Consider the following 57107-nt stretch of genomic DNA (forward strand, 5'->3'; position numbering starts at 1 on the left):
TCTCGCCGTCCGGCAGCTCGGCGCTGGCCGATACCTGGCGCAACAGACCAGCGTCGCCCAGTTGCTTGGCGAATTCGGTGGAGCGGTTGGCATCGTCGCGCGACTGGAACATCAGGCTGGCGAACTGCTTCATCTGCTCGCTGGCTTCACCGTTCTCGAACATGGCCACGTCTTCCTGGCGCTGGATGGCCTTGGCGGCGGTTTCCTCGATGCACAGGATGGCGTCGTTGTTTTCGACTTCCACGGTAACGAAGGGGAAGCGGCGGACAAAGAAGGGAACGTATTGGGCATTCCACTTGCCGTCGGCATCGACGAACAGATTGTCTTCCGACTTCAGGCCCAGCATCACGGTGGACGCGTAGGTGTTCTCGCCGGTCTGGGCGAACACGATGGCGTATTCGCGCATGGCGCTGGTGAATTCGCCGCCCACCAGGGGCACGGCATGCACATTGCGAGCGAAGACATAGTTCTGGGCCAGGCTCAGCTTCAGGTCGGCGTGCTTCTTTGCGTCCAGCGGGACGACATCTTTGTAGAACATGGTATTCCCTCGAAGGCGGCCGGCGAAAGCGCGGGCTTCCGCTTCGGCCAGTGAATGATTGCGGTGACGTAGCAGCTACGCCAAAAGGCCCGCGGCGATGATAACCGTAGCAACCGTTCGCGGCGATGGTTCCGTTGCTACCGTCGCTGGCCCGACCATCCGATCGCTGTCGCGAAAGCGGACGGAGAGGCGGCTTTCGGTGCTGTCGCCGCCGGCATGCCCGCTTTGGCGGGTGCGGCTAGGACGCCACAATACCGGCACGATTCCCTTACATCACGTCGAAGGCCGAGCCCATCTTGGGCAGGAATAATTTCTGGTACAGGCGCGCGGCGTGATCATCCGACAGGCTGGCGACATGATCGCATACCACGCGCAGCGCGTCGGTCTTGGAGGCGGCTTCGCCATGGCGGCGCACCAGGGCTTCCGGCAGGAAGCGGCGAGGATCGCCGGCAAACACACGGAACAGTTCGCTTACCATCTGCTGTCCCTTGTATTCCAGCATCTGCACCGCCGGGAGGCCGATCACATGCCTGACCACCATGCCGTGCAGGCAACGCAGCAGGTGCCGTTCCGGCGCCGGCAGTACCGCTTGGTGGGCCAGCAGGACATGTTCGAATCGTTCGTCCGCGCTCAGCTGGATGCCCAGCATCAGGCGGTGGACGATTTCGCCGATGGCTTCCTTGCGTTCGTAAGGCTGGCCGAAGAACAGGCCGAATAGACGCGGCTCATCGAACCAGCCAGGCAGTTCCGCCGCCTGCGCCTGGACATCGAAGGTGTGGCGCCAATCGTCACGGCGCACCAGGCCGAGCGAGACGGCATCCTCGAGGTCATGCACGCCGTAGGAGATATCGTCGGCCAATTCCATGATGGAGGTATCGAAAGCCTTGCACAGGGGCTTGCCATGGCCGAATTCGCTGATCGGCTGGCTGGCCTGCAGATAGCCGCGGTCCTGCTCGCTGAACGGTTCCAGCAGCCAGTTCACGACATCCTGCTCGCTATCCAGATAGCACTTGGGCGGCTTCATGCGTTCGATGGGATGGTCGGCCAGGTTGCCGCCCTCGGGCCACAAGCTGCTGTTGACCACCGCGCTGAAGGGCAAGGGATACTTCAGCACGCCCAGCAGGGCGCGGCGGGTGAGGTTCATGCCGTGCTGGGGCGTATACGCTTCCAGCCGGCTGAGGATGCGCAGGGTCTGGCCATTGCCCTCGAATCCGCCGAAGTGGCGCATATGGAAGTTCAAGGCGACCTCGCCGCCATGGCCGAAGGGCGGATGGCCGATATCGTGGGCCAGGCAGATGCTCTGCATCAGCTGATCGCTGGGCATCAGCTCGGTGACCTCGGCATGCTTGACCGCCGGCAGGCCCAGCCCATCGTCGCCCTTGCCCAGGCGCTTCTTGAGCGAGTGGACGATGCCAACCCCCACCCGCGAGACTTCCAGCGAATGGGTCAGGCGGGTACGGGGAAAATCGCTTTCGCCCACACCCAGGGTCTGGGTCTTGCCCTGTAGGCGCCGGAAGGCTGCCGAGTGGACGATGCGGGCATAGTCGCGTTCGTTGGCCGAGCGGGTCTCAAAGGCCCGGCCGGAATCCGGCCCGAGTCGTTCGTAGAGATTTTTCATATTGTTGTCCCTGATCCGATTCCGGAGCACCTGCTCCCATAAAAAAGGGCGCGCCGGCCTGGCGCGCCCTTTTCCATCGCTAACCGACTTAACTGGCCAGCTTGACCAACTGCGTCTTCAGCTTTTCCACAGTCTCGCTGAAACCGGCCAGGCGGATGCGCTCCTGCTCCACCACCGCGGCAGGCGCCTTGTCGGCGAAGGACGGGTTGGCCAGCTTGGCGGTGGCTTTGACAATCTCGCCTTCCAGGCGGGCCACTTCCTTGCTCACCCGTATCGTTTCCGCCGCCTTGTCGATTTCAACCTTGAGCATCAGGCGGGTCGCGCCGACCACTTGCACCGGGGCGTCGTCGGCCGGCAGCTGCGGCACTACCTGCACTTCGGACAAGCGGCAGAGCAGCGCCAGGTAAGGACCGAATTCGGCCAGCTCGGCGGCCGTCCCCTCCAGGAACAGCGGTACCCGTTGCGACGGGCCCCGGTTCATTTCGCTGCGCAGGGTACGGGCGGCCATGGTCAGGGCGCGGAAACTCTCCATGCGGGCATTGGCGGCCGCGTCGATCTTTTCCGGCTGGGCGACCGGCCATTTGGCTACCATCACCGACTCGGTCCGCTTGGCGTTGGCCAGCGGCGCCACGGTTTGCCACAGTTCCTCGGTGATAAACGGGGTGATGGGGTGGGCCAGGCGCAGCGCCACTTCCAGCACCCGCACCAGGGTACGGCGGGTGGCGCGTTGCTGGGCCTCGTTGCCGCCCTGGATCTGCACCTTGGCCAGTTCCACGTACCAGTCGCAGTATTCGTTCCAGACGAATTCATAGATGGCTTGCGCGGCCAGGTCGAAGCGATAGGTATCGAGTGCTTCGGTGACGTCCAGCTCGGCCTGCTGCAAGCGGCCGATGATCCATTTATCGATGAAGGAGAATTCCAGCGGCAGGCTCTCGTCCTGGCCGCAGTCATGGCCTTCCAGGTTCATCAGCACGAAGCGGCTGGCGTTCCACAGCTTGTTGCAGAAATTGCGATAGCCTTCGGCGCGCTTGAAGTCGAAGTTCACATTGCGGCCCAGCGTGGCATAGCTGGCCATGGTGAAACGCAGCGCGTCGGTGCCGTAGGGGGGGATACCGTCCGGAAAGTCGGCGCGGGTCTTCTTTTCCACCTTGGGCGCGGTCTCGGGCCGGCGCAGGCCGGTGGTGCGCTTGGCCAGCAGCGGGTCCAGCGCGATGCCGTCGATCAAATCGACCGGGTCGATCACATTGCCTTCCGATTTCGACATCTTCTTGCCGTCGCTATCGCGCACCATGCCGTGGATATACACGTCGCGGAAAGGGACCTGGCCGGTGAAATGGGTGGTCATCATGATCATGCGGGCCACCCAGAAGAAGATGATCTCGTAGCCGGTGACCAGCACGCTGGACGGCATGAACATCTTCAGTTCCGGCGTTTCGTTCGGCCAGCCCATGGTGCTGAACGGCACCAGCGCCGAGCTGAACCAGGTATCCAGCACATCGGCATCGCGGCGCAGCTGCTTGCCCGGCGCCTGCGCCTGGGCTTCGCTTTCGCTACGGGCGACATAGATACGGCCGTCCTCGTCGTACCAGGCCGGGATTTGATGCCCCCACCAAAGTTGGCGGCTGATACACCAGTCCTGGATATTGTTCATCCACTGGTTGTAGGTATTGACCCAGTTTTCCGGGATAAAGCGCACCTGGCCCGATTCCACCGCGGCGATCGCCTTGTCGGTGATGCTCTTGCCGTCGGCGTCCGGTTTGCGCATGGCCATGAACCACTGGTCGGTCAACATCGGTTCGATCACCGAACCGGTGCGGTCGCCGCGCGGCACCATCAGCTTGTGGGGCTTTACTTCCTGCAGCAGGCCTTGCGCGTCCAGATCGGCCACCACCGCCTTGCGGGCGGCGCGGGTGTCCAGGCCGGCATAGGCGGCGGGCAGGGCGATGCCATCGCCAGCCTGGCCGTCGTAGCCGAACACTTCGGCCTTGGCCAGGATGGTGGCCTGCAAGGACATCACATTGATCAGGCGGGTGTCGTGGCGCTTGCCGACCTGGTAGTCGTTCAGATCATGCGCCGGGGTGATCTTGACGCAGCCGGTGCCGAAGGCGGCATCGACATAGTCGTCGGCGATCACCGGGATCCGCCGGCCGGTCAGCGGCAGGCTCAGCTGCTTACCATGCAGATGGGTGTAGCGGGCATCGTCCGGGTGAACCGCCACGGCCACGTCGCCCAGCAGGGTTTCCGGCCGGGTGGTGGCCACCACCAGGAATTCATCGCTATCCACCACGGGATAGCGGATATGCCACATATGGCCGTCTTCTTCCTCGCTCACCACTTCCAGGTCGGAAACGGCGGTGCCCAGCTTGGGGTCCCAATTCACCAGGCGCTTGCCACGGTAGATCAGGCCCTGCTCGAACAAGCGGACAAAGACTTCGGCCACCACGTCCGAACGGACTTCGTCCATGGTGAAATATTCGCGTTCCCAGTCGACCGAGCAGCCCATGCGGCGCATCTGGTCGGTAATGATGCCGCCCGACTTGGCCTTCCATTCCCAGACTTTGTCATTGAAGGCTTCACGGCCCAGGTCATGGCGGCTGACGCCTTGCTCGGCCAGCTGCCGTTCCACCACGATCTGGGTGGCGATGCCGGCATGGTCGGTGCCCGGTACCCAGGCCGTGTTGTGGCCTTTCATGCGGTAATAGCGGGTCAGACCGTCCATGATGGTCTGGTTGAAGGCATGACCCATATGCAGCGTGCCGGTGACATTGGGCGGCGGCAGCTGGATGCTGAAGGCCGGGGCGGCGGCGTCCAGGCTGGGCTTGAAATAGCCGGCCTGTTCCCAGTGTTGGTACCAGCGGCGCTCGATGTCGCCGGGTTCGAAGCTTTTGGCCAGTTCCATGATATTGGGCTCGGAAATGTTGCAAAACCGTGGATTATAGGCTGCCGGCGTCGTGTCAGGTATGGTGCGGAAAAAACGTCATGAAAACGAATAACATTTCACCCTGATCCACCCGTCTTAGGAAACCCCTTGCGCCCTCTGCCGCTCGCCGCCCGCCATCTTCCCAATGCCCTGTTCGCCGGCTTGCTGGTGCTGGGCGTGCTGACCGTGCTGTCGGCGGCCAGCGGGGCGGTGGCGATTCCCGCCTGGCGTATCCCGGACCTGTTGCTGGCCCGGCCTGAGGATGAAACCGGCCAGATGTGGCGTAGCGTCTTGCTCGACGTACGCTTGCCGCGCATCGTGCTGGCCTTGGTGGCCGGCGCGGCGCTGGCCTTGGCCGGCAGCGTGCTGCAGGCGGTATTCCGCAACCCCTTGGCAGAACCGGGACTGATAGGCGCCTCGGCCGGCGCCGCGCTGGCGGTATCGGTGGCGCGGGTATGGCTGCCAACGCTTGCGATTGCGCCGGCGGCCTTCGTCGGCAGCCTGACGGCTACCTGGCTGGCCTGGTCCATCGGGCGTGGCCAGGATGCCGCCCGCCTGTTGCTGGCCGGCGTGGCCATCAATGCCCTGGCCGGCGGCGGGCTGGCCTTGCTTTCGTACCTGGCGGACGACAGCGCCCTGCGCGGCAGTAGCCTGTGGGCCTTGGGCAGTCTGGCCGGCGCCGGCTGGACCATGCTGGCCTGGCTGGTGCCGGCCTTGCTGCTTTGCGTGGGACTGCTATGGCGTGAAGTAAGGGCACTGGACGCCTTGTTGCTGGGGGAGCGCGAAACCTGGCATCTCGGATTCGACCTGGTGGCCCTGCGCCGCCGGCTGGTGGCGCTGACCGCGCTGGTGGTGGCGCTGACCGTTTCCGCCTGCGGTGCCCTGGGCTTTGTCGGCCTGATCGCCCCTCATCTCGCCCGGCGCCTGCTGGGACCGGGACATCGCGCGCTGCTGCCGGCCTCGGCCCTGGTCGGCGCAGCCTGCCTGCTGGCTGCCGACTGGCTGGCCCGTACCGCCATCGTCCCATCCGAGTTGCCTATTGGTGCCGTGCTGAGCGTGGTAGGGGGGCCGTTCTTTCTGTTTCTGCTGGTGAGGATGGGGCGATAAGCAATTAATGGACGATGGGGCCAAATCCGGTGTTGGGATCGACCACCCTTTGCAAGCCGGCGGAAAATGGCTTGATGGTGACTTCAATCGTCATGCCGGTTTTGGCTGCGGCGATATGCCCTGCAATAGCGTGGAATTTTTTGTCGCCCATGACGACATGAATATGCGAGTAATAATCGCCGTCGTTATTGCTAATGTTGCCGGTAAGGCTGGCGAGTTCGTAAAAACCCTTGAACGTGGTCAAGACAGGCTTCGCGGCGGGGTCGCTGCTGAAATAGGCGAGGGTAGGGTCGTGCAGTTGGCCGAGCCCGCTGATGGCGGCGCCTGGCAGTTTTGCATCCTTCGCGCACTGCGTGATGCTTTCGATGAGGGCATCGCCGCTGTCGAGTACCAGGACGAATGCTTGGGTGGTATCGGCTATTTGACTGCAGTTTGATTTATTGACGGCGGCGGTGCCGGTTGCTATGGCAGGGATATCCGCCTGGGCGGTGGATAGGGTCATTATGCTGCTTGCAAGCAGCAGGGCTGCTAATTTGCCGGGCATTATGTATTCCTATTTAAATTTGCATGGGTGGAGATCATTTTTTGATGTTTTATTAAAAAATTTGATTTATTTATCATGCTCATTTAGATGGGGAAGTGATGTCGAATTCCTGTCTGGACTTTTGTATTTATCCTCATTCGTCGCGGTGCAGGCGGCGCAGCTAATGGGCTGCGCCGCCAAGGCCAGCCATGGCTAATCGGCGAACGCCACACAATAAATCGGCGGCAGCTCGGCCGATAACCGGCTCCAATTGTCGCCGCCGTCGCCGCTGAGCCATAAGGAACCGGTGGTGGAAGCCATGGCCAGTTGCCGGCCGCTGGCATCCACCTCCAGTGCGTGGCGATAAACCAGGTGAAAGGCCGGCGGCAGGGGAAGGCCGATATTGAGCTTGTCGAAATGCTGGCCGCCGTCGCGGGTACGCAGCACATGGAAATCGCCTGCCAGGGGCGCGCGCCTTTCATCGCCTTCGGCCGGGACGAACCAGGCGGTAAGCGGATCGTGCGGGTGGGCGGCGACGGCAAAGCCGAAATTGGAAAGCGGCGGGGCCGGCCAGATCTCCTGCCAGCTTTCCAGGTCATCCACGCTGCGGAACTGGCCGTTATGGTGCTGGCACCAGAAAACCTCGGGAACGGATTGGCAGCGCGCCAGGCGATGCGGATCCTGGACGTTGGGATTTTCCTTCTGCTCCGGCGGCATATAGGCCGCCCACAGGCCATTGCTGTGATTTTCCCAATTTTCGCCGCCATCCTCGCTTTGCCAGACACCCCCGCAGGACACGCCGAGGGTGATGCGCCTGCCGTCGCGCGGGTCGGTCAGGATGGAATGGATGCCAGGGTGGTCGAAGCCGCCGCCAAACCACTGCGCGCGTTCAGGGCGGTTCCAGAAGTTTTCCAGCAGCGTCCAGGTTTGACCCGAGTCGCCCGAGCGGAACAAGCCTGCGGGGATGCCGCCGGCCCATAGCACGCCATCCTGTCCGGCCGCCAAGGTCCAGACCTGGTCCAATACCGGCTCGCCGTCCAGGCCGGCGGGAAAGGCCGGTGCGGCCAGCTCCTGCCAATTCTCGCCGCCATCGTCGCTGACATGCAGCTTGGGGCCGAAATGGCCATTGCGCAGCGCGGCATACCAACGCCCGCCGCTGCTCAGCACCGCCGTCACGACGATGCCGGTAAAGTGCTGCGAGGCCAACGACCAACCATCAGCCTGCCGCCGATACACCAGCAGCCCCTTGCGGCTACCGACCAGAATGGTGTCCTGCATGGTCATCCTCCAGAAAGTGCCTGCATCAGATAAATGCTGGCGGTAGCCGGCAAGGGCGCATCCAGGGCATCGCGGCGCAGTGCGCCGTCGATGAATAGGGCGACATGTTTGCGCAAGGCGCCGTGCTCATCGAGCACATAGCCGCGCAAGGCCGGATGGTCGGTGAATACCTGTTCCAGTGCTTCTCGTGCGGTGCCTGCCTGCAATTGCTTGGGGGCGGGCGCGTGGGGACGCAGATGGGCGGTAAAGGCGATGGTGACCATGGGGTTCTTTATAGCCAAGACCGCGCTAGTCGACGTGGAGCCGATGTGTACTCGGCACATGATTGGCGGCACGGTGCTCGTATGCGATAGATCGGATGGCTTACGTGGTGTATGACTTAGGCGCTAAATCCATGTCTTCACGGAGCAATGAGTATGAAATGTCCCAACTGCGGCGCAGCGGAATTGATCCATGACACTCGCGATCTCCCGTATGCCTACAAGGGCGAAACCGGCGTCATTAGGGCAGTGACCGGCGACTTTTGTCCTGTTTGCGCCGAATCCATTTTGGATGCTGCGGAATCGAGTCGCGTTATGTGTGAGATGCGGGCCCAGCAAGCATTTACTTCTCGCCGGCAGGTGAGTGACGAAGTACAACCAAACACTATCCAGGAAAGTTAATGCACCGTAGGCCAAGATGAGTTTCAAACGGGACGAAATCGCGGTCGGAGTGCAATAAAGTGTAACCGTGCTCGATACAACAGGTAGCAATTAACACATCAATTGTTTTTCGAACCGTAACGCCCAATGCACGCAAAGATCGGAAGTTCATTGCAGCTTGAATGGCGAGCTTTTCGCCGCCAACTGTAACAACATCGAGCTCAGTTAAAATTTGGCGAACGTGGTTAAACTCCCGGTCGCTAACGCAGCCTTGTAAGACCTCAGCCAGCACAACATCACCGATAACGAGCAGCTCTTCACCCAGTAGGCGGTCTAGACATTCTGTTTGTGGGGATTTGACACCACGTAAGTAATCAATCCAGACGCTAGAGTCTACAAAGGTCATCTCAATTGTCCGACCTCATTGCGTCAAGGTCGCCTTGCCATTGAACAGCGCCGCGCAACGATCGAATTTGTTGCTGTCGCGTAATGCGTACCAATATCCGTAAGCCTTGCTCCACCGCCTCACGCTTGGTTTTGAGTCCTGTGGCGCGAAGTGCATCGCTCATAAGCTTGTCGTCAATCACAATGTTGGTACGCATGATGTGTATTTCCGTCTAATTTTATACACACCGTAGCACGAAAGGTAAGCGCGCACCAGCAGCGAAGATCAAGCCAGCACGGGTTTGTTATTAAGTGGCGGCATGAAGGACGCTATGATTCGCCTCGCCTGCGCCCCTTCACTTCTCAGTTGACACCATGCCCTATCAGACCGAACCCGATTTCCGCCACGACCAAGCAAGCCGCGTCGGCTTGTTGCTGGTCAATCTGGGCACGCCCGAGGCACCGACAGCGGCTGCGGTCAGACCCTACCTCAAGCAGTTCCTGTCCGATCCACGCGTGGTGGAGATTCCTCGCCTGGTTTGGTGGTTCATCCTCAATGGGATCATCCTCAATACCCGCCCCAAGAAGTCCGCCGCCAAGTACGCCAGTATCTGGAGCCGCGACGGTTCGCCGCTGGCCGTGCATACCCGCGCCCAAGCCAAGCTGCTGCAGGGTTTCCTGGGCAATATGGGCCAGAACGTGGTGGTGGATTGGGCCATGCGCTATGGTCAGCCCAGCGTGGCCGACAAGATGATGGCGCTGAAAGCGGCCGGTTGCGACCGGGTGCTGGTATTGCCGCTCTACCCGCAATATGCGGCGAGCAGCACCGGCAGCGTGATGGACGCGGTGGCCGATGCGATCAAGACCCTGCGTAATCCGCCGGAGTTACGCATCGTCAAGCACTTCCATGACGCACCGGACTATATCGGCACCCTGGCCCGCCGGGTGGAGGCGCATTGGATCAAGCAGGGCAGGGGCGACCATCTGCTGATGAGCTTCCACGGCATCCCGCGCTTCAGCCTGGACAAGGGCGACCCCTACCATTGCGAGTGCCACAAGACCGCCCGCCTGCTGGCCGAGCGGCTGGGACTTGCGGCGGGGAAGTACACGGTGAGTTTTCAGTCGCGCTTCGGCAAGACCGAATGGCTCAAGCCATACACCAGCGTGGTGCTGACCGAACTGGGCCGCAAAAAGACCGGCAAGCTGGATGTGATCTGCCCCGGTTTTGTGTCGGACTGTCTGGAAACGTTGGAAGAGATCGCCATCGAAGGCAAGGCCGAGTTCATGACGGCCGGGGGTGGCGAGTACCGCTATATTCCGGCCCTGAATGCCGAGCCGGATTGGATTGCCGCGCTGGGCAAGATCGCCGCGCCCCATCTGGGAGGCTGGTCGCTGGAGCCGGAAGAGGCCGGCGAGCGCAAGGCGCGTGCTGCGCGGGCTACCGTCAAATAATCCATGCCGCGCCCAAGAAGGCAACAAGTAGGAGGAAGGCGTGAGCGATAGTCCCATCAGTCGCCTCGCAATCTCAGGTACATGCGTGCTTTTGCGGAGGACTGGTCGGATGCGGCAATCGTGCAGCAGACTGCTGCACAATTGCCCTGGTTCCATCTCTGCACCTTGCTGGACAAGCTCAAAACCCGTGGCGCGCCATGTCCGTTAGAATCGCGTACTTGCAAAACCGTACCCGCCCAAGATGCTATTTGTTCTCTCGCCTGCCAAGACGCTCGATTTCGAAACACCCGCCCATACCGATCGTGCCAGCCTGCCTGCCTTTATCGACCGCTCGGCTGCGCTGATAGAAGTATTGCGCGGCAAGACGCCGGCGGAAATCAGCCAGTTGATGACGCTGTCCGATCCCTTGGCGGCGTTGAACGTGGCGCGCTATCAGAGCTGGTCGGCCGAATTCACCCCGCACAACAGCAAGCAGGCCGTGCTGGCCTTTATGGGCGATGTCTACGAAGGTTTGCAGGCCGCCAGTTTCAACGCCGCCGATCTCGACTTCGCCCAGCAGCGCTTGCGCATCCTGTCGGGTCTGTACGGCGTGCTGCGGCCGCTGGACAGGATGCAGCCCTATCGGCTGGAGATGGGCACCCGGCTGGTCAACCCGGACGGCCGCAATCTGTATGACTTCTGGGGCGACAGCCTGACCGAGGCGCTCAATGCCGAGCTGGCGAGCCAATCGCAGCCGGTGCTGGTCAACCTGGCCAGCGAGGAGTACTTCAAGGCGGTGAAGCGCAAGAAATTGCAGGCCCGCCTGGTGGAGTGCGTATTCGAGGATTTCAAATCCGGTGGCTACAAGATCATCAGTTTCCATGCCAAGCGGGCGCGTGGCCTGATGGCGCGTTTTGCCTTGCTCAACCGCTTGGAACATGTCGAGCAATTGCAGGCTTTCGACCTCGACGGATATCGCTATTGCGCGCAACATAGCGAGCCGGACCGGCTGGTTTTCAGGCGTCAGCTGACGACCGTGTGAACGCCTATTTCGCTGCTGGACCGATATATCGGGGATAACAGAAGAAGGAGCGGTTCCATGAAAAACAAGCGCTTGTTGATTCCGTTGCTATTTGCGTTCGCCTTGGCCGGGCAGGCACAGGCCGCGGCTTTCCAGAACGGCGATTTTGAATTCGGCAATCTGGAAAGCGGTAGTTTCACGACCTTGACCGCCGGCAGCAACGCCCTCACGGGCTGGAGCATCATCGGCAGCGTGGACTGGATCCATCAGTATTGGTCGCCTTCCAGCGGCAGCCGCTCGCTCGATCTGAATGGTTCGGGCTATGGTGGCGTGCAGCAGTTTTTCGATACCGTCGCCGGGCAGACCTACCAGGTAAGCTTCGATCTGGCCGGCAATCCGGACGTGGCCACGCTCAAGACCATGGCTGTAGGGGTCGGCAATTACGCCGGTGTCTTCCAGTTCGACACCACGGGGCGAGACCGGAGCAATATGGGTTGGCAGACCCATCAGATCAGTTTTATCGCCCAGGGCGACACCACTGTCCTGACGTTTGCCAGTCTGACCGATGACGGCAATGTCGTGTGGGGACCGGCGCTGGACAATGTGAAGGTAACCGCCGTGCCGGAGCCAGAGGGTTATGCCATGCTGGGTCTGGGGTTCGCCATGGTCGGCCTGCTTGCGCGCCGCCGCGGGCAAGGCCGCTGAGGCCGTAATCGCCGCATTGCATCCCGCCTTGCGCCCTTGCTACCATGCGCGCACCACCCGCCTGGGTGGTGCGTCTTCAGGGCGGGGTGAAACTCCCCACCGGCGGTAGGGTGCAATACAGCGCACCGAGCCCGCGAGCGCTTGCGCGTGAGTGCAAGGTCAGCAGATTCGGTTCAATGCCGAAGCCGACGGTGATAGTCCGGATGAAAGAAGACGAGATGGTTCGCGGGCCTGTCCAGGCAGACCCGCGTGCATCCCATATGGCCGGCCGTGCGCAAGCAGGGCCGCGTCACGCCCTGAACGCTCTATTCAAATAGGAGCGTTTGCATGAACTCGTTTCAACGGTATTTTTCCAGCACTACTCCGCATAGCCGCATTCTTGCGGCGCTCGAAGCCATGCGCAGCGGCCTGCCGGTGGCCCTGCTCGATGACGAAGACCGCGAAAACGAAGCGGATCTGATCGTTGCCGCCGAACGGCTGACGGTGGCCGGCATGGCCCAGCTGATTCGTGACGGCAGCGGCATCGTTTGCCTCTGCCTGACCGAGGCAGCCATCAGCCAACTCCGCTTGCCGGCCATGGTTTCCAATAATCAGAGCCGCTACGGTACGGCCTTCACGGTTTCGATAGAAGCACGCGAAGGGGTGTCGACCGGGGTTTCCGCCGCCGACCGGCTCACCACGGTGCGGGCCGCGCTCAGCGGCGACCCCGCCGCCATCATCAGTCCGGGGCATATGTTCCCGCTGCGGGCGGAGACCGGAGGCGTGCTGGCCCGGCGCGGCCACACCGAGGGCACCATCGATCTGGCGCGGCTGGCCGGCCTGGCGCCGGCCGGGGTGCTGTGCGAGCTGATGCACGAGGACGGCAGCATGATGCGCGGCGAAGCAGTGATCGCGTATGCCGAGCGGCATGGCTTGCCGGTGGCGACCATCGCCGATCTGGTGGCATGGCGCCTGCGGGAGGCTGAGGCGCTCGCCTCCGACCTACTACGCGCCGATGCGCTTGTGAATTGTTAACAGGCGTTATTCGATAGCTTCTGCCGTTTTGCAGAAATACAACACGGCTCCCCTCCACATAATCTCCTTTTCTAAGAAATTGCCGGTGGCTGGTAGACGCCAGCCACCGGCGGCAAACGATAAGAAAGGAGGCGTGGCATGCAACCCAGCATGGCAACCCCAATGTGGCAATTCAAACCGCGTACGCCCAATCGCGGCGACACGGTGCGTAATCCGGTGGTGCGCGAGGCAATTGCACGTCTGTGGGAGAACCACCCGGACTTTACCGAGCTCGATCTGCACAACCAGCAGTTGAGCGACGGCGACGTATCGGCGCTCTCCGCCGCATTGGCGCAGAACGGCTATGTCACCACCCTGAATCTTGCCCGCAACAAGATCGGCGCCGCCGGCGCAACCGCCTTGGCCGATGCGCTGTTCTGCAACACGGTGGTGACGGAACTGGACCTGAGCCACAATTTTATCGGTGCAGGTGGCGTGCAGATGCTGGCCTGTACCCTGCTCAGCAACGGCAGCCTGGCCACCCTCAAGCTAGGCGCCAACCAGATCGACAATTGGGCGGCCAAGCAATTGGCGGATGCGCTGGAGCAATATGTAGGCTTGGTGGAACTGGATCTGGCCAATAACCAGATCAGTGCGACCGGCGCCCTTATGCTGGCAAGCGTCTTCGCCCGCAATGGCGGGTCGGCCCGGCTTGGATTGGCCGGCAATTGGCTGGGCGACCAAGGTGCCGCGCAACTGGCTAGTGGCTTCAAGATCGGCGATCTCGCCGGCCCGGAAGGTGCGCTTGAACTGGATCTGCGTGCCACCTACCTGGGCGATGCGGCGGCGCAATCGCTGGCCCAAGCCCTCGCCGAAAATGTCCGGATCGGCGTATTGCGCCTGGGCGGCAACCATATTGGCGCGGAAGGCGCGCGTAGCCTCGGCGAAGCCTTGGATCGCAATCGCCGGTTGAGGCGCCTGGAGTTGGCATCCAATCACCTGGGCGATGCCGGCGTGCATTGGCTGGCGGGCGGGCTGGCACGCAATGTTGGCATGCAGGCGCTCGATCTAGGCCAAAACGGTATCGGCGATAGTGGCGCCCTGGCGCTGCTAGCGACCTTGAGCGGCAATGAGGCGCTTGCCGCGCTGGATTTGCGCGACAACCGCATCGAATATGACGCCGCCACTTACCTGCTACGCGAACTAGCCTCCAGGCCGGGTTTTATGCTCCGGCTGGATGGGAATCCCTTTATTACGCCGGACTTCCTGCTGGGTCGGACCGGCGCCAGCTAGATTACCAGCGCAATTCGCCCCGACCCAACTCGACGACGCTTCCACCCACCTGGATCTTGTTGTCCGCCACTTGCAGCCGCAGCACATTGGGGCGGCCCATGGCCGTGCCTTGGCGAATGGTGGCGTCCAACGGACTGTCGCCATGCCTGGCCAGCCACCAGCCGCCCAGATTCGCGGCAGCCGAGCCGGTGCCGGGGTCTTCGCTGACATTGCTATCGGGCGACCAGAAGAAGCGCGATTCGAATCCCTCCCGGGTACGGGCGAACACATAGGCCTTGGGTTGGCCGGCGCTGTTCACGCTATAGCGCCGCATCAACTCGGCCACCGGCTTGCAGGCGTGGATGTGCTCGACCGAGCGTAGTTCGATCAGCGCCTGCTCGTTGCCCACGCTCACCCACAAGCCCTGGCTGGCAATCGCTTCTTCGGGCAGGCCCAGCATCGCAGCCAGCCGGGCCGAGTCGATTTCCATCGGGCGGATGGTCGGCGCGTTGACCGATTGCAGGGTCCAATAATTCCCGTCGGCCCGTACCGGGATCACCCCGGCCTTCATTTCCAGCGTCAACTGGTCGCCGCAGTCATATAGATGCCGGACAACCTGGGCGGACCCCAGGGTGGGGTGGCCGGCGAACGGCATTTCGTAGCCGGGGGTAAAGATGCGTACCCGCGCAGTGGCGTTGTCCGAGGGCAGCAGGAAAGTCGTCTCCGACAAATTAAACTGGCGCGCGACCAGCTGCATTTCCGTGTCGGATAAGGCGCTGCCATCCTCGATAACGGCCAGTGGATTGCCGCCGAAGGGGGTTTCGGCGAAGACATTGAGCAAACGGTATTGAAGGTGCGGCAAGACGATCTCCGGGTGGCAATTGTGGCATTGCACGCGGGGGGCGTGCCATGCCGCTATAATCGGAACTTCCGTAGGGACTTACACATATAAAACAATGATTCGAAAACTGATCGGTCGCGTTCTCCGGCTGAAGAAGCACCATGGCGGCGGCCGGGTTGTCATCCCCCTCAAGCGCCATGGCATCCACCGCAACAGACTGCCGTCCTTCGCGCTGAAAACCACCGATACGCTGCAGGCGGCCGGCTTCGAAGCCTTTGTCGTCGGCGGTGCGGTGCGCGATCTGCTGCTCGGCAAGGATCCAAAGGACTTCGATGTGGCCACCAGCGCCACCCCCGAAGAGGTACACAAGCTCTTTCGCCGTTCGCGCATCATCGGTCGGCGTTTCCGGCTGGTACATGTACTGTATGGTGACGAAACAGTGGAAGTGTCCACTTTCCGGGGCAGCGGTGAGTCGCTGACCGATGCGGCCGGCCGCATCATTCGCGACAACACCTGGGGTAGCCAGGAAGACGATGCCAAGCGGCGCGACTTCACCGTCAATGCGCTGTTCTACGATCCAAACCGCGAGGAAATCATCGATTACCACGGCGGTGTGGCGGATATCGAAAAGAAATGCATGACCATGATCGGTCCGCCGGCCGTGCGCTACCGCGAAGATCCGGTCCGCATGCTGCGCGCCGTGCGCCTGGCGGCCAAGCTGGGGCTGAGCATCGACGCCACTACCCGCAAACCCATCCGCGAGCTGGCGAATCTGCTCGAAAACGTGCCCTCGTCGCGCCTGTTCGACGAAATGCTCAAGCTGCTGTTCAGCGGCCAGAGTTGGGCGTGCCTGATGCAGCTGCGCGACGAAGGCCTGCACCATGGCTTCTTCCCGCTGTTGGACAAGATGATGAAGATGCCCCAGGGCGAAGCCTTCCTCAAGACTGCCTTGCAGAATACGGACAAGCGCATCAGCGAGGACAAGCCGGTTTCGGCCGGCTACGTCTTCGCTGCCCTGCTGTGGCTGGAAGTCCTGGATAACTGGGAAGCGCGCAAGAAGGCGGGCGAGAAGGGCATGTTGGCGTTGTTCGCCGCCATCGACGAAGTGGAGGCGGTCCAGGAGCAGAAGTTGGCCATTCCGCGTCGCTACGGCACGGCCATGAAGGAAATCTGGACCCTGCAACCGCGTTTCGAGCAGCGTGCCGGCATCAAACCCTTCCGGCTATTGGAATCGCCGCGTTTTCGGGCCGGTTACGACTTTCTCTGCCTGCGTGCCTCGGTGGGAGAAGTCGAGCAAGAAATGGCGGATTGGTGGACGGAATTCCAGAATGCCGACAACCAGCGGCGGGAAGCCATGCTGCTGCGCGCCCCTGCCAGCGAGGGCGGCAAGAAGCGGCGCCGTCGGCGCGGCGGTGCGCGTGGTGACGGCGACGGCGCTGCGGACGAGGGCCAGTGAGTACCATCGCTTATATCGGCTTGGGGGCCAATCTGGGGGAGGCGGCCGAGACGGTGGCGGCGGCCATGCTGCGGCTGGACCAGCTGCCGGCCACCCGCCTGCTGGCCTCGTCCTCGCTGTATGGCAGCGCGCCGGTCGGTTATCTCGATCAGCCGGATTTCATCAATGCGGTGGCGGCAGTGGAAACCGGGCTTGAGCCGCACGCGCTACTGGACGGTTTGCTGGCGATCGAGCAGCATTTCGGTCGCCTGCGCAGTTTTCGCAATGCCCCGCGTACGCTGGACATGGACTTGCTGCTGTTCGGGGTGTTGCAATGCCATGACGAGCGTTTGACCCTGCCGCATCCTCGCATGCTGGAGCGCGCCTTCGTGCTCTTGCCGCTGGCCGAGATCGCCGCCGAGCTGCGCCTGCCGGATGGACGCCGGCTGAGCGAGCTGGTCGCGGCCGGCGAGTGGACGGGAATCAAGCGCTTGTAGCCGGCACCGGGCACCATTTTTTTTCACGGGCGGATGACTGGCCCGAGCGGACAAGGGAATCGGCAATGGGCTTGGAGCGGTATCGTTATATCGTCGTCGAAGGTCCGATCGGCGTGGGCAAGACCACGCTGGCGAAGAAGCTGGCCGAACATCTGGGCGCCAGATCGCTGCTGGAGGACCCAGACGCGATTCCCTTCCTGCCAAAGTTCTATCGGGATATGCAGCGCTACGCCCTGCCCACTCAGCTGTCCTTCCTGTTCCAGCGGGTCGAGCAGGTCGAAAGCCTTACCCAGATGGACCTGTTCGGCGGGCAGACGGTCGCCGATTTCATGTTCGATAAGGACCCGCTGTTCGCCGAGCAGATCCTCAGCGACGATGAATTCCACCTTTATGCCGATATCTACCGCCACCTGCGTGTACGCGCACCCACGCCCGACCTGGTCATCTATCTGCAAGCCGATATCGAGACCCTGATTGCCCGCGTGTCCACGCGCGCACGCGAGTACGAAGCCAAGATCGCCGACGGCTACCTGCGCCGCTTGGCCGAGCGCTACAGCCGTTTCTTCCATGATTACGCCGAAGCTCCGGTGCTGATCGTCAATACCGATAACCTGAACCTGGCCGACAACGCCGACGACTTTCGCTTATTGCTTCGCAGCATCGAAGGGATGCGCGGCGCACGCGAGTATTTCAACAAGGCATAGTCAAGGCACGTCTGCCCATCCTTGGAATTGAGGGGTATGGCGGCCGTAAACTGGTTGAGTCCCCGCTGCACTTTCGCTATTGTTGCACCGCATCGAAAAGGTGTGAAAAAAGGCGCTGGCCTTTCTACTGGCGGGGCGCTCTAGGCCCGCCGCAATCGGCTTGCCGCTAGAGCAAGCGCTTGACTAAAAAACCGACTGGATTCCCCATGAAGATCACCGTTTCCACCCTGCAGAAGCTCAAGCATGAAGCCCAGAAGATCGTGATGCTGACCTGCTATGACGCCAGTTTCGCCAGCTTGATGGCGGAAGCCGGTGTGGAGGTGCTGCTGGTCGGCGACTCGCTCGGCATGGTGATTCAGGGTGAGAGCAGTACCTTGCCGGTGACGATGGACCAGATGGTCTACCACACCCGTTGCGTGGCCAAGCATGCCAAGCAGGCCATGGTGTTGGCCGACCTGCCTTTCGGCGCTTACCAGCAAAGCCCGCAGCAGGCGTTCGACGCCGCTGCCCGCCTGATGGCGGCGGGCGCCGAGATGGTGAAGCTGGAAGGTGGCGCCTATATGGCCGAAACGACGGCTTTCCTGGTGCAGCGCGGGATTCCGGTTTGCGCCCATATCGGATTGACTCCGCAATCGGTGCACGCCTTCGGCGGCTACAAGGTGCAGGGCAAGACGGATGCCTCCGCCGAGCAGCTCAAGAGCGACGCCAAGGCCCTGGAAGCGGCCGGCGCTTCCATGGTTTTGATGGAGATGGTGCCGGCGGCGGTGGCCAAGGAGATCGCCGATAGCCTGGCCATCCCCACGATCGGCATCGGCGCCGGACTGGACGTGGACGGCCAGGTGCTGGTGGTATATGACATGCTCGGTGTCTATCCGGGCAAGAAGGCCCGTTTCGTCAAGAATTTCATGCAGGGCAGCACCAGCATTCATGGGGCTATCGAAGCCTATGTGCAGGCGGTGAAGGGCAAGAATTTCCCTGCGCCGGAACATAGCTTTTGATCAAACGGCCAAGCAATAGATAAGGAATCACATGCAAATCTTCACCACCGTGGCCGATTTCCGCGCCTGGCGTAAACAGGCCGGTTTTGTCGCCTTTGTTCCTACAATGGGGAATCTGCACGAAGGCCATCTTTCACTGTGCGATGCCGCCAAGGCGCGCGGCGGCAAGGTGGTGGTGTCCATCTTCGTCAACCCGCTGCAATTCGGGCAGGGCGAGGACTTCAATACCTATCCGCGTACATTCGAGGACGATTGCGCCAAGCTGGCCGCCGTTGGCGTGGATGCGGTTTTCCATCCTACCGTCGAGCAGCTCTATCCCCGTACCGAGCAGCAGTACAAGGTCGAACCACCGGCCATCCAGAACGAGCTATGCGGCCAGTTCCGCCCCGGTCATTTCCGTGGCGTGGCCACGGTGGTGACCAAGCTGTTCAATATCGTCCAGCCGGATGCGGCCATGTTCGGCAAGAAGGACTACCAGCAGCTCAAGGTGATCGAGGGCATGGTGGCCGATCTGGATATGCCGATCGAAATCGTCCCGGTGGATACCGGACGGGCGGCGGACGGATTGGCGCTCTCCTCGCGCAATGGTTTTCTGACCGAGGCGGAGCGGGCCGAGGCACCGCGCCTGTATCGCAATCTGATCGCCATCAAGGCTGCCCTGGAAGCCGGGGCGACCGATTTCGTGAAGCTCACCGAAACCGCCCGCGCCGATCTGGAGAACCATGGCTGGCGGGTGGACTATGTGGAAATCCGCGATCAGCAGCGTCTGGAACATGCTCGCCCGGGCGATCGCGAGGTGGTGATCCTCGCTGCCGCCAGGCTGGGCAAGCCGCGTTTGATCGATAATCTGGAAGTCAATCTTTAAGCGCCCGCTCAAGCAAGCGGGACAGCTAGGCGTGCATGCCCGGTATTTCGTCTCCCCGAATCGCGGTGGTAACCGCCTATCACCGCGAAAGCGCGGCGATGCTGCGGCGCTGTCTGGACAGCGTCGCGGCGCAAACCCAGGTGTGCACCCATTTCCTGGTGTCGGACGGCCATGCCAGTGCCGAGGTGGCAGCGAGGGCTGTTCGCCATATCCAGCTGGGTATCGAGCATGGCGACTATGGCGATACCCCGCGCGCCATTGGCTCGCTGCTGGCGATCAACGAAGGCTACGAGGCCATCGCCTATCTCGATGCCGATAACTATTTCCTGCCCACCCATTTAGCCGATCTGGTGGCCGCCTGGGAGGCGGACGGCCGGCAATGGGATGTGCTGACCAGCGGCCGCTTTTTCATCTATCCGGATGGCCGCGCCATGCCGCTATCCGACGCCGATGGGCCGTGGCTGGCGGCCGATACCAATTGTCTGTTTCTTGCCGGCGCGGCGTTGGACATCACCCCGCTATGGGGACGCATGCCCGCGGCCTTTCATGTCTTCGGCGATCGCATCATCTGGCAGGCGCTGCAGGCGAAGGGCTTGCGCATTGCCCACCTGCCCGTTGCCAGCGTGGCCTACACCAGTAACTGGAAAACCCAATACCTGGCCATGGGCGAGTTGCCGCCGCCCGACGCGAAAGATATTGCCGAGCCAGCCCGCGCGGCTGCCCGCTGGTGGCAAGGGCTAGACGAGGCGGAACGCGAACGCCAGCGGCAGATCCTGGGCTTCGATCCCGGCCCGCTGCTGGCCCTGCTGAACACTGAACCATCCTGAGTTGAAGCCGATGACCAATACAACCATCAAGCAGTATTTCCTCGATTTGCAGCAGCGCATCGTGTCGGCCATGGAAGCGGCCGACGGCGCGCAATTTCTGCGCGACGAATGGCAACGCCAGGCCGGCGGCGGCGGTATCAGCCGCATATTGGAGAACGGCCAGTTGCTGGAACGGGGGGGCGTGGGTTTTTCGCATGTGATGGGCGATAAGCTGCCGGCATCGGCCAGCGCCCATCGTCCGGAACTGGCCGGCCGCGCCTGGGAGGCCATGGGCGTGTCGCTGGTCTTCCATCCGCGCAACCCCTATGTGCCCACCGTTCATATGAATGTGCGCATGTTCCGCGCCCACGGCGCCAGCGAGGCCGATGATGTGTTCTGGTTCGGCGGCGGCATGGACCTGACGCCCTATTATGGCTTCGAAGAGGATGCCGTCCATTTCCACCAGGTCTGCCACGATGCGCTGCACCCCTACGGCGCCGATAAGTATCCCCGCTTCAAGCAGTGGTGCGACGAGTACTTCTACCTCAAGCATCGGCAGGAACCGCGCGGTATCGGCGGGGTGTTCTTCGACGATTTCAGCGAGCTGGGCCAGGCGGATAGCTTTGCCATGACCCGCGCGGTCGGCGATGCATTCCTGGCAGCCTACCTGCCCATCGTCGAACGCCGCCGCGACATGGCCTACACGGCCGAGCAGCGCGACTGGCAAGCCTACCGGCGCGGGCGCTACGTGGAGTTCAACCTGGTGTGGGACCGCGGCACTTTGTTCGGCCTGCAATCGGGCGGCCGTACCGAGTCCATCCTGATGTCCATGCCGCCGGTGGTGAACTGGCGCTATGATTACCAGCCGCCGGCGGGCACGGCCGAGGCGGCGTTGCAAAGCGATTTCCTGACGGGACGCGATTGGCTGGGTGCCTGAAAACCGGTTTGCGCGAAAGCTGCCCGGCCTCGCGCGGCCCGCCGGCCCGGCATTGTGGTAATCCCGAATTGCGGACGTGTAGTGCCGGGCAAGGCGCTACGCGGGCCGTATGTCGCGTTTTTATAATATTCCGTCCACCTGTTGAAAATATTTGACAGTATAGTGCCTGTAAAGCATTGATTTTAAATGGTTCGTGCAGCGCACAAAAGCATTGCGCCAGCCTGCCTCGCTCCGCTAGAATCGTTCAAGCCTGTCGGAACCTTATGCGGTTCGGCAGGCTTTGTTTTCGATGCGCCTGGCCGGTCGTGTTTGCCGACCCCTTGCTGTTGCCCCACCCGCACCACGACACCCGCGTGGTGTTTGCCGTCACACCGAGCGAACCTCGCCACGGCGGCAGCAACGCACCTCCCCCGCGTGATTCCACGCCGGCCGGAACCAGGCGCCGCTCCCATAAAAAGGGGCCGCATCGATCTGTCGTCGCCACAAGCGCTCGCAGCCGAATGCCGTCTCACACGTACACACGGGTACCACGCACATGGATGACAGACAGCGCCGCCTTGAAGGCACGCTTTACCGCCCGAGCTTCGAGCAGGATTCCTGCGGTTTCGGGCTGATAGCGAATATGGACGACAAGCCATCGCACTGGCTTGTTTCGACGGCAATTGCCTCGCTCGCCAATTTGACCCATCGCGGGGCGGTGGCGGCCGACGGCAAATCGGGGGACGGCTGCGGACTATTGTTCCGCAAGCCGGATAGTTTCCTGCGCACGGTGGCGCGGGAAAAAGGCTTGGAAATCGCCGCCCACTACGCAGCCGGGCTGGTCTTCCACAGCGCCGACCTGGAGCTGGGCAAGCAGTCCTTGGCCAGCCTGAAAAGCCGGCTGGAAGACCAGGGCCTGGAAGTGGCCGGTTTCCGTACCGTGCCGGTCGATACCCGGGCTTGCGGCGACTACGCCCTGAAGACCCTGCCGGCCATCGTGCAGGTATTCGTCAACTGTCCGTCCAATATGGATGCGGCCAGCTTCGAGCGGCGCCTGTATATCGGTCGTCGGCTGGCGGAGAAGGCCAATCTGGACGACGCCAGTTTCTATATTCCCACCCTGTCGGCCCATACGATCTCCTACAAGGGCCTGGTCACGCCGGACAATCTGCCGGTGTTCTTCCCGGACCTGCAGGATGAGCGCTTCACCGCTTCGCTGGCGGTCTTCCATCAACGTTTCTCGACCAATACCTGGCCGCAGTGGAAGCTGGCCCAGCCGTTCCGCTACGTGGCGCACAACGGCGAAATCAACACCATCTCCGGCAACCGCTCCTGGGCGCGTGCCCGCGAGGCCATCATGGCCTCGCCGCTGATTCCCGATATGGATGCCATCCGCCCCATCGTCCAGACCGACGGCTCCGACTCGATGAGCCTGGACAATATGCTCGAAGGCTTGCTGATGGGCGGCATCGATTTCTTCCGTGCCCTGCGCCTGCTGGTGCCGCCGGCCTGGCAGAACGTGGATAGCACCGATAAGGAACTGCGCGCCTTCTACGAATACAACTCCATGCATATGGAGCCGTGGGACGGCCCGGCCGGCATCGTGCTGACCAACGGCCGCTACGCCGGCTGCATGCTGGATCGCAACGGCCTTCGACCGGCCCGCTATGTGCTGACGCGCGACCGCCATCTGACCATTTCGTCCGAAATCGGCGTGTGGCCTTACAAGCCCGAGGATGTGGTGAAGAAGGGCCGGGTACGGCCGGGCGAAATCCTGGCGGTCGACCTGCAGTCGGGGCAGTTGCTGCTGCCGCACGAGATCGACGCCAAGCTCAAGGCAGCGCACCCGTACCGGCGTTGGATCAAGCAATACGCTTCGCATCTGGAATTAAGCATGGACGAGGATTCGGGCCGGCCCGAACTGTCCAGCGAACAATTGAATGTGTTCCAGAAGCAGTTCCAGGTGTCGTTCGAGGAGCGCGACGCGGTGATCCGGGTGCTGGCCGAAGACGCGCAGGAAGCGGTCGGCTCCATGGGCGACGATACTCCCATGGCTGTATTGAGCCGGCAGGTCCGTTCGCCGTATGACTTCCTGCGGCAGCAATTCGCCCAGGTGACCAACCCGCCCATCGACCCTATCCGCGAAGCGGTGGTGATGTCGCTCAATACCGTGTTCGGTTCGGAGAAGAATATCTTCGAGGAAACCGCCGATCACGCCAAGCGCATCGAGGTACGCAGCCCCCTGCTCAGCTATGAGAAGTTCAAGATCCTCACCAGCCATGAAGATCCGCAGTTCCGGGCCCAGCATTTCGATCTGTGCTACGACCCCGCCGGTACCGACCTGAAATCGGCCTTGGCGGCACTGTGCGAGCAAGTACTGGCGGCATCCCGGGCCGGCGTGGCCATCGCGGTGCTCAGCGACCGCCATATCGCCCCTGGCCGCCTGCCTATCCATGCCCTGTTCGCCACCGGGGCCGTGCATACCGCCCTGGTCAACAGTGGCTTGCGCTGCAAGACCAATCTGCTGGTGGATACCGCCACAGCACGCGACCCGCACCATTTCGCCTGCCTGATCGGCTATGGCGCCACGGCGGTCCACCCGTACCTGGCTTATGAGGTGATCGCCGACCTGATCAAGATCGGCTCGGTGACCGACAAGCCGTCCGAAGCCATGAGCAAGTACCGTAAGGGCATCAACAAGGGCCTGCTCAAGGTCCTGTCCAAGATGGGCATCTCGACGGTGGCTTCCTATCGCGGCGCGCAGTTGTTCGAGGCGGTGGGGTTGGCGGATGAAATTGTCGCCACCTGCATGCCCTTCACCGTGTCGCGGCTGGGCGGGGCGGACTTCGCCGACTTCGAAGCGGATATGCGGCAGCTGGCCAAGCTGGCCTACAACCCCATGCGGCCCATTACCCAGGGCGGTCTGCTCAAGTATGTCCACGGCGAGGAATACCACGCCTATAACCCCGATGTGGTGATGCAGCTGCAAAAGGCGGTGCAGAACGGCGACTATCCTGCCTATCGGCGCTATGCCGAGCTGGTGAACACCCGCCCGGTTGCCATGCTGCGCGATCTGCTGGCCCTCAAGATCGATCCTGCCCGCGCCATTGCGGTGGACGAGGTGGAGCCTTTATCGGCCATTCTCAGCCGCTTCGATTCGGCCGGCATGTCGCTAGGCGCCTTGTCGCCGGAAGCGCACGAAGCGCTGGCGGAAGGCATGAACCTGCTGGGGGGCCGTTCCAACAGCGGTGAAGGCGGCGAAGACCCGGCCCGTTACGGCACCGTCAGGATGTCCAAGATCAAGCAGGTGGCATCCGGACGTTTCGGCGTGACGCCGCACTACCTGGTCAATGCCGAGGTATTGCAGATCAAGGTGGCGCAGGGGGCCAAGCCGGGTGAAGGCGGCCAGTTGCCGGGCGACAAGGTCTCTACCCTGATCGCGCGGCTGCGCTGTTCCAAGCCGGGCATCAGCCTGATTTCACCCCCGCCGCACCACGATATCTATTCGATCGAAGACCTGGCCCAGCTGATCTTCGATCTCAAACAGGTTAATCCGACCGCCCTGGTATCGGTCAAGCTGGTGGCGGAACCCGGCGTGGGTACGGTGGCTGCCGGCGTGGCCAAGGCCTATGCCGACCTGATCACCATTTCCGGCTATGACGGCGGAACCGGCGCGTCGCCGCTTTCCTCGGTGAAATATGCGGGCTCGCCCTGGGAGCTGGGCTTGACCGAAGCCCAGCAGGTGCTGCGTGCCAACGGTTTGCGCGGCCGCGTGCGGGTGCAGACCGATGGCGGTCTGAAGACCGGCCTGGATGTGATCAAGGCCGCCATCCTGGGTGCCGAGAGTTTCGGCTTCGGCACCGGCCCCATGGTGGCGCTGGGCTGCAAGTTCCTGCGTATCTGCCATCTGAACAACTGCGCTACCGGCGTGGCGACGCAGGAGATCAAGCTGCGCGCCAAGTATTTCACCGGTTTGCCGGAGATGGTGGTGAATTACTTCACCTTTGTCGCTACCGAGACGCGCGAATGGATGGCCCGACTGGGCGTCCGCTCCATGGCCGAATTGATTGGCCGCGACGATCTGCTGCAACTGCTGCCCGGCGAAACCGAGCGGCAAGGCAAGCTCAAGTTGGGTGTGCTGTTGAGCCATGGCAGCATTCCCGACGACGAGCCGCGCTATTGCGTCAGCGCCGGCAACCCCAGCTTCGATAAGGGCGAGCTGGCCGAGCGGATGCTGCGCGATGCCCTGGGCGCCATTATCGACCGGACCCCGATCACGCTCGAATACGCGGTGCGCAATATCAACCGCTCCCTGGGCGCACGCTTGTCCGGCGAAATCGCCCGCCGGCACGGTGCCGAAGGACTGCCGGAAGATTGCCTGGATATTCGCTTGAAGGGCAGCGCGGGGCAGAGCTTTGGCGTGTGGAACGCCCACGGTCTGAATATGACCCTGGAAGGCGATGCCAACGACTACGTCGGCAAAGGCATGAGCGGCGGCCGGCTGGTGGTCTATCCCCCGGCGGAGGTGATGTACGAGCCGCAGGATGGCGCCATTATCGGCAATACCTGTCTTTACGGCGCTACCGGCGGGGTGCTGTTTGCCGCCGGCACCGCCGGCGAGCGCTTCGCCGTGCGCAATTCCGGCGCCCTGGCAGTGGTGGAAGGCATAGGCAACCATGGCTGCGAGTATATGACCGGCGGTTGCGTCATCGTGCTGGGCCAGACCGGCTTGAACTTCGGTGCCGGCATGACCGGCGGCTTTGCCTTTGTCTATGACCGCGACGAGAAATTCGCCTACCGCTACAACAACGAGCTGATCGATATCCATCTGATCAATGGCGAGGCCATGGGCCAGTACCGCGCCTTCCTGCGCGAAAAGATCGAACAGCATGTGGCGCTGAGCGGTTCCGTTATCGGCGGGCGCATCCTGGAGGACTTCGACGACTACGTCGATTACTTCTGGTTGGTGAAACCCAAGGCCGCCAAGCTCGATAGCTTGCTAAAAGATTAAGGAAACGACGATGGCTGATGTATTCCAGTTCATGAACCTGCCGCGCGATCCTGGCCAGAAATTCGATGCCGATTTCCGCCGTAGCAGGTTTATCGAGATCTACGCCCCCTTGGGCAAGAACGAAGCCGCCGAGCAGGCCGGACGCTGTCTCAGCTGTGGCAATCCCTATTGCGAGTGGGAATGCCCGGTGCACAACTTTATCCCCAACTGGCTCAAGCTGGTGGAAGAGGGCAAGTTGTTCGAAGCGGCCGAAATGAGCCACAAGACCAATTCCCTGCCGGAAATCTGCGGCCGGGTCTGCCCGCAGGATAGGCTGTGCGAAGGCGCGTGTACCCTGAACCAAGGCGGCTTCGGCGCGGTCAGCATCGGCTCGGTGGAGAAATACATCACCGATGAAGCCTACCGGCTGGGCTGGCGGCCCGATATGTCGCAGGTCATCCCGTCCGGCAAGCAGGCCGCCATCATCGGCGCGGGACCGGCCGGTTTGGCGGCGGCCGACGTACTGGTGCGCAACGGCGTCAAACCGGTGGTGTATGACCGCTATGAGGAGATCGGCGGCCTGCTGACCTTCGGTATCCCCGAATTCAAGCTGGAAAAGGATATCGTTCGGCGCCGCCGTGCCATCCTGGAAGAGATGGGGGTGGAATTCCGTCTGAACACCGATATCGGCCGCGATATCGCTTTCGACGAGCTGCTGGCCGATTACGACGCGGTATTCATGGGCATGGGCGCCTACCAATATCTGCGCGGCGGTTTCCCCGGCGAGCAACTGCCGGGCGTAGTCGAAGCCTTGCCTTATCTGGTCAATAATATCCGCCAGCGCCTGGACACCCTGCCGGAAAGCGAGCCACACCAGAGCATGGCCGGCAAGCGGGTAGTGGTGCTGGGGGGCGGCGATACCGCCATGGATTGCAATCGCACCAGCATCCGCCAGGGTGCCGCCAAGGTGATCTGCGCCTATCGCCGCGATGAAGCCAATATGCCCGGATCCAAGCGCGAAGTAGGCAATGCCCGCGAAGAAGGGGTCGAGTTCCTGTGGAATCGCCAGCCGGTCGAGATCGTCCAGTTGGCAGGTGGCTTGGGCGTCAAGCTGGTCACCACCACGCTAGGGGACGCCGACGACAAGGGCCGGCGCGCACCCATCGTGGTCGAGGGTTCGGAGGAGATAATCGAATGCGACCATGTGATCATCGCCTTCGGTTTTCAGGTCAAGCCGGAGGATTGGTTCGAGCAGCACGGCATCCGCACCGACGAGCGTGGCCGCACGCTGGCCGCCGAGCGGCAACTGTACAAGCACCAGACCAGCAATCCTAAGGTCTTCGCCGGCGGTGACCAGACCCGGGGCGCCGATCTGGTGGTGCGGGCCGTGTTCGAGGGACGCCAGGCGGCGGAAGGCATGTTGGCTTATCTGGGCGTTTGGTAAATTCCAGCCATTGCGTTGAAAGCATCTGGATGTAAATTGTGGCTACCTGCCCCTGCGGGGGTAGCCACAATTTATGGAGCAAGTCATGGTAATAAAAGGGTTAATAGCGCCAAGGCTGATTTTCGAAGTGTCAGCGGATCTGGGCTTGCGCCGCGTATGCTTCGAATAAATAATGGCGAATGGAATTCAAGTTGGAACTGTCGACTTTCTGGTCCATCCTGACAAACGCCGGGAAGCACCAATTTCGTATGGCGCAAAGGAAGCGCAGAAAGTTATTCCGGTAGCGGCAGCCGCCGATGCTTGCGGTGAATTGATGGCACATTTCCTTCATGATGCCATAACGACTTTTTACTTTTGCGGCTAAATTACTAAAGCCGAAGTTTTCTGGAATGCTAATTTCATATGTATAGTCACCAATCTTTGCGGTAACGGTTTTCTTTAATTCGGCAAGCGTCGGCAGGGAGGCTGCAGTGCCTATAAAGCGGACGCGATTAATATTATCTGGTGCGGGCATGATTCAGATTTCCTCTTTATGAGGATTGATAAAATTGTAGCTCCACTATCTGATTTCTGCTCTTGCAGAATCTATCGCGTTGTTGAAAAAGTGCGAAGATTTTAGATTTTCTAACATGTCGACGAAGCATCAATCGACGGGTTCCCCATCCGCGCCGGCGAACGCCAATACGGACAGGGTGTTCGGCTTTCTCGTGCTATTGGCCCTGAATGACCGGCGGCACTTCATCGAGACATAGTTCCAAGGCGGTATCCCAGCTAGGCGGCACCAGGCCGAAGGTGTCGCGCAGCTTGTCCAGCGTCAGCCGCGAGTTCTTCGGCCGCTTGGCCGGTGTGGGGTAGGCCTCGGTGGCGATACCGCTCAGGCTGGCTGGGACTTTCTCGCCACGCGCGGCCGCCAGCTTGAAAATGGCCTCTGCAAAACCGTGCCAGCTGGTTTCACCGCCATTGACCAGGTGGTATATGCCGCTGACGGCCTGCCAGTCTGGGCGGGCGGCAACGATATGGGCGGTGATATCGGCAATGCTGCGGCTCCAGGTCGGTGCGCCGATCTGGTCGGCCACGATATTGAGCGCATCCCGTTCGCGGCCCAGTTTGAGCATGGTCAGCAGAAAATTCTTGCCGTGCGCGCCATAGACCCAACTGGTGCGCAGGATCAGGTGCTGGCAGCCGCTGGCGCGGATGGCCTCTTCGCCGGCTAGTTTGCTTGCGCCATAGACATTGGTTGGCGCCACCGGATCGGTTTCGCGCCAAGGCGCGCTGCCTTCGCCGGAATAGACATAGTCGGTCGAGTAATGGATCAGCGGAATCCCCAGCCGCTTGGCTTCTTCCGCCAGGATGGCCGGTGCGGTGGCATTGATGGCATCGGCGGCGGCCTGGTCGGTTTCGGCTTTGTCCACGGCGGTATAGGCCGCCGGGTTGACGATCAGGGTGGGCTTGAGTGCCCGGACCATATCGCGTATCGCGGCCGGATCGCAGAGGTCGAGCTGTTCCCGGTCGGTGGCATGGACATGGCCCAAGCCCTGCAGGCTGCGGCGCAGTTCGAAACCGACCTGGCCGTTGACGCCGGTGAGAAGGATATTGTGCATGGTATTTCCTGATTGGCTGGGAAACGGGGCCGGGATAAATTCGGCGAAGCGCCGAGCTTAATGGCAGGTAGGCGGAATTTGAAGGGGCAGGGACGCTTTATTATTCAGATGTCATTTTGTTTTGCTCGTCCAGCCCGGCGCATTGCATGCTGGCGAAGCGCTCGACCTGTTCCAGTAGCGCCAGCGCGGCCGTGTCGTCTGCACGTTCCTGCCTTAATCCGGCGATGCTCTCGCTTAGCGCCGCAAGCGTCAGGCCGCCGTGCGCGCCATCGATCAGGCGTTCGGCACGATGGATCCGCCAGCGCGCCTGTTCGGCCGGGCTGAGCGTCTCCGGCCAATTGCGGGCACGGTAGCGGAACAGCAGCTCGTGCAGGCGCTTGTCGTCGAAACTCACCGCCATGCCCGCCAACTCGCTGGCTTTGAGTGCGCGTAGCGGGTCCAGCCGGCGGCGGTCGGCGTCGCCGAGAAATCCGTCATACAGCGCGGCATCCACGTCGCGTGCCGGTAGGGCGGCATCGCGCTGATAGACCTGCTTGAGGGTATCGGCCAATTGCTTGCCATGCTGGACCAGCAGGCCGGCCAATTGCCGGGCATGCCGGCGGGCGAGATCCAGATCGAACTGCAGCTGCTCTGCTCGCTCCGCCGTCAGGGCCTTCAGCACGCCTACCACCACCGGCGATTTGTTCAGGTGAATGGACTTGACCGGTAAGCGGGTCACCCCGTCGGCCAGATCGGCGCTGCGGGCAAACAGCCGCGTGCGGATCTGATCGGCGCTCAAGTCGAACAATTCGGCGGGATCGTGTTGCAGGTCCCATACCGGTAGCTCGTTCTTGTTGACGGGATGCGCGCCTATCGCCGCCACCGCCGCCAGGCAGCCCTGCGCGGTGGGATACATGCCCGATACGTGCAGAAAGGCATGGCCGTCCAGCGGACCGATTTCGGCAGCCACGGCGTCTTTCTTGCGCAGCTTGAAGCAGAAGTCGAACAAGCGCGGTTGGAGGGTCTTGATCAATCTGGCGAAGGCGATGGTAGCGTGGACATCGCTCAAGGCATCGTGGGCGGCGGCGTGCGCCAGTCCGTTCGCTTGGGTCAGCTGCTCCAGCTTGAAGGAAACCCTGCCGTCTTCGTGGCTGGGCCAGTTGATGCCTTCCGGGCGGAAGGCGAAGGCGGCGCGGGCGCAGTCGAGCAGGTCCCAGCGCGAACCGCCGTTTTGCCACTCGCGGCCATAAGGATCGTAGAGATTGCGCCAGAACAGATGGCGGCTTAGCTCATCGTCGAAACGCAAGGTGTTGTAACCCACCCCGCAGGTACCCGGCGCCGATAGTTCGGCGTGGATGCGGGCGACGAACTGGTATTCCGGCATGCCGCGTTGTGCGGCCATCTGTGGGGTAATACCGGTGATCAGTACCGAAACGGGATCGGGGAGGAAGTCGTCGCTGGGCTGGCAGAAGTACTCGACCGCCTCGCCGATGATATTCAGGTCCAGGTCGGTCCGCACCCCCGCGAACTGCGCCGGCCGGTCGATTTGTGGCTTGATGCCGAAGGTTTCGTAGTCGTGCCAGAAAAAGCTGGGGGTCATGGTGCACTCGGTTAGGGCGGTGGGCCGGCATTCCGGCAGCCCGGCGTGCGCCGGGCCGTGGATTTTACGCTACCCCGTTCGCCTTGAACCAGGCCAGCAGCCGCTTCCAGCCATCGTCGGCGGCGGCTTTGCGGTAGCTGGGGCGGTAGTCGGCATGGAAACCGTGCGGCATATCCGGGTAGACCACCAACTCACTCGCCTTGCCGGCTTCCTTGAGGGCGGCCCGCATCTTGTCCACCGTATCGAGCGGAATGCCATTGTCCGCACCGCCATACAGCCCCAGTACCGGTGCCTTCAATTCGCCGGCCACATCGATGGGGTGGCGCGGATTGATGGGCGGCTTGGCTTCGCCCACCAGCCGGCCGTACCAGGCGGCAGCCGCCTTGAGGCGGGGATTGTGGGCGGCATAGAGCCAGGTGATGCGCCCGCCCCAGCAAAAGCCGGTGATGCCCAGCTTGTCGGTGTTGGCCTTGCCGGAAGACTTGGCCCAAGCCACGGCGCTGTCCAGGTCCGCCATCACCTGTGCATCGGGCACCTTGGAAACGACGTTCTTGACGATCTCGTCGGTGCTGGCCAGCTTGGAGACATCGCCCTGGCGGGCATAGAGCTCGGGGGCGACCGCGAAATAGCCGGCCTTGGCGAAGCGGCGGCAGACATCGCGGATATGTTCGTGCACGCCGAATATCTCCTGCACCACCAATACGGTGGGAAAGGGACCGGCGCCCTCGGGCATGGCGCGGTAGCCGGGCATATCGCCCCCCGCGACTGGGATCTTGATCTCGCCGGCCGTCAAACCGTCGGTCGAAGTGACGACCACCTCCGCGTTGGCATCCGGCTGTACGGCCAGGGCAAAACCGACCGCCAGGGAACTCACCACGAACTCGCGTCGGGTGAAGCTTGTTTTGGGTTGGAAAGGGGCGGCGTCCGGGTGCGTCAGATCATTCATGCGTTGCTCCTATTAGGCTTGTGCTATACCGGGGCTGGGCGAGCGCCCGCTCCGAGGCTGGATTCAACTAGACAGGCTATGCCATGCGATTCGCTTACCTCCGTCGATTTTTTGCTGCTTGTTTTCTGTTTTTTGCCACCACGCTGCTCTTGACCGCCTGTGGTGGCGGAGCCGGTGGTTCGACCACCACCACCCCGGCGGGCGATACCCTGCGCATCCAATTGAGCCTGGCCGACGGCAGCCCTGGCAACCGGATCGTGGTGGGCACGGCCGCCAATGTCAGGCTGACACTTTACCGCGAAGGCAATGCCGCCAAACCTATCGCCAATGCGCGGGTAACGTTTGCCTTCAATGCCGAACTGGCCCGCTTGGGCCTGCCCTCCGGCCAGACCTTGACTGATGCCACCGGGACGGCCACGACCACCTTGACCGGACTGGCCCAGGGCGTGGACACCCTGGTGGCGACGGCCGAATACACCGATGCCGGCGGCGCTGCCCAGAGCGTGAATGTCAGCCTGCTGTACGAAGTGGTGCCCACCACCACGCCGCCAAGCAGCGGCTCGCTCACCCTGGCACTGGCCGGCGGCAGCCAATTGCTCAGCGGCACCCAGGGCAGCGTGACGGCGCAATTGTTGGATGCAAGCGGCCGGCCGGTCAGCAATACCATAGTCAATTTTGAAAACGACAGCAGCTTTGCCACTTTCAGCCCCGAATCGGGCACGGTCCTGACCAATGCCGAAGGGATCGCCAGTCTCGGCCTGATTGCCACCGCCAAGCTCGGCGCGGATCAGCTCAAGGCCGTGGCGGAATTGCCCGGCGGCGGTGTGGTGCCGACCACCGTCAATGCTGTCCTCAACTATCAGGTGGTGAGCAATGGCAGCCCCGGCACCACGCCGCCACTGCTGAGTCTGGCGGCCACCGATAGCGCCGGCCAGGGCGATAATGTGGTGGCGCCCGGCGATATGCTGACCTTGACCGCCGTGTTGCTGGATAACGGCTTGCCGGTCGCCAACCAGAAGATACGTTTTATCCTGCAAAGCAGCAGTCCGCTGGCCTCGCTCAATTCCGGCACCGCCACCACCAATGCGCAGGGCCGGGCCCAGGTGCAATTGTCGGCGCTATCGGGCGGTTTTCTGGCCGGCGCGTTCAGCGTCAGCGCCAGTACGGTGTATCGCGGCCAGACCCTGTCCCTGGATCTGCCGCTCAGCTATCTGCCGCCGGTGCCCGGCATCGGTTCCATCGCGGTGGCGGCGCAGCCGCTGAGCTATAGGGGCAGCACCACGGTGACCATCCAGGTGATCGATACCAGCCGGGTTAACCGGCCGGCGCTGGCTCAGTCCGTTGTGGTCAAACTGACCTCCATTTGCCAGGGCAAGGGCCTGGCCGATTTCGACGACGCCAACCCCACTACCGATCTGCAAGGGGTGGCGGTGGTGACCTATCGCGACCTGGGCTGCGGCCATAACGATGTGCTGAGCGCGATACCGGATATCACCTCGGCCGTCGGCGCCAGCCAGACCATCCAGTTGTCGCCGGTGCCGCAAAGCTCCCCCGGCGTGCCGGCTGCCGTGCAATTCGTCGACGCCACACCCACCAGTTTGCAGATCCGTGGCAGCGGCGGCAGCGAAACGGCCGTGGTGCGCTTCCGGGTGGTGGATGCCAATGCCCAGCCGGTGGCCAACCAGACCTTGAATTTCACCCTGCAGGAGCAGCTTGCCAGCATCGCTTCGCTCAATACCGCGTCAGCCGTCACCGATGGCCAGGGATTGGCCGGCGCGGCGGTTGCCGCGGGTACCGTGGGCGGACCGGTGGCCGTGGTGGCGACCCTGGCCGGCAATACCGCCTTGTCGGCGCAATCGAGCCAGTTGCTGGTGTCCACCCGCATTCCCCACCAGAACGGATTTTCGTTATCGGTCGATATCGGCAACCCGGAGTTCCACGACTACGACGGGGTGGTCGTCAACGCAACCCTCACCGCCTCCGACCGCTACGGCAATCCGGTACCGGATGGCATGGTGGTCAGCTTCAAGACCGAAGGCGGTATCGGCGTGGTACGCGATGCCCTGAACACCACCTCGCCGGTAGGGAGCTGCGTGATACGCAATAGCAGCTGCACGGTCACCCTGACCAGCGCCGGCAATCGCAGCCTGCTGGATCAGAGCCCGGCCGGCCTGCACGGGCGCATGACCCTGATCGCCTTTGCCCGCGGCGAGGATAGCTTTGCCGACAATAACGGCGACGGCCGCTTCTCCGACGGCGACACTTTCCCGCCGGCAGGCAGTTACCGCTATGGCGAGCCCTATATCGACGGCAATGAAAGCGGCGTGCGCGATATCGACGAGGAGTTCCTCGATTTCGATGGCGACGGGGTTTACAACGATGGCCAGGAGGGCGGCCTGTTCACCTACCACGGCCTATCCTGCAGCCATGCCACCCTCTGTTCGGCGCGCAATACGCGCTATACATTCGATCGCTCGGTGGTGGTCTGGTCCGGCAGTGCGGCCAATATCGTGGTGAGAAATGCCGGCGTGGCCGTCGCCAACGGCGGCACCATCATCCTGCCGGCACCGACCCTGGTCAGCGGCACCTGCGTGGAGGGCGCTCCCAGGGCGCTGACCTTGCGGGTGGCCGACCTGAATGACCAGTCCATGCCGGCTGCCACCACGGTGGCGCTGGCGCTCGATGCCGGCAACCTGGACTTCGACGGCTACACGGTGCCCAATACCAACAGCGCCGCGCTGGGTGCGCCGACGATCAGCTTCAATGTGATCGGTGCCTTCACCACCATTGTCGATGCCAGCGGCAATGCGACCGGCTGCCAGACCACGCCGGGCACGATAGGCGTGACGGTGACCACGCCCAAGGGCAATGTCAGTATCTGGAACGCGGTAGTGCGTTGAGTGGGCGGGAGGGGGGCTTGCATGACACGGGTGCCCGCAATCTTTCAGTGCATCCCTAAGCCATCCCTCGTAGCGCCTCAGCCTTGTAAGGCAGGCGCGCCGTGGCTCGCGTGGTCGATCCTGGACGCGTCAAGCCCGGTCAACTGCATGATGGTGTCTTTGTCCATGCCTTTCGCCAGCATGGCGCGGGCGATGTTGAGGAAAACTTCTTCTCGACCTTCTTTTCGACCTTCTTCACGAAGCTGTTCGGCGGCAGTCATCACAATCTCCTTGTACTGCGGCGCACCCCGCGCCAGGATTTCCAATAGCGCCCCAGGGGGCGGGTCGCTTGACCCGCCAGCTTCTCAGCCTTGCAACGAAGGCGCGCCATGGCTCGCGTGGTCGAGCCTGGACGGGTCAAGCCCGGTCATCTGCATGATGGTGTCTTTATCCATGCCTTTCGCCAGCATGGCGCGGGCGACTTTGAGAACACCGGTTTGTTCGCCTTCTTGTCGGCCTTCTTGTCGGCCTTCTTCCCGGCCTTCTTCTCGACCTTCTTCTCGACCTTCTTGTCGGAGCTGTTGGGCAGCGGTCATCACAATCTCCTTGTACTGCGGCGCACCCCGCGCCAGGATTTCCAATAACACCCCAGGGGGCTGGTCGGTCTCTCCCACTTGCAGAACGTATCGCGTCAAGCTCTCTATCTGCTCGGGGAGGTATGCGTACAAATTTATCAAATCCGCCAACACTTTGCACAACTGCTGCGCATTGCGCAGGCGAATGTTCTTCTGGATGAATTCCAGCGGTGCGGCCCTTTTATGCCGGTAGATTTCCTCATCCGGTATCACCGTGACATCAACCAGTGGGAACGGGCTGGTATAGAGCTGGGCTGCGAGCGCCGGATTCTCGAACAGCGTGAGCCAATCATTGCTGTAGGGGTAGGGGCTGATGCTGCCGTGGTAGAACAGTAGCGGCAGCACCGGGGGCAAGCGCTTATGACCCTTGAGCAGGTGGGCGTTCATGGCGGCAATGCAATAGCGCATCAACCGGAACGCCATATGCTCGTCGGCGGTCGACTGGTGTTCGACCAGCACGTAAATGTAGCCCGCTTGACCTGCGGCCTCTACCGAAAACAAGATATCCGAAAAGCACGCACGCAAGTCTTCCTCGACAAACGAGGCACTTTCGTAACGCAGCGTATTCAAATTACATAGATTGCGCAGGACTGGCGGCAAATGCGCTTCCAAAAAATCCTTTGCGGTGTCGGGAACACTCATGAATTGCTTGAACAGCGCATCGTGGGGTGTCGGGATGCTCATGGTGGCGGTAGGCGGGAGGGTGGCGCGACGGAGGTTGGCAGCACATTCACCGACGCTTGACGTCCGATTGGCCAATTTCCCTATTGTTGGGATTGCCGGCTATTTTCCGAGGGGCGGCTTCAATCGGCTATCGGGCGAATACCTGATTACGCTCGGTTTGGCTGGCAATTTCCCTTCTCAGGATGCTTCTTGGGCATTGAATGCGGGCTATGCTCCCGCTTAGAGCCCCGCCAGCGCCCTGATATGGGCGGTGGCGCTGCGACCCAGCGCCGACAAGGCGTAGCCGCCTTCCAGGACCGAGACGATACGACCTTGCGCATGTTCGGCGGCCACATCCATCAGCCGTTCGGTGACCCAGGCATAGTCGTCCTCGACCAGTCCCAGCCCGGCCATCTCGTCCTCGCGATGGGCGTCGAAACCGGCCGAGATAAAGATCATCTCCGGCTGGAAGGCGGCCAAGGCGGGTAGCCAGTGCGTTTGCACGGCGTTGCGCAATTCGTCGCCGCGGCTGCCGGCCTTGAGCGGCACATTGTGCATGTTCGGCCCCAGTGGCCGTTCGCCGCTGTAGGGATAGAAGGGGTGCTGGAAGATGGACACCATCATGACGCGCGGATTGTCCTGGAACAGCTCCTCGGTGCCATTGCCGTGGTGCACGTCGAAATCGGCCACCGCGACCCGGGCGATGCCGCGCGACAGGGCATGCGCCACCCCCACCCCCAGGTTATTGAAAAAACAGAAGCCCATGGCGCGGCGCGACTCGGCGTGGTGGCCGGGCGGGCGAACGGCGCAGAAGGCGTTGGTGGCATCGCCGTCCAGCACCATATCGGTCGCCCGCACCACCGCGCCGGCGGCGCGAAACGCCGCTTGCAGGGTGTGCGGGTTCATGGCCGTATCGGGGTCGAGATGCACCGTGCCGCCGGCCGGCGACAAGCGCTCCAGCGCTTCGATATATTGCGAGGGATGGACCAGCGCGAGCTGCTCGTGGCTGGCACAGGGGGCGGTCTCGTGCAGCAGGTGGTCCCACACCCCTGACGCGATCAGCCGGTCCTGGATGGCGGCCAGGCGATCGGGCGATTCCGGATGGCCGCTGCCCATATCGTGCAAGCTGCAATCGGGGTGGCTGAGGTAGGCGGTAGGCGCACTGCCGACGATTTTTTTGGCCAGCCAGCTGAGCAATTGGTTCTCCTCGGCTGCCGCCGGCAGTCAAGTTGTTAAGGGGATGAGCGGCCTCGCCGTATCGCACAGTTTAACCAGCGGAATGGTATAAACCAAGTGAGGGCCGGATCACCCGCCCAATTGACGAAGATGAGCACGACCATGTCCGACCGCCTTTCTCTCGCCCCTTTGCATGCCGTGCTGGCCCAGCTCGATGCCTTTATCCTGGGCAAGCCGCGGGAAACCCGTCTGGCTTTGGCCTGCCTGCTGGGGCGCGGCCATCTACTGATCGAAGATGTACCGGGCGTAGGCAAGACCACCCTGGCCCACGCCTTGGCGGCCACGATCGGTCTGGCGTTCCAGCGCGTGCAGTTCACCAGCGATATGTTGCCGGCCGACCTGATAGGCGTATCGATATACGACCGCGACAACCATGTCTTCCGTTTTCATGCCGGTCCGCTGTTCAGCCAGGTGGTGCTGGCCGACGAGATCAACCGCGCCACCCCCAAGACCCAATCGGCGCTGCTGGAGGCGATGGAGGAGCGGCAGGTGACGCTGGATGGCGAAACCCGGCCGCTGCCTGAACCGTTCTTCGTGATCGCTACCCAGAATCCCTCCCACCAGATCGGCACCTTTCCCTTGCCGGAATCGCAGCTGGATCGCTTTTTGATGCGCATCACGCTCGGCTATCCGGATGCCGCCGCCGAGCGGGCCATGCTGTTGGGGGAAGATAGGCGGGAAATGCTGCGCGATGCCAAGCCGGTCATCGATACCCTGGCCTTGGCCGAATTCCAGGCGGCGGTGCGCCGCGTGCACGTGGCGCCGGCCCTGGTCGATTACGTCCAGTCGCTCAGCCGCGCCACCCGCGATTGCGCCGATTTCCACAATGGCCTCTCGCCGCGCGCCGCCTTGGGATTGCTGGCGGCCGCGCGGGCCTGGGCCTTGCTGGCCGGGCGCGATATGGTGATTCCGGAGGACGTGCAGGCGGTTTTCGGACCGGTCGCCACCCACCGATTGCTGGCCCGCGCCAGCAACCGGCCGCAGCCCGAGCTGGTGGCCAAGTTGATGGCGGAAGTCGCCATTCCCTGAGCAGACCATGGCCAAGACTTTCGTTCCATCCGCGCCGGGGCCGCTCAAGCGGCTGTTCAGTCCGCTATACGATGCCTATCTGGCCTGGCTGCAAAAAAGGCATCCGCGCGGACCGCGCGCCCTGCTGCTGAACCAAAAGCGCGTCTATATCTTTCTCAGCCGCAGTGGCCTGGTGTTCTGCATCATGCTGTTGGCCATGCTGGGCGGGGCCATCAACTTCGATCTGGCGCTGGCCTATCTGCTGGTGTTTATGCTGATGTCGATGGCGCTGGCCTCGATGTTCCATACCTTCCGCAATCTGCTCGGGCTGGAACTGGCGCCTGGCCGTGTGCAAGGATGTTTCGCCGGCGAAGCGGCCCGCTTCGAGATCGTGCTGGAGAACCATGGGCGCCTGCCGCGCCACAATCTGCAGCTTCGCTACGATAGTGCGCTGGATGCGGTCGATGTGGCCGCCGGCGACCGCGCGCAAGCCTGGCTCAGTTTGCCCAGCAGTCGCCGCGGCTGGTTGGTGGCGCCGCGCCTGCGGATTGAAACCCACTGGCCCTTGGGCGTGTTCCGGGCCTGGTCCTATGCGTTTTTCGATCAGCGCGCCTTGATCTATCCCAAGCCGGAAGCCGATGCGCCGCCGTTGCCGACGGCGGCCGAGGGCAGCGGCGAAGGCATGGTCACCGCGCGCGGTCAGGACGACTTTGCCGGTCTGCGACCCTTCCACCGGGGCGATTCGCCGCGCCATGTGGCCTGGAAAGCGGCGGCGCGCGATGACAGCTTGATGGTCAAGGAATTCCATGGCCAGGCTTCGCGTTCGCTTTGGCTCGATTGGGACGGGCTGCCGCCGGGCATGCCCCTGGAGCAGCGCCTGTCGCGCCTGACCGCCTGGGTATTGGCCGCCGAAGCAGAGGGGCTGAGCTATGGCCTGAGCCTGCCTGGCCATAGTCTGAAGCCGGCCAACGGCGAGGCGCAACGTGACGAGTGCCTGGCGACGCTGGCCTTGTATGGCGAGAAGGACGGCCGCGCGCCATGAATCCTGAACGCCTGGACCGTACCCAGACTTTCGCTTTGCTGGCTGTGTTGGCCGGCCTGTTGCTGCCCCATGCCGGGCATCTGCCCTACTGGCTGGACGGGGCCTTGGCGGTGCTGTTCGGCTGGCGGGTATGGCTGGTCCACAAGCAGCGCCGCATGCCTTCCCGCTGGATACTGCTGCCGATCACCTTGGGCCTGATCGCGGCGGTGTTCTTCGAATACCGTACGCTGCTGGGCCGTACCGGCGGGATTGCGCTGTTCGCCGCGCTGATCGGCGCCAAGCTGCTGGAGACCAGGGCGCGTCGCGATGCCCTGCTGCTGGTCTACCTCGGCTACTTCCTGGTGGTCACCAATTTCCTGTTCGACCAGAGCATGGGCATGGCGGTGTACCTCTGTGTGATGGTGCTGGCCGTCAGCACCTTGCTGGTCGGCTGGCACACCCTGGGCGGCTGGACGGGACGCTGGCGCGCGGCGCGCGAACAGGCGCGCTTCGCCGGTTTGCTGATGCTGCAGTCGCTACCGGTGATGGCCGTGCTGTTCGTGTTCTTTCCACGGGTGGAAGGGCCGCTCTGGCGCTTGCCGCAGGATCGCGGCGGCGCCCGCTCGGGCCTGGCGGACAGTATGTCGCCCGGCAGCTTTTCGAGTATGTCGAAAAGCGACGAGGTGGCGTTCCGGGTCGGTTTCTCCGGCGCGCGTCCAGCGCAGGAGATGCTGTACTGGCGCGGTCCGGTCTTCGTCGATTACGACGGCATTACCTGGCGCCAGGCCTTGCCCGGTGCAGGGGCGGCACCCACGGTGCAAGAGGCCACGGGTCAGCGCATCGACTACACCATCACCATCGAACCGCATCAGCGGCCCTGGCTATTGGCCTTGGATATGCCGCTGGTCGTACCGCCTGGCAGCCACCTGTCCGAGTATCTGCAACTGGTCAGTCGCCGACCGTTGGAGAAGCGCCTGCGTCTGGAGATGAGCGCGTCGCTGCAATACCGGGCCGGCCGCGACGAGCTGCCCCATCGCATCGGCCGGGCCTTGGCCCTGCCCGCATGGGGTAACCCGCGCGCGCGCAGTGTCGCCGCGAGCTGGCGGCAATTGGCGCCGGCTGCGCGGGTGGACGAAGCCTTGCGTTTCTTCGGACGGCAAGGGCTGAGCTATACGCTGACACCGCCGCGCTATGGCCAGGATGCGGTGGATGGTTTCGTGTTCGACGGCAAGCAGGGTTTTTGCGAGCACTTCGCCGGGTCCTTTGTCTTTATGCTGCGTGCCGCCGGCGTACCGGCGAGGGTGGTGGGCGGTTATCAGGGGGGCGAACTGAACGGCGACTATCTGATCGTGCGCCAGGCCGATGCCCATGCCTGGGCCGAGGTATGGTTGGAAGGGGAGGGCTGGCGACGGGTCGATCCGACCTTCGCGGTCGCACCGTCGCGCATTCAGGAAGGTCTTGCCTCGGCGGTGGGGGCGGAAGAACTGCCTTATCTGCTGCGGCTGGACAACAATCTGGTCAAGCGCATCCAATTGGCGCTCGATAGCGCCGTCAATGGCTGGAACCAATGGGTAATCGGCTACACCCCGGAGCGGCAACGCCAGGTGTTGCAGCGGTTGGGCATAGACAGGCTGGATTCCAGCGCTTTTTTCGGCTGGTTTCTCGGCGGTTTGGGCGGCTTGGTGGCGGTGATGGCGACCTGGTTGCTCTGGCGTATGCGGCCGCCCCGGCGCGATCCGGCCCGCGTGGAGTGGGATCGCTTCGGGCACAAACTGAATCGCCTGGGGGTGGCGCCGACCGATTCCGAAGGCCCGTGGGATTTTGCCCGGCGGGCGCAGCAGGCATTGCCGGAGCGGGCCGCCGCAATCGAAGCAGTGTTGACGGCCTACCTGGCCACCCGCTATGGCGGGCAAGACGGCGGCGGCGAATTGCGCGAGGCCGTGCGACGCTTTTGAAGCCTACCTGAAGGGGCGAATTAAAAGCATAGTTCTGTATTTTTTCGAAAGGCCGCCACTTAAGCCGCTGAAATTACTTTTAATCCTTGGGTCTGTCGCGTTTACCGTGCGCACGCATTTGACGCCAAATGGATAAAGCCATGCTGCCGACACCTAGTACCGTACGCCGAGTATCAGCCCCTGGCTCGCCTGCCGGACGGGTGCCAATTGTCGGTGCCGAATTGCGCCAGGCTATTCGTAGCCTGGCGGGCAGTGATTCGACGCTGACGGCGCTATCCCTTACCGAAAGAGGCGTCGGCGATGGAGATCTGCGGGCGCTGGCCGAGGTGCTGGCGCATAATCGCAGCCTGGTCACGCTCGACCTGCGGTGCAACCGGATCGGTGCAAGCGGCGCGCAAGTGTTGGCCGGTGCGCTGGCGCAGAATGTCTGCCTGAAGGAACTCAGCCTGGGTGACAACCAGATCGGCGTCGGCGGCACGCAGGCCTTGGTCGAGGCGCTGGCGCAGAATCGTTGCCTGATCTCGCTCGACCTGTGGCGCAACCAGATCGGCGACAGCGGCGCGCAGGTGCTGGGTGGAGCGCTGATGCGGAACAAGTACCTGGTCCGGCTCAACCTGTGCAAAAACCAGATCGGCACTATCGGCACGCAGGCCTTGGCCGGCGCGTTGGCCCAGAATCGTTGCCTTGCCGAACTCGACCTGAGCTACAACCAGATTGACAGCAGTGGCGCACAGGCGCTGGCCGGGGCGCTGCGGTGGAATGGCTGCCTGACATCGCTCAACCTGGGCGGAAACCAGATCGGCACCAGTGGGATGCAGGGCTTGGCTGGGGCGCTGGCGCTGAATCGCGGCCTTACCAGGCTCTGCCTGTGGAACAACCAGATCGACGCCATCGGAGCGCAGGCGATGGCCTGGGCGCTGGCCCGGAATCGCTGTCTGAACTGGCTTAGCCTGAAGGAAAACCAGATCGGCGATGGTGGCGCGCAAGCGCTGGCCAACGGGCTGGCGCAAAATAGCTGCCTGAAGGAGCTTAATCTGGGCGACAACGAGATCGGCGACAGCGGCGCGCAGGCGCTAGCCACGGTGGTGGCCCGGCGTCACAGCCTCAGCAAGCTCGTCCTGTGGCACAACGAGATCGCTGCCGGCGGCGCGCAGAAGCTGGCGGAGGCGCTGATGCAGAATCGCTGTTTGGCCGAGCTCAACCTGAGCGACAATCAGATCGATGACAGTGGCGCGCAAGCATTGGCCAAGGCGCTGGAAGATAATGGTTGCCTGACTCGGCTTGACCTGAGCGGCAATCGAATCAGTGCCGGCGGTGCGCAGATCTCCATTGATTCATTACTGAGATGCAACCGTCTTGCCGCGCGACCCGAATACTTTGCTGCCTGGCGTTCCTTACGAGGATAGACATCTTGCGGTTTCGCTTGGGAAACACTGATTTAATGCGCCAACGAGCGTCAGCGAGGCTCCCTCGCGGCGGCGAGGGCGGGGGGTGTGGGCTTTATCAAGCGAGGGACCGTTGATTTGCCACAGACCGCGAGCACCCGGCTTTGCCGGGTGGTGAGCCGCAGGTCGAGTACCCGCAATATTTCAGTGTGTTCCTAGGCTTGCCCCTCCCAGCGCCTTTGCAAGCGTCGCTGCAGCACGGCGATGGTCAGCAGTAGGCTGAACGAGATCAACAGCAAGGTAGCCGCCAGCGCATGCGCGGCCGGGTAGTTCAGCGCCTGTACTTCATCGTACAGGGCGATCGAAGCCACCCGGGTCTCGCCGGCCAGATTGCCCCCCAGCATCAGGACGACGCCGAATTCGCCCAAGGTATGGGCAAAGGCCAAGGTGGCGCCGGCCAGCAGTCCCGGCATGGCGGCGGGTACCAGCACCCGCCAAAAACGTTGGCGACGGCTGGCGCCCAGCGCGGCTGCGGCTTCCCGCAGGTTGGCCGGTACGCTTTTCAGCGCCGCCGTGAAGGGCTGCACGGCAAACGGCAAGCTGTACAGCAGCGAACCGGCCACCAGGCCGGCGAAACTGAAAGCCAGCGGTTGCCCGAACAGCATGATCCAGCCCGCCCCCAGCGGGCTACCGGGGGCCAGGGCGATCAGCAGATAGAAGCCGATCACCGTCGGCGGCAGCACGATGGGCAAACCCACCAGCGCCTCCAATACCGCCGCGAAACGGCTGCGGCTTTCCGCCAGCCAGCCGGCCAGGGGCAAACCGATGACGACCAGCAGCAGGGTGGCCATTGCGGCCAGCTTGAGCGTAAGCCAAAGCGCTTGCAGCGCGGTGGGATTGAGGAGCATGGTGGGATTGTCGGCGGCTAAGGAAGGTCGAAGCCGCAACTGATCAGCAGTTGCCGGCCTTTGGGCGTTGCCAGACCGGCCAGATAGTCGCCGGCCAATGGGTGGGCACCGCTGCGGCGAACGATGACACCGGCCTGTACGATGGGCGGATGCGCATCGGTGGGAATCAGCCGCCAGCGGCCGCCCGGCGCGTTGGCGGCCGCCTTGAGCAAGGAATAGGACACGATGCCCACATCGGCATTGCCGCTTTGGACATATTGGGCGGTTTGCGCGATGTTTTCGCCGAAAGCCAGCTTGGCCTGCATGGCTTGCCACGCCCCGGCATGTTCCAGCGCCGCCCGGGCCGCCCGGCCATAGGGAGCCAGGGCCGGATTGGCGATGGCGAAGCGCTTTACCCGGCCGTCTTCGGCCAGCCGGCGCAGGCCTTGGGCCGGGTCCAGCTCGGGCCGCGTGGTCCATAGCGCGATACGGCCGCGTGCATAGGGGCTCAACTGGCTGGCCAGGCCGGCCTCCACCAGCTTCTGCGGGTAGTCGGTATCGGCCGACAGAAAGACATCGTAAGGCGCCCCGGCCTTGATCTGCGCGAAGAAGCTTCCGGATGCCCCAGCCGTGAACTGAACCACTACGCCGGGATGACGGGCGGCGAAGTCGGCGTTCAAGCGCGGCAGGCAATGCAGCAGATCGCTGGCGGCGGCGACGTTCAGGGTGGCTGCCTGGATGGGCAGCGCCAGTACGAGCAGCATCAGTGGGAGCTTGGTTTCCATCGGCTTTCCGGGCGGGCGTATGGTTGAACTTGCAAGGCTGACAAATAGGCCATCCACTTGCAAGTTTCCTTGCCTATGTCGGCACTGCCCAGCCCAATCTTTCACACAAGCCAGCGAATTCATCGGCCAGCGGCGACTCGATGACGATGCGCGCACCGCTCACCGGATGATCGAAAGCCAGCCGGGTGCAGGCCAGCAACAGCCGTTGACTGCCGTAATGCTCGGCGAACAGCCGGTTATGGCGGCCCTTGCCATAGGTGGCATCGCCGATGATGGGGTGGGACAGATGCTTGAGATGGCGCCGCAACTGATGCTTGCGGCCGGTCAGCGGCTCCAGCGCCAGCAAGGCGTAGCGGCTGGAGGGATAGCGATCCACGGTATGCGGCAATTCCACCGTGGCGAGGCGGGTGAAGCGGGTCTGCGCCTCCTGTGCCGGTGCGATGCTGTCGGGGCTGCGTTCGTAGTCGTCGTACTGGCGGCTGAGCGGGTGGTCGATCAGACCTTCGCCGGCCGGCCAGCCCCGCACGATGGCGAGGTAGCGCTTGTCCACCGTGCCGGCTTCGAACTGGCGCGATACGGCGCGGGCGCTGTCGGCGTCCAGTCCGAATAGCAGGATGCCCGAGGTGCCTTTGTCGAGGCGATGGATGGCATGTACGCGTTGGCCCAATTGGTCGCGCACTTCCTGTAGCGCGAAACGGGTCTCATGGCGATCGATCTCGCTGCGATGAACCAGCAGGGCGGTAGGCTTGTGGATGGCGACCAGGTGGTCGTCGAGAAACAGGATGGGATGCATGGGTCTTTGCTTAAGCCGGAAGGTGGGCCACGGACAAGTGATTGTCCCAGCTTATCCCCGCCACCTGGCGGCTTTCGCGCAGGGCCAGGCCATCGGGCGCCAATCGCCACAATCCGCCGCCTTCGCCGCTGCACCACCAGTCGCCGGCCAGCGCGGCGGCGCCCACCGCCTTGGGCAAGGACCGTTGCGCCAGCGGCCGTCCCTGGCTGTCCCATTCGGTCAGCAGATCGCCATGGGGGCAGGGCATCAGAAAACGCTGGCCAAGCGCGGCCAGGCTGGCCGCATAGCCTCGCATGGCGCCTGCCAATTCCGCCGGGCAGTCGGCCAGGCGGAATTCGCCGTCGCGCAGGATCGCCAATAGGGAGGCAGCGGCATTGCCTTGGTTTTGCAGGGCGATGCCCAAGGCGCCATCGCCGGCCAGCGCCAGATGGCGGATGGAGAGGCGTTGATCGGCCAGCCGGTGGCTGGCCAGCAGGCCGCCGTCGCGCGCGTCGATCAAGGCCAGCGAGGGTTCCATGCGGTCGAGATTGCGTTTGTAGCGGCCGGTTTCCGGCAGGGTGAGGATGCCGCCGTTGGCCACGGCCAGGGTATGCCGGTCCAGCCAAAGCAGCTCGTGGGGGCCCACGCCATGGCTGGGGCGGTCCTCCAGCCGTTTGAAGCTGACTGCATCGCGGATGGCCAGGCGCCCCTCGCCGCTGCGCTCATCGGTTTCGGCGCTGATCAAACGGCGGCCGTCCTGGCTGAAGATGGCATGTCCCACCAGGTTGCGTTCGTCCTCCAGCCGGAACAGCTTGAGCAGCTTGCCGGCGCGCCAGTCGATACGGGCCAGGAAATAACCGGGCCTTCGTGCCACCACGATGGCCTCGCCCGGCCGAAGGGGGTCGGGCAGCAGCACATGGCCCCGCTCGGGCAATGCGATGCTGGCCCGCCCGGTGGTGCCGGCGCGCCAGTCCTCGCTGCCGGTCCAGCCGGCCGACAACAGTACCGTTTCCGCCCCCGAGCCGGCCCGTGCCGCCAAGGGCAGCACGGTCAGGCCCAGGCCGGCGGCCAAAAGCCGGCGGCGGCTCAGCGGCATGTCCACGCCATCAATCGCCGTCGCTGTCCTTGAAGCCTATGGTGACGCCAACCGCATCGGCTACCTGCAGCTCCACCAGCCCCTGCAGCCGCTTGAGCGAATCGAGCAAGGCTTGGCCGGCGGCAGGATTGTTGGCCAGGGAGGTGGCCATATCTTCCGGCAACTTGCCCAGCAGCTTGGCGGCGGTGGCGAATTCGTCCTTCAGATGGCGGACCAGCAGGGGTTTGCCGGCCTGGCCCAGGCGGTCGGCAAAGCTGGGGCCGTTCTGGCTGCTGAAGAACAGGCTTTCCAGCGCGTCCAGGCTGGCATCCAGGCCGGCGCGGGTGTTTTTGCTGCGCCACGCGTCGAAATCCTGCCGGCCGGTCTTCTTGACGAGCTTGTTGCTGCCTAGGCGAGCCATCTTCTTGTCGCGCAGGTTTTCCATGCTGCCTGCAATCAGATTGACCGCGTCTTCGAACTGCTGTCGGCCGCTGTCCGCGTCCAGTGGCGTCTTGGCATAGAGGCGCCAGTCCTTCACCAGGCCGTCGGTCTCGGCAACGATGTCGGCCGCCAAGGCCTCGGCATACTGGCAACGCTTGCGAAACTGCAGGCGGCCCATCTGGGCCTTGGCGCGATCGTCGCCCCACAGCAGATATTCCAGGGCCGGCAAGCCTTGCGCGGCGGCACCCACGCTGTCGGCGATCGCTGCGTCGGGCTGTACCAGCCTGACCGCTTCCTCGACCTTTTCCAGCTTGGTGGGCCAGACATCGATCTGCCAAGCGGTACGGCGGCTCATGATGGGCCCCATGGGCAGCGCTTCCAGCGCACGCCAGGCGAGGTAGGTCTGCTGCCAGGCTAGCCGGGCGGCATCGATGGTGGCCGGGCTCTTGCGCTGGCACAGCGTATCCATATCGCGGTACAGCGCCTTGCTGCTGTCGTTGAGCGTCTGGATGCGTACCTGCTGCTGGGCTTGCCAATTGGCGACGGCGGCAGCTGCATCGAGTTGCGGCAGGGGCTTGCTGGCGGGGGCGCGATGGGCGCCGGCGTCGGTGCGGCGGCCGGTACGGGTGCCGTGGGCTGATTGGCGATAGGTGCCTGGGTGGCACAGGCGCCCAGCAGGAGGACAAGCAGGCTGACGGTGGCGGAACGGCCGTACAAAGGCATCGGATTCCTCTCGGATATACGGACAAAGACGCGGCGGGCGGTCCCGCCGCGTGCGATCTATAGAGACGTCAGAAAACGGACGAGGTTCTCTCTATCCTGTTGCGATAGATTCAAAACGAATTGCTTGCTGGCTTCCGCTTCGCCGCCATGCCAAAGCACGGCTTCCAGCAGGTTGCGGGCGCGGCCGTCGTGCAGGTAGCGGGTGTGGCCATTGACCACGGGCACCAAGCCCAGTCCCCATAATGGCGGGGTTTTCCAATCGCGGCCACCCGCCAGGTGATCGGGCCGATGATCGGCCAAGCCTTCACCCATATCGTGCAGCAGCAGGTCGGTGTAAGGGTAGATGGTCTGCCCGCCCAGTTGCGGGATGGCTTTGAACTCACCGGTGACATAGCGCGGCACATGGCAGCTGGCGCAGCGGGCCTGGTGGAACAGGGTGCGGCCACGCAGGGCGGCCGGGTCGTCCAGATCGCGGGCGGCCGGGACCGCCTGGGTGCGGCTATAGAGGATGACCTGGTCCAATAATTTATCGGGGATCTCCGGATGGCCGCCCCGTGGCGCCTTGCGGCAGTCGGTCTGGCTGGGCATGCATTCCTCGGCCGGGAAGCGGCTGGAGGTGATGCCGAGATCGCCATTGAAGGCCGCGGCGCTTTGGTGCGCGACAGTGCCGGAGTTGGCCTTCCAGCCGAAACGACCTATCACCATCTTGTTCGCATAGGCGTCCCATACGCGGTTGGGGCGGCCCTGGATCCCTTCCTTGTCGGCTGCTTGCCGGCGCGCATTGGCCAGGATATCCCGCTCCCGGATCGCTTCCAGCAAGCCCAGTCCGGTCATGTGCGGCGCAACGCGCGGCGACACCAAGGTGGCGGGGTGCATGGGACCGTAGCCCAGATCGGTGAATGCGTAGCTGGGCTTGAGCAGGCTATAGTGACTGCCGTCGGCGAACTGGCCGGCGATCTCCTCATAACGGATCTGTACCTGTCCTTCCGGCTTGACCTCGCTGATGGCCGAGTTATTGAACTGGCCGCCATAGCGGGGCTCCGGCTTGGGACTGCCATGCGGCGCCCGGCCAGGGATGGACAAGCGGAAAAGCAGGGCCACCGGCTGCTCGCTTTGCAAGCCGTTGCTGAAGACGGGCGGCGCGCCCCGCCCGTCCTCGGTATGGCAGGCACCGCAGGAGTGGGCGATAAAATGCGGTCCGAGGCCATCGCGGGCGGTGGTGGAAGCGGGGGCCTCCACCCAATTCTTCTTGAAGAAGGAATTGCCGATATCGAATGCCGTGGTCTGATCGTCGGTGAGATTGGCGGCGGCCAGCGAGAGAGCGTTCTTGCCGGTCTCGTGGACGGTGGTATCGCCACCTGGCAGTTTTTCGGCTGGATCGAAGGGAGGGACGAACTGGAGGGTCGCCGCGGCGGCGCCCGTCAGCAAGAGCAACGGTAGCAGTATTTTCATGGTCTTCAATATGCAACAAAGGGCATGGCCTTATAAAAGCCATGCCCTGGATGCCGCAGTATAAGGGGAAAGCGGGGTTAGCATAAACGCCGAACCCGCTTGCGCCTTACGCTTTAGTGTTGAGGTTTTTGATGCCGAGCACCTTGGCGGCTTGCACCAGATCGTTGGCCTGGGCCTTCAACGCGTCGATCACGACGCGCACCCGCTTGCGGCCGGGGGCATTATTGCCGCCGATGATTTCCTGGTCGAACGGCGCCTGGATCTCGTTGGCCAACTTCACCGATTGCGCCATATCGGCGCTGGTCTTGGCGGCGATCTTGGCATCCTTGGCGGCGACCAGCTCCCGCAGTGACGGACCGCTCAGTTCGCTACCGTCGGCGCGCTTATAGCGGCCTTCCCAGACATTCTGGATGCCCACCGCATCCACCACGATATCGCGATGGGTATTGTCCGAGAAGCAGCTGTGTTCGTCTTCCTGCGACTTGGTCGCCAAGGCGACTTCCATCCGCTGGCCGGCCAGTTCGCCGCGCGACAACACGCCGATGCCGGTGAGCATTTTCTTCAGCGCATCCTCATCCTTGACGAACTTGGCGCGGTAATTGTCGGCATCGGGCGCCCAGGCCTTGACCATGCTGGCCATATCGTCCACCAGCAGGTCGGTGACCAGCTTCAGATAGGTACGGCGGCGATCGGCATTGGCCGCCTTGCCATCGACGAAATCGGTGAATTGGCGGTCGCCGGGGCCTTTTTGGTTGAGATCCTGGCCCCACAGCAGGAATTCGATGGCATGCCAGCCTGTACTGACGTTCTCTTCGCCGCCCTTCTGATTGGCGGCCAGCAGCAGCTCGCGGTTCAACTTGAGTTTGGGGTTGTTGATCAGCCCGGCCTTGGGCTTGCCCTTGACGTAGTCCACATAGACTTCGTCCATGGGCCAGCTGTTGATCTGTCCTTCGGGTCCATCTTCGCTGTCGATGGGGCCGCTGGCGAAGCGATAGGCCTCGGTCTGGCCATACCACTCGCGCGAGGCCAGCCAGGTATCGCGGGCCGCCTTCAGGGTTTCGGCCGAGGGCGCCGCCAGGAAGGTATCGATACTTTGTTGCAACTGCTTGGCGCCGGCCAAGGCATCTTCATAGCTGGCATGCACGATCAGCGCGTACTGCGCGGCGACCGTCGTCGGCGTCGCCGGTTCGGCTGCGTGGGCGAACAGGCTGCCGCTGAGAGCGACGACAAGCAGGGAGCGACGGAACAGCGACATGACGGGCGTCCTTGGCCTGGATAAGGCGAATTTAATATCAGGCAATGCTAGCGGTAATGAAAATGGTTATCAATGCTGAAGTGTGCACCATGGCGTATCAACCCACCGTCGCGAGTCTCTCCAGTAGTTTCGGCAGGAACCAGCAGCCCATTCCCGCGAGGCCATGCAGCAAAGCCTTGCCCCACCAGCGAGGCCGCTGGCCGTGGGCGACGAAGTGGACCAGCAGGAGACCCAGGAAGGGTGGCATGGCTTGCCATGGTGCTGGCGCGGCAAGCCAGCAGGACCAGGCCACCGCGGCGACACCGGCCAGCCAGGCCGTGGCGGTCGCGGCCGCGGCCAAGGCGATATGGCCGGCGGCCGGGGCATGCAATCCCAGCATCGCTTGTCGATCCGGGGCGATGCTGTCGGGGGCGAGCGCGAGCTGCTCGGCGTGAGACTGCGCCGCCGGGTAATCCATGCCGGCCGCGCTCAGCAAGCCCGCCAATCCCAAGGCTGCTTCGCTGGCGGGCAGGTTTTGCGCCGTTTGCCGGCTGGTTTCGCGGAGTCGATTTCTCTCCCGGCCGGCCGCTCGGCCGGCTTGCCAGGCGGACAGGGCGCCACCGAACAAGGCCAGCAGGATCACCGCCAGTTGGCGGCTGGCATTGCGGCTGTCCATGCCAAGCAGGCCTTCCACCACGCATAGCGTCAGCAGCGCGGCCAGAACGGCCCGCTGCGCCCATGGCGCCTGGTAGGGCAGTCGGTAGGGGCTTAGGCCGGGCAGGCCCAAGCCGGACAGGGTGGGTATTAAAGCACCGGCAAGACGGCTATTGAGTAAACGGCAAAACAGTCGTATCGGAGGGGAGGCAGGGCCGGCCGGCAGGCGGGCGGCGATTTCCAGGTGCCACCATTGTCTTGGCGTACCGGAAGCCGCATCGGCAAGGGCGAGATGGAGATGGCGGGCTGCGGCAGGCTGGAAAAGTAGCTTATTGCCCATTCGCCTGGTGCTTTACCAAACTTCCTGCAGCACGCGCCAACTGCCGTCGACAAAGCCTTCGATAGGCTTGAAGCGGGTCTTGTAGGCCATCTTGCGGCATTCGGCGATCCAGTAGCCCAGGTAGACATAGGGCAGTTGCATGCTTTGCGCCAGTGCCACCTGCCACAGCACGTTATAGGTGCCGAAACTGGCTTGGACATCGTCCGGGTCGAAGAAGGTGTAGACCGAAGACAGGCCATCGTCCAGGCGATCGATCAGGCTGACCATCTTCAATTCGCCGTCCAATCTGAATTCGGCCAGGAAACTATCCACCTGGCTTTTCAGGATGAAGTTTTCGTACTGCTCGCGGTTGTCCTCATCCATCCCGCCGCCGCTATGGCGGCTCTGCTGGTAGCGGTGGTAAAGCTGGTAATGCTCGTCCTGGTAGACAAGCGGCATGGTAATCAGCTGCAGATTGCCGTGGCGCTTGAGAATGCGGCGCTGGGTACGGTCGGCCTTGAAGTCGAACGCGCGCAGGCGCACCGGCACGCAAGCGCGGCATTGGTCGCACCAGGGGCGATAGGTAAACAGGCCGCTGCGACGAAAACCGTTACGTACCAGCTGGCTGTAGATATGGGTATCGATCAGTTCGGCGGGTATGGCGACCTGCGAGCGCGCCATGCGCTTGTCGAGGTAGCTGCATGGGTAGGGCGCCGTGGCGTAGAACTGCAGGCGTATCAGTCGGCTATCGTTGGGATGGCTCATGCGCGTGCTCCAATGGCGTGGCATTGTTCCGACGGTAGTGCCATTTCGCCGCGCCGCCGGCCTGGCTGGTCAGGCGCGCCAGTTCGGCCAAAAAGGCGGGGCGCGGCAACTCGCGGGCGCCGAAGCGTGCCAGGTGGGCCGTCCGCATCTGGCAATCGAGCATGCCGAAGCCTTGCGTTTGTAGCCAGCGCACCAGGTGGACGAAGGCCAGTTTGGACGCATCCGGCCGATTGGCGAACATGGATTCGCCGTAGAACATGCCGCCTATCGCCACGCCATACAAGCCGCCCACCAGTTCGCCCTCCATCCAGCATTCCGCCGAGTGGGCCCAGCCCAGCTCATGCAAGCGACAATATGCTTCTATCACGTCGCGCACAATCCAGGTGCCGTCCTGGCCTGGCCGCGGGCATTGCGCGCAGGCTTCGATGACCGCGCGAAACGCGCTGTCGAAGCGGATTTCATAAGGTTTGTGGCGCAGGGTCTTGGCCAGCGATCGCGCTACCTTCAATTCGGCCGGGAACAGCACCATGCGCGGATCGGGGCTCCACCACAGGATGGGTTCGCCCAGCGAGAACCAGGGGAAGATCCCCTGCCGATAGGCCAGCAGCAGCCGTGCCGGGCTGAGGTCGCCGCCCGCCGCCAGCAAGCCGTTGGGTTCGGCCAGCGCCGTCTCCAATGGTGGAAAGACGAGGGTATCGCCCAGCCAGGGGATCATCGCGTTTTGAATTTACCGGCCAGTCGGCTCTGGCAATCCGAGCAGACGCCATACAGATACATGGCGTGGTCCTGGATCAGGAAGCCATGCTCGGCGGCGATGGCGTCCTGCCGCTTCTCGATTTCGATATCGTAGAACTCTTCGACCTTGCCGCATTTCACGCAGACCAGATGGTCGTGGTGGCCGCCCTGGTTGAGTTCGAAGACCGCCTTGCCCGATTCGAAGTGGTGCCGGACCAACAGGCCGGCCTGCTCGAACTGGGTCAGCACCCGATAGACCGTGGCCAGGCCGACATCGTCCTGTTCGTCCAGCAGCAGGCGATAGACTTCTTCCGCGCTGAGGTGGCGTTGTTCACTGGTTTCAAACAGATTGAGAATCTTAAGGCGCGGCCCTGTGGCTTTCAGTCCGGCATCCTTGAGGTCGCTTGCTTTACTCATGTTCGCGTCCACATTTGAATTGAGTTGGATGAATTCCGCAGCTTGGGCGATGGCATGGCAGCGCCGGGCCGACGGATAGAATAAATGGGCTATGATACGGCACTTCCGCACGGCTAGCCTGTCACGGATTCATGACTATAGAACCTCTCTCCGCCCATATCTTCTCCTTCCTGCCCTCGTGCCCTCCATGCGTACACTGCTGATCGCCATTCTGCTTGCCGGCTTGCCTGCCTGCAGCTACCTCACTCCCTACAAGCTGGATATTCCGCAGGGCAATGCCGTGACGGCCGACCAGGTAGCCAAGCTCAAGCTCGGCATGACCCGTGCCCAGGTCCGTTTCGTACTGGGCACGCCCTTGCTGGTCGATGCTTTCCACCCCAATCGCTGGGACTATCTCTATTACGAGAGCAAAGGCGGCAAATTGGAGCACAACAAGCGCTACAACGTGCTGTTCGACGGTGACCGCGTGATCGGCATGGGTGGTGAAACCCTGCCGGCCAAGGCCGATGTGGCCACCAAGGCGCCGGACGATCCCCGTGCGGCGGCGAAGGCGGCCAACCCGGCGGAAGCCGGCCAATGAGCAAGTCGCTACGGGTAGCGATCGCCGGCGGATCCGGGCGCATGGGCCGGGTGCTGATCGAAGCGGTGCTGGCCCATGACGATTGCAGTTTGAGCGCCGTCCTGGGCCGAGCCGGTTCGGCCAGCCTGGGCCAGGATGCCGGACAGCCGTTCGGCCTGCACACCGGCGTGGTCGTGCGCAGCGATGTCGAAGCCGCCCTGCGCAATGTCGATGTCCTGGTCGACTTTACCCGTCCGGAAGCCACGCTGGCCCATCTGGCCATCTGTCGGCAACTGGGCGTCAAGCTGGTCGTCGGCACCACCGGCTTCGATGAGGCGGGCAAAGCCGCCTTGAAGGAAGCCGGCGGCGAGATCGGCATCGTTTCGGCACCGAATATGAGCGTGGGGGTGAACCTGAGCTTCAAGCTGCTGGAAATCGCCGCCAAGGTACTGGCCACCGGCTACGACATCGAAATCGTCGAAGCGCACCATCGCCATAAGGTCGATGCGCCTTCCGGCACGGCGCTGCGCATGGGCGAAGTGGTGGCCGACGCGCTTGGCCGAGATCTGGCCAGTTGTGCCATCTACGGCCGCGAAGGCGTGACCGGCGCGCGCGATCCATCCAGCATCGGCTTTGCCACGGTGCGGGGCGGCGATGTGGTCGGCGACCATACGGTAATGTTCATGGCCGACGGCGAGCGGGTGGAAATCAGCCACAAGGCCAGTTCGCGCGCCACTTTTGCCCAGGGCGCCCTGCGCGCCGCCTGCTGGCTGGCCGACCGGCCGGCCGGTTTGTACGATATGCAGGATGTGCTGGCGCTGCGATAGCGCAAAAAAAACATGGTTTTCGTTCATTCCGGCAAGCGCCGGAATGACAAACCGTGCGCCACCCTTAAGAATGACGATATCATATCAAGGCAAGCCTCTTGTTACCCAGCTAGACGGCTACGCTTCTGCTTTTCATCGGCAAGTTTAGAAAACGAGAAGATATCTGCGCCCCGTTTTGCTAGTCTCGAATGATTCCATTCCTAGATAGATCAAGCGGAGTTTGTGCAGCATGACTTTTCATACCACCGATATCAGCGACCAGTATGGCGACCGCGTCCAGGTCGGCGACCCCGTGTTCCGGCATTTCGGCGCACGCCGGCGCTTTGCCGGACCCATCGCCACCCTCAAGGTATTCGAGGACAACAGCCTGGTGCGGGCGGAGCTGGAAACCGCCGGTCAGGGCCGGATCCTGGTGGTGGACGGCGGCGGTAGCATGCGTTGCGCACTGGTCGGCGGTCAGCTGGGCGAATTGGCGGTCCGCAACGGCTGGGCCGGCATCGTGGTATGGGGCTGCGTGCGTGACTCGGCCGAACTGGATGCGCAAGAAGTAGGTATACGCGCGCTGGCGACCCATCCGCGCAAAAGTGTCAAGAAGGGCGAGGGAAGCCGCGATATCCCGGTGCATTTCGCTGGATTAGGGTTTACCCCAGGCCACTGGCTGTATGTGGATGAGGACGGTATGGTGATCGCAGTTGAACCTGTGGCTTGAGAAAGGCACCGGCCAACCCGCATGACCGCAGCCCCGCCTTTGTCCAGGCAGGGTGCCGGGTATTCACACCCTCGGCGGCAACGCGATGGGTTCGGTGCACCCGCAAGGCCAGACTATTTACATATTGGAATCAGACCATGCGTCGCTTATTCAGAATCTTCCTTACCCTCCTCGGCCTCGTCGCCGTGCTGGCCGCCTGCGGTGGCGGCGGCGGTGACAGCGATGGCGGGACCACGACCAATCCGACCCCGACGGTATCGCTGACGATTACCTCGCTGACGCCGACCTTGGCGGCGCCGGGTAGCTCCCTGAGCGTGACCGGTACCGGGTTCAACACGGTCACCGCGGTAAGGCTGGGCGGCGTGGCCGCCACGTTCACCGTCCATTCCGACACCAGTCTGACCGTGATCGTCCCGGTCAGCGCGGTAACCGGCGGTTTGCAGTTGGCGTCCGGCAGCTCGACCGTGCAATCGTCCCAGCTGGTGGTCGTACAGGTGCCCGCCGTGACGGCCATCACCCCGACCATCGTCAATGCGGGCGGCCGGATCACCGTCCAGGGCGTTTACCTGGACCAGGTCGCCAGCGTGCGCCTCGGTACGGTGACCCTGCCCATCGTCAGCAAATCCGCCGACCAGCTGGTGCTGGACGTGCCGGCCAACGCCTTCAGCGGCGCCCTGGTGCTGGTCGGCCAGAGCGGCGGCGAATGGACCAGTGTCATTTCGGTGGCCGTGGTGCAGGGGCTGTCGGTCAGTGCCATCAGTCCAGCCGCCGGTATTGTCGGCAGCACGGTGACCCTGAGCGGTAATGGCCTGGACCGGGTCAACCAGGTGTTCTTCGGTGCGGTGGCGGCGGTTCCCGCCAGCAAGCAGAACAATCAGTTGAGCGTCGTGGTGCCGGCCGGTGCGGTCCCCAGCGCCACCACGGCCGCGACCTTGCGACTGGTGACCGACACCGAGCAGTTGATTACCCCCCAGACTTTCCGGGTGGCGCCCCGTATCGCGGTGACCGGCATGACACCCAATTTCGGCCTGGCTGGCCAAGTGGTGACCGTCAGCGGTAGCGGTTTCAGCGAAGTGAAGAGTGCCAGCCTTGGCGGTGTCGCCGTCACCCTGGGCAGCCAGAGCGATACGCAGCTGCAGTTCACTGTGCCGGCCGGTGCGGTGAGCGGCGAAGTCCTGCTGGCAGCCGCTGCGCCCAAATCGCAGAACGATGTCAGCGCCGGCGCCTTCGTGGTGACCAGCGTGGCACCGGCTACCGTGGGACGGATCGATTTTGTGCAGACCTACTCGCAACAGGCCAATGCCACCTACCAGCGACTCTTGCCCGGCAAGCCGGCGGTGGTGCGCGCCTATGTGGTCGGCCAAAGCGGCGCCGCCAGCCCGGGTGTCACCCTGGTGGTGAAAAACGGCAGTACGGTGGTGGCCAGCCTGCCCATGAGCGGTCCGTCGGTGCTGCCGTCCAGCCAGCTGCCTTATAGCCTGGCGCAGACATTCAACGCCACCTTGACCGCCAGCCAGGTGGCCAGCGGCTTGAATGTGACCGTGCAATTGAGCCAAACGGCGACTGGCAGCTTGAGCGCCACGCCGTCAATGGGAGCCTCGACCAACCTCAAGCTGGTGCTGGTGCCGCTGCAAGCCGGTCTTTCCACCGGTGTGCTGCCCAGCCTGGGCGCGGTGCGCCAAACCTTGCTGCGGACCATGCCCTTGGCCGACACGGCCGTGCAGATAACGACGCGCGGTACTTACCAGCTCACTTCGGTGAATGCGCCACCGCAGGGCAGCGCGGACTGGAACAGCATGCTGGACGAGCTGGAAACCCTGCGCAGCAACGAAGCGGACAACCGGCACTATTTCGGTTTCGTCCCCAACCCCAACTTGAATCGTTCGCAAACGGTGGGTCTGGGATTCCAGAACGGCCC

Annotated in this window: 52 protein-coding genes, 1 pseudogene and 1 riboswitch (2 of these 54 only partly in view); of the genes and pseudogenes, 26 read left to right on the forward strand and 27 right to left on the reverse strand. The window is 63.0% G+C overall.

Annotated features, from left to right (window positions below; all coding sequences use genetic code 11):
• The 3 genes from FNU76_RS14150 to FNU76_RS14160 form a co-directional block, all read right to left on the reverse strand.
• Positions 1-538 carry the 5' portion of a SapC family protein gene (locus FNU76_RS14150; RefSeq protein WP_144278799.1) on the reverse strand. The gene continues 176 nt to the left of window position 1, outside the view, so the window shows 538 of its 714 coding nt (coding positions 1-538); its start codon is at positions 536-538; its stop codon lies off the left edge, out of view.
• 268 nt (positions 539-806) lie between these two features.
• Entirely contained in the window at positions 807-2156 is a 1350-nt protein-coding gene (locus tag FNU76_RS14155) for an anti-phage deoxyguanosine triphosphatase (RefSeq protein WP_144278800.1), read from the reverse strand.
• A gap of 88 nt (positions 2157-2244) precedes the next feature.
• Positions 2245-5055, reverse strand: a complete 2811-nt coding sequence (locus FNU76_RS14160; protein WP_179958119.1) for a valine--tRNA ligase — start codon at positions 5053-5055, stop codon at positions 2245-2247.
• A gap of 129 nt (positions 5056-5184) precedes the next feature.
• On the opposite strand from FNU76_RS14160, the gene FNU76_RS14165 reads away from it, so the two are divergent.
• Positions 5185-6183, forward strand: a complete 999-nt coding sequence (locus FNU76_RS14165; RefSeq protein ID WP_308418551.1) for a FecCD family ABC transporter permease — start codon at positions 5185-5187, stop codon at positions 6181-6183.
• A gap of 4 nt (positions 6184-6187) precedes the next feature.
• On the opposite strand, the gene FNU76_RS14170 is transcribed toward FNU76_RS14165, so the two are convergent.
• The 3 genes from FNU76_RS14170 to FNU76_RS14180 all read right to left on the reverse strand — a co-directional run bounded on the left by FNU76_RS14170 (position 6188) and on the right by FNU76_RS14180 (position 8247).
• Positions 6188-6727, reverse strand: coding sequence for a PPC domain-containing DNA-binding protein (locus tag FNU76_RS14170; RefSeq protein WP_144278801.1), 540 nt, complete (start codon positions 6725-6727; stop codon positions 6188-6190).
• Positions 6728-6919: 192 nt separating this feature from the next.
• Positions 6920-7984: a WD40/YVTN/BNR-like repeat-containing protein gene (locus tag FNU76_RS14175; RefSeq protein WP_144278802.1), complete on the reverse strand. Its 1065-nt coding sequence runs from the start codon at positions 7982-7984 to the stop codon at positions 6920-6922.
• 2 nt (positions 7985-7986) lie between these two features.
• Positions 7987-8247 carry a ubiquitin family protein gene (locus FNU76_RS14180; RefSeq protein ID WP_144278803.1) on the reverse strand — a complete coding sequence of 87 codons (261 nt, stop codon included), beginning with the start codon at positions 8245-8247 and terminating at the stop codon, positions 7987-7989.
• 153 nt (positions 8248-8400) lie between these two features.
• Here FNU76_RS14180 and FNU76_RS24900 point away from each other — a divergent pair, with 153 nt between their 5' ends.
• Positions 8401-8646, forward strand: coding sequence for a type II toxin-antitoxin system MqsA family antitoxin (locus tag FNU76_RS24900; RefSeq protein WP_144278804.1), 246 nt, complete (start codon positions 8401-8403; stop codon positions 8644-8646).
• Here FNU76_RS24900 and vapC read toward each other — a convergent pair.
• Positions 8630-9031, reverse strand: a complete 402-nt coding sequence (gene vapC, locus FNU76_RS14190) for a type II toxin-antitoxin system VapC family toxin (protein ID WP_144278805.1) — start codon at positions 9029-9031, stop codon at positions 8630-8632. The genes FNU76_RS24900 and vapC overlap by 17 nt on opposite strands.
• Position 9032: 1 nt before the next feature.
• A complete protein-coding gene (locus FNU76_RS14195; RefSeq protein ID WP_144278806.1) occupies positions 9033-9227 on the reverse strand; it encodes a type II toxin-antitoxin system VapB family antitoxin in 195 nt (64 codons plus the stop codon).
• A gap of 157 nt (positions 9228-9384) precedes the next feature.
• Here FNU76_RS14195 and hemH point away from each other — a divergent pair, with 157 nt between their 5' ends.
• The 6 genes and pseudogenes from hemH (at position 9385) to FNU76_RS14225 (ending at position 14452) form a co-directional block, all read left to right on the forward strand.
• Positions 9385-10461, forward strand: a complete 1077-nt coding sequence (gene hemH, locus FNU76_RS14200; protein ID WP_144278807.1) for a ferrochelatase — start codon at positions 9385-9387, stop codon at positions 10459-10461.
• A 72-nt stretch (positions 10462-10533) separates the two neighbouring features.
• Positions 10534-10638 (forward strand): annotated as a pseudogene (locus FNU76_RS25235) (hypothetical protein); the annotation flags it as partial.
• 64 nt (positions 10639-10702) lie between these two features.
• On the forward strand, positions 10703-11482 hold the full coding sequence (gene yaaA, locus FNU76_RS14210) for a peroxide stress protein YaaA (RefSeq protein ID WP_144278808.1): 780 nt from the start codon (positions 10703-10705) through the stop codon (positions 11480-11482).
• A gap of 57 nt (positions 11483-11539) precedes the next feature.
• Entirely contained in the window at positions 11540-12166 is a 627-nt protein-coding gene (locus FNU76_RS14215) for a choice-of-anchor C family PEP-CTERM protein (RefSeq protein ID WP_144278809.1), read from the forward strand.
• 68 nt (positions 12167-12234) lie between these two features.
• A riboswitch (FMN riboswitch) is annotated at positions 12235-12385 on the forward strand.
• Between the two features lie 108 nt (positions 12386-12493).
• Complete coding sequence (gene ribB, locus FNU76_RS14220; RefSeq protein WP_144278810.1) at positions 12494-13180, forward strand: 3,4-dihydroxy-2-butanone-4-phosphate synthase; 687 nt, start codon at positions 12494-12496, stop codon at positions 13178-13180.
• Between the two features lie 150 nt (positions 13181-13330).
• Entirely contained in the window at positions 13331-14452 is a 1122-nt protein-coding gene (locus FNU76_RS14225) for a leucine-rich repeat domain-containing protein (RefSeq protein ID WP_179958120.1), read from the forward strand.
• 1 nt (position 14453) lies between these two features.
• Here FNU76_RS14225 and FNU76_RS14230 read toward each other — a convergent pair whose 3' ends face one another.
• On the reverse strand, positions 14454-15293 hold the full coding sequence (locus FNU76_RS14230) for a PhzF family phenazine biosynthesis protein (RefSeq protein ID WP_144278812.1): 840 nt from the start codon (positions 15291-15293) through the stop codon (positions 14454-14456).
• Between the two features lie 94 nt (positions 15294-15387).
• On the opposite strand from FNU76_RS14230, the gene pcnB reads away from it, so the two are divergent.
• The 9 genes from pcnB (at position 15388) to FNU76_RS14275 (ending at position 27927) form a co-directional block, all read left to right on the forward strand.
• Positions 15388-16728: a polynucleotide adenylyltransferase PcnB gene (gene pcnB, locus FNU76_RS14235; RefSeq protein ID WP_144278813.1), complete on the forward strand. Its 1341-nt coding sequence runs from the start codon at positions 15388-15390 to the stop codon at positions 16726-16728.
• Positions 16725-17204, forward strand: a complete 480-nt coding sequence (folK, locus tag FNU76_RS14240) for a 2-amino-4-hydroxy-6-hydroxymethyldihydropteridine diphosphokinase (protein WP_144278814.1) — start codon at positions 16725-16727, stop codon at positions 17202-17204. Before pcnB ends, folK begins: the two co-directional genes overlap by 4 nt.
• Positions 17205-17269: 65 nt before the next feature.
• The gene (locus FNU76_RS14245) at positions 17270-17908 is read left to right on the forward strand and encodes a deoxynucleoside kinase (RefSeq protein WP_144278815.1); all 639 of its coding nucleotides are present in this window, start codon (positions 17270-17272) and stop codon (positions 17906-17908) included.
• Positions 17909-18114: 206 nt separating this feature from the next.
• A complete protein-coding gene (gene panB / locus FNU76_RS14250; protein WP_144278816.1) occupies positions 18115-18906 on the forward strand; it encodes a 3-methyl-2-oxobutanoate hydroxymethyltransferase in 792 nt (263 codons plus the stop codon).
• A 31-nt stretch (positions 18907-18937) separates the two neighbouring features.
• Entirely contained in the window at positions 18938-19771 is an 834-nt protein-coding gene (gene panC, locus FNU76_RS14255) for a pantoate--beta-alanine ligase (RefSeq protein ID WP_144278817.1), read from the forward strand.
• 35 nt (positions 19772-19806) lie between these two features.
• Complete coding sequence (locus FNU76_RS14260; RefSeq protein ID WP_144278818.1) at positions 19807-20598, forward strand: glycosyltransferase family 2 protein; 792 nt, start codon at positions 19807-19809, stop codon at positions 20596-20598.
• Positions 20599-20608: 10 nt separating this feature from the next.
• Positions 20609-21514 (forward strand): oxygen-dependent coproporphyrinogen oxidase, encoded by a 906-nt coding sequence (hemF, locus tag FNU76_RS14265; protein ID WP_144278819.1) that lies wholly within the window; start codon positions 20609-20611, stop codon positions 21512-21514.
• 535 nt (positions 21515-22049) lie between these two features.
• Positions 22050-26504, forward strand: coding sequence for a glutamate synthase large subunit (gltB, locus tag FNU76_RS14270; protein ID WP_144278820.1), 4455 nt, complete (start codon positions 22050-22052; stop codon positions 26502-26504).
• A gap of 10 nt (positions 26505-26514) precedes the next feature.
• Positions 26515-27927 carry a glutamate synthase small subunit GltD family protein gene (locus tag FNU76_RS14275; RefSeq protein ID WP_144278821.1) on the forward strand — a complete coding sequence of 471 codons (1413 nt, stop codon included), beginning with the start codon at positions 26515-26517 and terminating at the stop codon, positions 27925-27927.
• Between the two features lie 130 nt (positions 27928-28057).
• Here FNU76_RS14275 and FNU76_RS14280 read toward each other — a convergent pair whose 3' ends face one another.
• The 4 genes from FNU76_RS14280 to FNU76_RS14295 all read right to left on the reverse strand — a co-directional run bounded on the left by FNU76_RS14280 (position 28058) and on the right by FNU76_RS14295 (position 32053).
• Positions 28058-28441 carry a hypothetical protein gene (locus FNU76_RS14280; RefSeq protein WP_144278822.1) on the reverse strand — a complete coding sequence of 128 codons (384 nt, stop codon included), beginning with the start codon at positions 28439-28441 and terminating at the stop codon, positions 28058-28060.
• A gap of 196 nt (positions 28442-28637) precedes the next feature.
• Positions 28638-29528: a dTDP-4-dehydrorhamnose reductase gene (rfbD, locus tag FNU76_RS14285; protein ID WP_144278823.1), complete on the reverse strand. Its 891-nt coding sequence runs from the start codon at positions 29526-29528 to the stop codon at positions 28638-28640.
• Between the two features lie 100 nt (positions 29529-29628).
• Complete coding sequence (gene sbcB, locus FNU76_RS14290; RefSeq protein ID WP_144278824.1) at positions 29629-31107, reverse strand: exodeoxyribonuclease I; 1479 nt, start codon at positions 31105-31107, stop codon at positions 29629-29631.
• Positions 31108-31171: 64 nt separating this feature from the next.
• On the reverse strand, positions 31172-32053 hold the full coding sequence (locus tag FNU76_RS14295) for a dienelactone hydrolase family protein (protein ID WP_144278825.1): 882 nt from the start codon (positions 32051-32053) through the stop codon (positions 31172-31174).
• Between the two features lie 83 nt (positions 32054-32136).
• Here FNU76_RS14295 and FNU76_RS14300 point away from each other — a divergent pair, with 83 nt between their 5' ends.
• Positions 32137-34953 (forward strand): Ig-like domain-containing protein, encoded by a 2817-nt coding sequence (locus tag FNU76_RS14300; protein WP_144278826.1) that lies wholly within the window; start codon positions 32137-32139, stop codon positions 34951-34953.
• Between the two features lie 77 nt (positions 34954-35030).
• Here the strand turns inward: FNU76_RS14300 and FNU76_RS14305 are convergent, their stop codons facing one another.
• The 3 genes from FNU76_RS14305 to FNU76_RS14315 form a co-directional block, all read right to left on the reverse strand.
• Entirely contained in the window at positions 35031-35213 is a 183-nt protein-coding gene (locus tag FNU76_RS14305; protein WP_144278827.1) for an Rpn/YhgA-type helix-turn-helix domain-containing protein, read from the reverse strand.
• A gap of 84 nt (positions 35214-35297) precedes the next feature.
• Entirely contained in the window at positions 35298-36251 is a 954-nt protein-coding gene (locus tag FNU76_RS14310; protein WP_144278828.1) for an Rpn family recombination-promoting nuclease/putative transposase, read from the reverse strand.
• A 219-nt stretch (positions 36252-36470) separates the two neighbouring features.
• Positions 36471-37427, reverse strand: a complete 957-nt coding sequence (locus FNU76_RS14315) for a histone deacetylase family protein (protein ID WP_308418552.1) — start codon at positions 37425-37427, stop codon at positions 36471-36473.
• Positions 37428-37568: 141 nt separating this feature from the next.
• Between FNU76_RS14315 and FNU76_RS14320 the strand changes: the two genes are divergently transcribed.
• The 4 genes from FNU76_RS14320 to FNU76_RS14335 all read left to right on the forward strand — a co-directional run bounded on the left by FNU76_RS14320 (position 37569) and on the right by FNU76_RS14335 (position 42856).
• Entirely contained in the window at positions 37569-38495 is a 927-nt protein-coding gene (locus FNU76_RS14320; protein WP_223879024.1) for an AAA family ATPase, read from the forward strand.
• A gap of 7 nt (positions 38496-38502) precedes the next feature.
• Positions 38503-39516, forward strand: coding sequence for a DUF58 domain-containing protein (locus FNU76_RS14325; RefSeq protein ID WP_179958121.1), 1014 nt, complete (start codon positions 38503-38505; stop codon positions 39514-39516).
• Complete coding sequence (locus FNU76_RS14330; RefSeq protein ID WP_144278831.1) at positions 39513-41450, forward strand: transglutaminase TgpA family protein; 1938 nt, start codon at positions 39513-39515, stop codon at positions 41448-41450. Before FNU76_RS14325 ends, FNU76_RS14330 begins: the two co-directional genes overlap by 4 nt.
• Before the next feature lie 140 nt (positions 41451-41590).
• Positions 41591-42856 carry a leucine-rich repeat domain-containing protein gene (locus tag FNU76_RS14335; protein ID WP_179958122.1) on the forward strand — a complete coding sequence of 422 codons (1266 nt, stop codon included), beginning with the start codon at positions 41591-41593 and terminating at the stop codon, positions 42854-42856.
• A gap of 194 nt (positions 42857-43050) precedes the next feature.
• Here the strand turns inward: FNU76_RS14335 and modB are convergent, their stop codons facing one another.
• From modB to fur, 11 genes are all read right to left on the reverse strand, one after another.
• A complete protein-coding gene (modB, locus tag FNU76_RS14340; RefSeq protein ID WP_144278833.1) occupies positions 43051-43743 on the reverse strand; it encodes a molybdate ABC transporter permease subunit in 693 nt (230 codons plus the stop codon).
• A gap of 17 nt (positions 43744-43760) precedes the next feature.
• Complete coding sequence (gene modA, locus FNU76_RS14345; RefSeq protein WP_144278834.1) at positions 43761-44507, reverse strand: molybdate ABC transporter substrate-binding protein; 747 nt, start codon at positions 44505-44507, stop codon at positions 43761-43763.
• A 73-nt stretch (positions 44508-44580) separates the two neighbouring features.
• Positions 44581-45300: a pseudouridine synthase gene (locus FNU76_RS14350; RefSeq protein WP_144278835.1), complete on the reverse strand. Its 720-nt coding sequence runs from the start codon at positions 45298-45300 to the stop codon at positions 44581-44583.
• 10 nt (positions 45301-45310) lie between these two features.
• Entirely contained in the window at positions 45311-46375 is a 1065-nt protein-coding gene (locus FNU76_RS14355) for a DUF1513 domain-containing protein (RefSeq protein WP_144278836.1), read from the reverse strand.
• A gap of 10 nt (positions 46376-46385) precedes the next feature.
• The gene (locus tag FNU76_RS14360) at positions 46386-47579 is read right to left on the reverse strand and encodes an imelysin family protein (protein WP_308418646.1); all 1194 of its coding nucleotides are present in this window, start codon (positions 47577-47579) and stop codon (positions 46386-46388) included.
• Positions 47576-48970: a di-heme oxidoreductase family protein gene (locus FNU76_RS14365; RefSeq protein ID WP_144278838.1), complete on the reverse strand. Its 1395-nt coding sequence runs from the start codon at positions 48968-48970 to the stop codon at positions 47576-47578. Before FNU76_RS14365 ends, FNU76_RS14360 begins: the two co-directional genes overlap by 4 nt.
• Positions 48971-49076: 106 nt before the next feature.
• Positions 49077-50225, reverse strand: coding sequence for an imelysin family protein (locus FNU76_RS14370; RefSeq protein ID WP_144278839.1), 1149 nt, complete (start codon positions 50223-50225; stop codon positions 49077-49079).
• A 97-nt stretch (positions 50226-50322) separates the two neighbouring features.
• A complete protein-coding gene (locus tag FNU76_RS14375) occupies positions 50323-51198 on the reverse strand; it encodes a hypothetical protein (RefSeq protein WP_144278840.1) in 876 nt (291 codons plus the stop codon).
• 12 nt (positions 51199-51210) lie between these two features.
• Entirely contained in the window at positions 51211-51942 is a 732-nt protein-coding gene (locus FNU76_RS14380) for an arginyltransferase (protein WP_144278841.1), read from the reverse strand.
• Positions 51923-52657 (reverse strand): leucyl/phenylalanyl-tRNA--protein transferase, encoded by a 735-nt coding sequence (gene aat, locus FNU76_RS14385; protein ID WP_144278842.1) that lies wholly within the window; start codon positions 52655-52657, stop codon positions 51923-51925. Before aat ends, FNU76_RS14380 begins: the two co-directional genes overlap by 20 nt.
• On the reverse strand, positions 52654-53094 hold the full coding sequence (gene fur / locus FNU76_RS14390; protein ID WP_144278843.1) for a ferric iron uptake transcriptional regulator: 441 nt from the start codon (positions 53092-53094) through the stop codon (positions 52654-52656). The genes aat and fur overlap by 4 nt, the downstream gene beginning before the upstream one ends.
• 187 nt (positions 53095-53281) lie before the next feature.
• Between fur and FNU76_RS14395 the strand changes: the two genes are divergently transcribed.
• The 4 genes from FNU76_RS14395 to FNU76_RS14410 form a co-directional block, all read left to right on the forward strand.
• Complete coding sequence (locus FNU76_RS14395; protein ID WP_144278844.1) at positions 53282-53674, forward strand: outer membrane protein assembly factor BamE; 393 nt, start codon at positions 53282-53284, stop codon at positions 53672-53674.
• A complete protein-coding gene (gene dapB, locus FNU76_RS14400) occupies positions 53671-54480 on the forward strand; it encodes a 4-hydroxy-tetrahydrodipicolinate reductase (RefSeq protein WP_144278845.1) in 810 nt (269 codons plus the stop codon). Before FNU76_RS14395 ends, dapB begins: the two co-directional genes overlap by 4 nt.
• A gap of 229 nt (positions 54481-54709) precedes the next feature.
• Entirely contained in the window at positions 54710-55189 is a 480-nt protein-coding gene (rraA, locus tag FNU76_RS14405; protein ID WP_144278846.1) for a ribonuclease E activity regulator RraA, read from the forward strand.
• Positions 55190-55326: 137 nt separating this feature from the next.
• A protein-coding gene (locus FNU76_RS14410) for an IPT/TIG domain-containing protein (protein ID WP_144278847.1) crosses the window boundary here: on the forward strand, positions 55327-57107 show its 5' portion. Its footprint extends 868 nt past the window's final position; only the first 1781 of its 2649 coding nucleotides appear in the window; the start codon lies at positions 55327-55329; its stop codon lies beyond the right edge, outside the window.

The organism is Chitinimonas arctica, assembly GCF_007431345.1.
In the GTDB taxonomy this organism is placed as follows: Bacteria; Pseudomonadota; Gammaproteobacteria; order Burkholderiales; family Chitinimonadaceae; genus Chitinimonas; species Chitinimonas arctica.

Coding starts and splice junctions, on each gene's coding strand:
- FNU76_RS14155 (WP_144278800.1), bottom strand. CDS start 2,156: ATGAAAAATCTCTACGAACGACTCGGGCCGGATTCCGGCCGGGCCTTT.
- FNU76_RS14160 (WP_179958119.1), bottom strand. CDS start 5,055: ATGGAACTGGCCAAAAGCTTCGAACCCGGCGACATCGAGCGCCGCTGG.
- FNU76_RS14170 (WP_144278801.1), bottom strand. CDS start 6,727: ATGCCCGGCAAATTAGCAGCCCTGCTGCTTGCAAGCAGCATAATGACC.
- FNU76_RS14175 (WP_144278802.1), bottom strand. CDS start 7,984: ATGCAGGACACCATTCTGGTCGGTAGCCGCAAGGGGCTGCTGGTGTAT.
- FNU76_RS14180 (WP_144278803.1), bottom strand. CDS start 8,247: ATGGTCACCATCGCCTTTACCGCCCATCTGCGTCCCCACGCGCCCGCC.
- FNU76_RS24900 (WP_144278804.1), top strand. CDS start 8,401: ATGAAATGTCCCAACTGCGGCGCAGCGGAATTGATCCATGACACTCGC.
- vapC (WP_144278805.1), bottom strand. CDS start 9,031: ATGACCTTTGTAGACTCTAGCGTCTGGATTGATTACTTACGTGGTGTC.
- FNU76_RS14195 (WP_144278806.1), bottom strand. CDS start 9,227: ATGCGTACCAACATTGTGATTGACGACAAGCTTATGAGCGATGCACTT.
- hemH (WP_144278807.1), top strand. CDS start 9,385: ATGCCCTATCAGACCGAACCCGATTTCCGCCACGACCAAGCAAGCCGC.
- yaaA (WP_144278808.1), top strand. CDS start 10,703: ATGCTATTTGTTCTCTCGCCTGCCAAGACGCTCGATTTCGAAACACCC.
- FNU76_RS14215 (WP_144278809.1), top strand. CDS start 11,540: ATGAAAAACAAGCGCTTGTTGATTCCGTTGCTATTTGCGTTCGCCTTG.
- ribB (WP_144278810.1), top strand. CDS start 12,494: ATGAACTCGTTTCAACGGTATTTTTCCAGCACTACTCCGCATAGCCGC.
- FNU76_RS14225 (WP_179958120.1), top strand. CDS start 13,331: ATGGCAACCCCAATGTGGCAATTCAAACCGCGTACGCCCAATCGCGGC.
- pcnB (WP_144278813.1), top strand. CDS start 15,388: ATGATTCGAAAACTGATCGGTCGCGTTCTCCGGCTGAAGAAGCACCAT.
- FNU76_RS14245 (WP_144278815.1), top strand. CDS start 17,270: ATGGGCTTGGAGCGGTATCGTTATATCGTCGTCGAAGGTCCGATCGGC.
- panB (WP_144278816.1), top strand. CDS start 18,115: ATGAAGATCACCGTTTCCACCCTGCAGAAGCTCAAGCATGAAGCCCAG.
- panC (WP_144278817.1), top strand. CDS start 18,938: ATGCAAATCTTCACCACCGTGGCCGATTTCCGCGCCTGGCGTAAACAG.
- FNU76_RS14260 (WP_144278818.1), top strand. CDS start 19,807: ATGCCCGGTATTTCGTCTCCCCGAATCGCGGTGGTAACCGCCTATCAC.
- hemF (WP_144278819.1), top strand. CDS start 20,609: ATGACCAATACAACCATCAAGCAGTATTTCCTCGATTTGCAGCAGCGC.
- gltB (WP_144278820.1), top strand. CDS start 22,050: ATGGATGACAGACAGCGCCGCCTTGAAGGCACGCTTTACCGCCCGAGC.
- FNU76_RS14275 (WP_144278821.1), top strand. CDS start 26,515: ATGGCTGATGTATTCCAGTTCATGAACCTGCCGCGCGATCCTGGCCAG.
- FNU76_RS14280 (WP_144278822.1), bottom strand. CDS start 28,441: ATGCCCGCACCAGATAATATTAATCGCGTCCGCTTTATAGGCACTGCA.
- rfbD (WP_144278823.1), bottom strand. CDS start 29,528: ATGCACAATATCCTTCTCACCGGCGTCAACGGCCAGGTCGGTTTCGAA.
- sbcB (WP_144278824.1), bottom strand. CDS start 31,107: ATGACCCCCAGCTTTTTCTGGCACGACTACGAAACCTTCGGCATCAAG.
- FNU76_RS14295 (WP_144278825.1), bottom strand. CDS start 32,053: ATGAATGATCTGACGCACCCGGACGCCGCCCCTTTCCAACCCAAAACA.
- FNU76_RS14300 (WP_144278826.1), top strand. CDS start 32,137: ATGCGATTCGCTTACCTCCGTCGATTTTTTGCTGCTTGTTTTCTGTTT.
- FNU76_RS14305 (WP_144278827.1), bottom strand. CDS start 35,213: ATGACTGCCGCCGAACAGCTTCGTGAAGAAGGTCGAAAAGAAGGTCGA.
- FNU76_RS14310 (WP_144278828.1), bottom strand. CDS start 36,251: ATGAGCATCCCGACACCCCACGATGCGCTGTTCAAGCAATTCATGAGT.
- FNU76_RS14320 (WP_223879024.1), top strand. CDS start 37,569: ATGTCCGACCGCCTTTCTCTCGCCCCTTTGCATGCCGTGCTGGCCCAG.
- FNU76_RS14325 (WP_179958121.1), top strand. CDS start 38,503: ATGGCCAAGACTTTCGTTCCATCCGCGCCGGGGCCGCTCAAGCGGCTG.
- FNU76_RS14330 (WP_144278831.1), top strand. CDS start 39,513: ATGAATCCTGAACGCCTGGACCGTACCCAGACTTTCGCTTTGCTGGCT.
- FNU76_RS14335 (WP_179958122.1), top strand. CDS start 41,591: ATGCTGCCGACACCTAGTACCGTACGCCGAGTATCAGCCCCTGGCTCG.
- modB (WP_144278833.1), bottom strand. CDS start 43,743: ATGCTCCTCAATCCCACCGCGCTGCAAGCGCTTTGGCTTACGCTCAAG.
- modA (WP_144278834.1), bottom strand. CDS start 44,507: ATGGAAACCAAGCTCCCACTGATGCTGCTCGTACTGGCGCTGCCCATC.
- FNU76_RS14350 (WP_144278835.1), bottom strand. CDS start 45,300: ATGCATCCCATCCTGTTTCTCGACGACCACCTGGTCGCCATCCACAAG.
- FNU76_RS14355 (WP_144278836.1), bottom strand. CDS start 46,375: ATGCCGCTGAGCCGCCGCCGGCTTTTGGCCGCCGGCCTGGGCCTGACC.
- FNU76_RS14365 (WP_144278838.1), bottom strand. CDS start 48,970: ATGAAAATACTGCTACCGTTGCTCTTGCTGACGGGCGCCGCCGCGGCG.
- FNU76_RS14370 (WP_144278839.1), bottom strand. CDS start 50,225: ATGTCGCTGTTCCGTCGCTCCCTGCTTGTCGTCGCTCTCAGCGGCAGC.
- FNU76_RS14375 (WP_144278840.1), bottom strand. CDS start 51,198: ATGGGCAATAAGCTACTTTTCCAGCCTGCCGCAGCCCGCCATCTCCAT.
- FNU76_RS14380 (WP_144278841.1), bottom strand. CDS start 51,942: ATGAGCCATCCCAACGATAGCCGACTGATACGCCTGCAGTTCTACGCC.
- aat (WP_144278842.1), bottom strand. CDS start 52,657: ATGATCCCCTGGCTGGGCGATACCCTCGTCTTTCCACCATTGGAGACG.
- fur (WP_144278843.1), bottom strand. CDS start 53,094: ATGAGTAAAGCAAGCGACCTCAAGGATGCCGGACTGAAAGCCACAGGG.
- FNU76_RS14395 (WP_144278844.1), top strand. CDS start 53,282: ATGCGTACACTGCTGATCGCCATTCTGCTTGCCGGCTTGCCTGCCTGC.
- dapB (WP_144278845.1), top strand. CDS start 53,671: ATGAGCAAGTCGCTACGGGTAGCGATCGCCGGCGGATCCGGGCGCATG.
- rraA (WP_144278846.1), top strand. CDS start 54,710: ATGACTTTTCATACCACCGATATCAGCGACCAGTATGGCGACCGCGTC.